The sequence below is a fragment of the Paraburkholderia sp. GAS82 genome (assembly GCF_050436285.1).
GTDB classification, from domain to species: Bacteria; Pseudomonadota; Gammaproteobacteria; order Burkholderiales; family Burkholderiaceae; genus Paraburkholderia; species Paraburkholderia phenazinium_B.
Window position 1 is genome coordinate 1 of record NZ_JBNDLX010000013.1, and the last position, 57,671, is coordinate 57,671.

Annotated in this window: 50 protein-coding genes and 1 pseudogene (1 of these 51 running past the window's edge); 26 read left to right on the forward strand and 25 right to left on the reverse strand. The window is 58.0% G+C overall.

Features of this window, described 5'->3' with window-relative positions:
- Positions 1-591 precede the first annotated feature (591 nt).
- Both P3T17_RS32015 and P3T17_RS32020 read right to left on the reverse strand, forming a co-directional pair.
- Positions 592-864 carry a hypothetical protein gene (locus P3T17_RS32015; RefSeq protein ID WP_429410727.1) on the reverse strand — a complete coding sequence of 91 codons (273 nt, stop codon included), beginning with the start codon at positions 862-864 and terminating at the stop codon, positions 592-594.
- Between the two features lie 232 nt (positions 865-1,096).
- Positions 1,097-1,279, reverse strand: coding sequence for a hypothetical protein (locus P3T17_RS32020; RefSeq protein ID WP_429410729.1), 183 nt, complete (start codon positions 1,277-1,279; stop codon positions 1,097-1,099).
- Positions 1,280-2,016: 737 nt separating this feature from the next.
- On the opposite strand from P3T17_RS32020, the gene P3T17_RS32025 reads away from it, so the two are divergent.
- The 3 genes from P3T17_RS32025 (at position 2,017) to drt3b (ending at position 6,672) form a co-directional block, all read left to right on the forward strand.
- Positions 2,017-2,667: a hypothetical protein gene (locus P3T17_RS32025; RefSeq protein ID WP_429410731.1), complete on the forward strand. Its 651-nt coding sequence runs from the start codon at positions 2,017-2,019 to the stop codon at positions 2,665-2,667.
- 670 nt (positions 2,668-3,337) lie between these two features.
- Positions 3,338-4,684: an antiviral reverse transcriptase Drt3a gene (drt3a, locus tag P3T17_RS32030; protein WP_429410733.1), complete on the forward strand. Its 1,347-nt coding sequence runs from the start codon at positions 3,338-3,340 to the stop codon at positions 4,682-4,684.
- A complete protein-coding gene (drt3b, locus tag P3T17_RS32035) occupies positions 4,681-6,672 on the forward strand; it encodes an antiviral reverse transcriptase Drt3b (RefSeq protein WP_429410735.1) in 1,992 nt (663 codons plus the stop codon). The genes drt3a and drt3b overlap by 4 nt, the downstream gene beginning before the upstream one ends.
- A 767-nt stretch (positions 6,673-7,439) precedes the next feature.
- On the opposite strand, the gene P3T17_RS32040 is transcribed toward drt3b, so the two are convergent.
- A complete protein-coding gene (locus P3T17_RS32040) occupies positions 7,440-8,297 on the reverse strand; it encodes a LysR family transcriptional regulator (RefSeq protein WP_429410737.1) in 858 nt (285 codons plus the stop codon).
- Positions 8,298-8,438: 141 nt separating this feature from the next.
- On the opposite strand from P3T17_RS32040, the gene P3T17_RS32045 reads away from it, so the two are divergent.
- Complete coding sequence (locus P3T17_RS32045; protein WP_429410739.1) at positions 8,439-9,908, forward strand: MFS transporter; 1,470 nt, start codon at positions 8,439-8,441, stop codon at positions 9,906-9,908.
- A 552-nt stretch (positions 9,909-10,460) separates the two neighbouring features.
- The gene (locus tag P3T17_RS32050) at positions 10,461-11,372 is read left to right on the forward strand and encodes a LysR family transcriptional regulator (RefSeq protein ID WP_429410741.1); all 912 of its coding nucleotides are present in this window, start codon (positions 10,461-10,463) and stop codon (positions 11,370-11,372) included.
- Between the two features lie 97 nt (positions 11,373-11,469).
- Here P3T17_RS32050 and P3T17_RS32055 read toward each other — a convergent pair whose 3' ends face one another.
- Both P3T17_RS32055 and P3T17_RS32060 read right to left on the reverse strand, forming a co-directional pair.
- Positions 11,470-12,102: a class I SAM-dependent methyltransferase gene (locus P3T17_RS32055; RefSeq protein ID WP_429410743.1), complete on the reverse strand. Its 633-nt coding sequence runs from the start codon at positions 12,100-12,102 to the stop codon at positions 11,470-11,472.
- 167 nt (positions 12,103-12,269) lie between these two features.
- Positions 12,270-13,022, reverse strand: coding sequence for an SDR family NAD(P)-dependent oxidoreductase (locus tag P3T17_RS32060; protein ID WP_429410745.1), 753 nt, complete (start codon positions 13,020-13,022; stop codon positions 12,270-12,272).
- A 619-nt stretch (positions 13,023-13,641) separates the two neighbouring features.
- On the opposite strand from P3T17_RS32060, the gene P3T17_RS32065 reads away from it, so the two are divergent.
- Positions 13,642-14,088, forward strand: coding sequence for a lipocalin-like domain-containing protein (locus tag P3T17_RS32065; protein WP_429289079.1), 447 nt, complete (start codon positions 13,642-13,644; stop codon positions 14,086-14,088).
- Between the two features lie 196 nt (positions 14,089-14,284).
- Here the strand turns inward: P3T17_RS32065 and P3T17_RS32070 are convergent, their stop codons facing one another.
- Positions 14,285-14,497 (reverse strand): tautomerase family protein, encoded by a 213-nt coding sequence (locus tag P3T17_RS32070; protein WP_074268588.1) that lies wholly within the window; start codon positions 14,495-14,497, stop codon positions 14,285-14,287.
- A gap of 229 nt (positions 14,498-14,726) precedes the next feature.
- Positions 14,727-15,467: an SDR family oxidoreductase gene (locus tag P3T17_RS32075; protein ID WP_429410747.1), complete on the reverse strand. Its 741-nt coding sequence runs from the start codon at positions 15,465-15,467 to the stop codon at positions 14,727-14,729.
- A 134-nt stretch (positions 15,468-15,601) separates the two neighbouring features.
- Between P3T17_RS32075 and P3T17_RS32080 the strand changes: the two genes are divergently transcribed.
- Both P3T17_RS32080 and P3T17_RS32085 read left to right on the forward strand, forming a co-directional pair.
- On the forward strand, positions 15,602-16,531 hold the full coding sequence (locus P3T17_RS32080; RefSeq protein ID WP_429410749.1) for a LysR family transcriptional regulator: 930 nt from the start codon (positions 15,602-15,604) through the stop codon (positions 16,529-16,531).
- Positions 16,532-16,668: 137 nt separating this feature from the next.
- On the forward strand, positions 16,669-17,598 hold the full coding sequence (locus P3T17_RS32085; RefSeq protein ID WP_429410751.1) for an intradiol ring-cleavage dioxygenase: 930 nt from the start codon (positions 16,669-16,671) through the stop codon (positions 17,596-17,598).
- A gap of 69 nt (positions 17,599-17,667) precedes the next feature.
- On the opposite strand, the gene P3T17_RS32090 is transcribed toward P3T17_RS32085, so the two are convergent.
- The 8 genes from P3T17_RS32090 to P3T17_RS32125 form a co-directional block, all read right to left on the reverse strand.
- A complete protein-coding gene (locus P3T17_RS32090; RefSeq protein ID WP_429410753.1) occupies positions 17,668-18,060 on the reverse strand; it encodes a RidA family protein in 393 nt (130 codons plus the stop codon).
- Between the two features lie 39 nt (positions 18,061-18,099).
- Complete coding sequence (locus P3T17_RS32095; protein ID WP_429410755.1) at positions 18,100-18,924, reverse strand: isocitrate lyase/PEP mutase family protein; 825 nt, start codon at positions 18,922-18,924, stop codon at positions 18,100-18,102.
- 54 nt (positions 18,925-18,978) lie between these two features.
- A complete protein-coding gene (locus tag P3T17_RS32100) occupies positions 18,979-19,521 on the reverse strand; it encodes a carboxymuconolactone decarboxylase family protein (RefSeq protein ID WP_429410757.1) in 543 nt (180 codons plus the stop codon).
- A gap of 251 nt (positions 19,522-19,772) precedes the next feature.
- Entirely contained in the window at positions 19,773-20,270 is a 498-nt protein-coding gene (locus P3T17_RS32105) for a methylated-DNA--[protein]-cysteine S-methyltransferase (RefSeq protein WP_429410759.1), read from the reverse strand.
- A 91-nt stretch (positions 20,271-20,361) separates the two neighbouring features.
- The gene (locus P3T17_RS32110; protein WP_429410761.1) at positions 20,362-21,324 is read right to left on the reverse strand and encodes an AraC family transcriptional regulator; all 963 of its coding nucleotides are present in this window, start codon (positions 21,322-21,324) and stop codon (positions 20,362-20,364) included.
- A 131-nt stretch (positions 21,325-21,455) separates the two neighbouring features.
- Complete coding sequence (locus P3T17_RS32115) at positions 21,456-21,896, reverse strand: hypothetical protein (protein ID WP_429410763.1); 441 nt, start codon at positions 21,894-21,896, stop codon at positions 21,456-21,458.
- A 348-nt stretch (positions 21,897-22,244) separates the two neighbouring features.
- Positions 22,245-23,924 (reverse strand): ABC-F family ATP-binding cassette domain-containing protein, encoded by a 1,680-nt coding sequence (locus P3T17_RS32120; protein ID WP_429410765.1) that lies wholly within the window; start codon positions 23,922-23,924, stop codon positions 22,245-22,247.
- Positions 23,925-24,696: 772 nt separating this feature from the next.
- Complete coding sequence (locus P3T17_RS32125; RefSeq protein WP_031356643.1) at positions 24,697-25,491, reverse strand: SDR family NAD(P)-dependent oxidoreductase; 795 nt, start codon at positions 25,489-25,491, stop codon at positions 24,697-24,699.
- A 490-nt stretch (positions 25,492-25,981) separates the two neighbouring features.
- Here P3T17_RS32125 and P3T17_RS32130 point away from each other — a divergent pair, with 490 nt between their 5' ends.
- Positions 25,982-26,233 carry a LysR substrate-binding domain-containing protein gene (locus P3T17_RS32130; protein ID WP_429411046.1) on the forward strand — a complete coding sequence of 84 codons (252 nt, stop codon included), beginning with the start codon at positions 25,982-25,984 and terminating at the stop codon, positions 26,231-26,233.
- Positions 26,234-26,621: 388 nt separating this feature from the next.
- Here the strand turns inward: P3T17_RS32130 and P3T17_RS32135 are convergent, their stop codons facing one another.
- Positions 26,622-26,993 (reverse strand): YciI family protein, encoded by a 372-nt coding sequence (locus P3T17_RS32135; RefSeq protein WP_429410767.1) that lies wholly within the window; start codon positions 26,991-26,993, stop codon positions 26,622-26,624.
- Positions 26,994-27,360: 367 nt separating this feature from the next.
- Here P3T17_RS32135 and P3T17_RS32140 point away from each other — a divergent pair, with 367 nt between their 5' ends.
- A complete protein-coding gene (locus tag P3T17_RS32140; protein ID WP_429410769.1) occupies positions 27,361-28,674 on the forward strand; it encodes a phospholipase D-like domain-containing protein in 1,314 nt (437 codons plus the stop codon).
- A gap of 143 nt (positions 28,675-28,817) precedes the next feature.
- Here the strand turns inward: P3T17_RS32140 and P3T17_RS32145 are convergent, their stop codons facing one another.
- Positions 28,818-29,711 carry an AraC family transcriptional regulator N-terminal domain-containing protein gene (locus tag P3T17_RS32145; RefSeq protein ID WP_429410771.1) on the reverse strand — a complete coding sequence of 298 codons (894 nt, stop codon included), beginning with the start codon at positions 29,709-29,711 and terminating at the stop codon, positions 28,818-28,820.
- Positions 29,712-29,938: 227 nt separating this feature from the next.
- On the opposite strand from P3T17_RS32145, the gene P3T17_RS32150 reads away from it, so the two are divergent.
- From P3T17_RS32150 to P3T17_RS32175, 6 genes and pseudogenes are all read left to right on the forward strand, one after another.
- Positions 29,939-30,781 (forward strand): SDR family oxidoreductase, encoded by an 843-nt coding sequence (locus tag P3T17_RS32150; RefSeq protein ID WP_074269471.1) that lies wholly within the window; start codon positions 29,939-29,941, stop codon positions 30,779-30,781.
- Positions 30,782-31,172: 391 nt separating this feature from the next.
- On the forward strand, positions 31,173-32,003 hold the full coding sequence (locus P3T17_RS32155; protein ID WP_429410773.1) for a GNAT family N-acetyltransferase: 831 nt from the start codon (positions 31,173-31,175) through the stop codon (positions 32,001-32,003).
- Between the two features lie 102 nt (positions 32,004-32,105).
- Positions 32,106-32,561: an NUDIX hydrolase gene (locus P3T17_RS32160; protein WP_429410775.1), complete on the forward strand. Its 456-nt coding sequence runs from the start codon at positions 32,106-32,108 to the stop codon at positions 32,559-32,561.
- Positions 32,560-32,673: pseudogene (locus tag P3T17_RS32165) on the forward strand (integrase); the annotation flags it as partial. The gene P3T17_RS32160 and the pseudogene P3T17_RS32165, both read left to right, overlap by 2 nt.
- Positions 32,674-32,796: 123 nt before the next feature.
- A complete protein-coding gene (locus P3T17_RS32170) occupies positions 32,797-34,428 on the forward strand; it encodes a serine hydrolase domain-containing protein (RefSeq protein ID WP_429410777.1) in 1,632 nt (543 codons plus the stop codon).
- A gap of 170 nt (positions 34,429-34,598) precedes the next feature.
- Positions 34,599-34,970, forward strand: a complete 372-nt coding sequence (locus P3T17_RS32175; RefSeq protein WP_429410779.1) for a DUF4087 domain-containing protein — start codon at positions 34,599-34,601, stop codon at positions 34,968-34,970.
- 138 nt (positions 34,971-35,108) lie between these two features.
- On the opposite strand, the gene P3T17_RS32180 is transcribed toward P3T17_RS32175, so the two are convergent.
- Positions 35,109-35,495 (reverse strand): hypothetical protein, encoded by a 387-nt coding sequence (locus tag P3T17_RS32180; protein ID WP_429410781.1) that lies wholly within the window; start codon positions 35,493-35,495, stop codon positions 35,109-35,111.
- Between the two features lie 263 nt (positions 35,496-35,758).
- On the opposite strand from P3T17_RS32180, the gene P3T17_RS32185 reads away from it, so the two are divergent.
- From P3T17_RS32185 to P3T17_RS32195, 3 genes are all read left to right on the forward strand, one after another.
- A complete protein-coding gene (locus P3T17_RS32185; RefSeq protein ID WP_429410783.1) occupies positions 35,759-36,199 on the forward strand; it encodes an Hsp20/alpha crystallin family protein in 441 nt (146 codons plus the stop codon).
- Between the two features lie 14 nt (positions 36,200-36,213).
- Positions 36,214-36,618: an Hsp20/alpha crystallin family protein gene (locus P3T17_RS32190; protein ID WP_429410785.1), complete on the forward strand. Its 405-nt coding sequence runs from the start codon at positions 36,214-36,216 to the stop codon at positions 36,616-36,618.
- 284 nt (positions 36,619-36,902) lie between these two features.
- A complete protein-coding gene (locus P3T17_RS32195; protein ID WP_429410787.1) occupies positions 36,903-37,310 on the forward strand; it encodes a GFA family protein in 408 nt (135 codons plus the stop codon).
- 8 nt (positions 37,311-37,318) lie between these two features.
- On the opposite strand, the gene P3T17_RS32200 is transcribed toward P3T17_RS32195, so the two are convergent.
- Both P3T17_RS32200 and P3T17_RS32205 read right to left on the reverse strand, forming a co-directional pair.
- Entirely contained in the window at positions 37,319-37,729 is a 411-nt protein-coding gene (locus P3T17_RS32200; RefSeq protein WP_429410789.1) for a GFA family protein, read from the reverse strand.
- 639 nt (positions 37,730-38,368) lie between these two features.
- Complete coding sequence (locus P3T17_RS32205; protein WP_429411048.1) at positions 38,369-39,319, reverse strand: GlxA family transcriptional regulator; 951 nt, start codon at positions 39,317-39,319, stop codon at positions 38,369-38,371.
- Between the two features lie 249 nt (positions 39,320-39,568).
- On the opposite strand from P3T17_RS32205, the gene P3T17_RS32210 reads away from it, so the two are divergent.
- Positions 39,569-40,312: an SDR family oxidoreductase gene (locus P3T17_RS32210; RefSeq protein ID WP_429410791.1), complete on the forward strand. Its 744-nt coding sequence runs from the start codon at positions 39,569-39,571 to the stop codon at positions 40,310-40,312.
- A gap of 264 nt (positions 40,313-40,576) precedes the next feature.
- On the forward strand, positions 40,577-41,881 hold the full coding sequence (locus tag P3T17_RS32215; RefSeq protein WP_429410793.1) for an epoxide hydrolase family protein: 1,305 nt from the start codon (positions 40,577-40,579) through the stop codon (positions 41,879-41,881).
- A 300-nt stretch (positions 41,882-42,181) separates the two neighbouring features.
- On the opposite strand, the gene P3T17_RS32220 is transcribed toward P3T17_RS32215, so the two are convergent.
- Positions 42,182-42,955 (reverse strand): helix-turn-helix transcriptional regulator, encoded by a 774-nt coding sequence (locus P3T17_RS32220; RefSeq protein ID WP_429410795.1) that lies wholly within the window; start codon positions 42,953-42,955, stop codon positions 42,182-42,184.
- 116 nt (positions 42,956-43,071) lie between these two features.
- Here P3T17_RS32220 and P3T17_RS32225 point away from each other — a divergent pair, with 116 nt between their 5' ends.
- The 4 genes from P3T17_RS32225 to P3T17_RS32240 all read left to right on the forward strand — a co-directional run bounded on the left by P3T17_RS32225 (position 43,072) and on the right by P3T17_RS32240 (position 48,854).
- Positions 43,072-44,151 (forward strand): zinc-binding dehydrogenase, encoded by a 1,080-nt coding sequence (locus P3T17_RS32225; RefSeq protein ID WP_429410797.1) that lies wholly within the window; start codon positions 43,072-43,074, stop codon positions 44,149-44,151.
- Between the two features lie 853 nt (positions 44,152-45,004).
- Positions 45,005-46,480, forward strand: a complete 1,476-nt coding sequence (locus tag P3T17_RS32230; protein ID WP_429410799.1) for an alkaline phosphatase family protein — start codon at positions 45,005-45,007, stop codon at positions 46,478-46,480.
- Between the two features lie 352 nt (positions 46,481-46,832).
- Positions 46,833-48,092 (forward strand): hypothetical protein, encoded by a 1,260-nt coding sequence (locus P3T17_RS32235; RefSeq protein ID WP_429410801.1) that lies wholly within the window; start codon positions 46,833-46,835, stop codon positions 48,090-48,092.
- Between the two features lie 135 nt (positions 48,093-48,227).
- Positions 48,228-48,854, forward strand: a complete 627-nt coding sequence (locus P3T17_RS32240; protein WP_429410803.1) for a hypothetical protein — start codon at positions 48,228-48,230, stop codon at positions 48,852-48,854.
- A gap of 512 nt (positions 48,855-49,366) precedes the next feature.
- On the opposite strand, the gene P3T17_RS32245 is transcribed toward P3T17_RS32240, so the two are convergent.
- The gene (locus P3T17_RS32245) at positions 49,367-55,321 is read right to left on the reverse strand and encodes an AAA family ATPase (protein ID WP_429410805.1); all 5,955 of its coding nucleotides are present in this window, start codon (positions 55,319-55,321) and stop codon (positions 49,367-49,369) included.
- A 376-nt stretch (positions 55,322-55,697) separates the two neighbouring features.
- Here P3T17_RS32245 and P3T17_RS32250 point away from each other — a divergent pair, with 376 nt between their 5' ends.
- A complete protein-coding gene (locus P3T17_RS32250; protein WP_429410807.1) occupies positions 55,698-56,102 on the forward strand; it encodes a DUF3331 domain-containing protein in 405 nt (134 codons plus the stop codon).
- Between the two features lie 32 nt (positions 56,103-56,134).
- On the opposite strand, the gene P3T17_RS32255 is transcribed toward P3T17_RS32250, so the two are convergent.
- From P3T17_RS32255 to P3T17_RS32265, 3 genes are all read right to left on the reverse strand, one after another.
- On the reverse strand, positions 56,135-57,061 hold the full coding sequence (locus tag P3T17_RS32255) for a LysR family transcriptional regulator (RefSeq protein ID WP_074268557.1): 927 nt from the start codon (positions 57,059-57,061) through the stop codon (positions 56,135-56,137).
- Positions 57,062-57,141: 80 nt separating this feature from the next.
- Positions 57,142-57,507 (reverse strand): BON domain-containing protein, encoded by a 366-nt coding sequence (locus tag P3T17_RS32260; RefSeq protein ID WP_429410810.1) that lies wholly within the window; start codon positions 57,505-57,507, stop codon positions 57,142-57,144.
- A gap of 16 nt (positions 57,508-57,523) precedes the next feature.
- Positions 57,524-57,671: the 3' end of an organic hydroperoxide resistance protein gene (locus P3T17_RS32265; RefSeq protein ID WP_429411050.1), read on the reverse strand. The gene runs 269 nt beyond the window's last position; the window shows 148 of its 417 coding nt (coding positions 270-417); the start codon falls outside the window, past its right edge; it ends in the stop codon at positions 57,524-57,526.

Consider the following 57,671-nt stretch of genomic DNA (forward strand, 5'->3'; position numbering starts at 1 on the left):
TGCGCACCTTCGACAAATCGCCCCATCTGCGCCTCTCATTCCAGCAGGTTGATTCAGTCTAGGCGATCATTAGAGTTTTTACACAGCCTCGGCCATTTTCAGTCACTCGACTCTAGTCCCGGAATCGCTAACAATCGGCTGCACCGGGTTCAGATTCCATCCGCACCGCAATTGGCCCGGCCGGTAGCTGCTTCTACAAGGGAAAATATATGGCTAGAAGAGATGGTGTATCGCAGGCAGCTCGTTTGCTACCGGTCATAGCGGGTTTCGTGGTGATATGCGCAGCGATCGTGGCGATCCGCGGCGACGGATTCGAAAGAGTTTGTGGCACGGCAGTGGCGATAGGCTCCGCCCTTATGCTCAGCGGTTACCTGATGTCCCGCTTCGGAAGTGACAACCGTGGGCGAGACTGAAATTCGCCGCAGCGACAATACTCGATAAGCTGGAGCCCATTCAGGGCCGGTGCACACAGGTCGTCGTCCGGCTGGGTGCGGCCAAGAAGAAACCTTTGACCTTGCCATGCAGATCGTTGCCAATCGGTGGCGGAGGGAATGTGAGGCTGATAGCCACATGCCCAAGAGACTTAAGCAGTTACAGCATTCGATAGAAAAACACAAACAGGCAGATCGCCAGAGCAGTCCAGAACACAGCCGACGCATATAGTCCGAATGTGCTTGTACAGAACGTACGCTTCCACCAGGAATTCAACACCTCGAGCGCTCCGCCCCACAACAGGAATGCGACCAGTGTTACGGCCAACGTGTAGACATTTATCTTGCCGGAATCATGATACTGAAGCGCCATGAATATCAACGCAGCGGGAATTGACCACATTAATGTGCGCTTTAAGAATACAGCAGGCATTAAATCTTCCTTCTATTGTGGAATCGGGTCAGATTGTAAGGACCTAAACCCGATGGTCAAATAGGTCAGGCTACTAGAAAGCTAAAGGTGGCAGCATCTGAGTCAATCGAGCACGGCAACGCGGCTCGCTCAGAAGTCCTTGGAGAGATGGGCAACGAGCCAGGATTTTGAACGACGGGTACGTTTTCGTAAAGGCTCGGTCGCGCAGATCCTATTGTTGGTCCCGACGAAGTCAGAGTGTAGCTCTGTCGCGTGCTTCGGCCCATGTAGTGTATAGCGTATAGGCCAGAGGTAGTACGGCAAGAAACTCGAAAATCCAAAGCACATCCCAGTGAGGGAATTTGATAACCCCGGCGGTACAGGCAATCAACGCCGCACTTTGAGTGACGGCCGACAATTTTTGGCGAATATTCATCTGGCCTCCAGAGGCATGAGCTGAAACCACTCACGTTCACACATTAATGATGCGCATCAGACTAGCACACCAATTTCGCACGCAATCACGTCGCGGACGTGTGTAAATGGTTTGCGTGCTGTCGTCCACCAGCATCCGAGATGCGAAGCAGATATCTGATTCGCATCGAACCACAACAGTCGGCCAACAGCGGCAGGTCGAGATAGACTCCAGTATTTCAGTCGAATCGAGCAAAGAATGGATGCTTCTTCAATGGAATCCACAGTTACCTTGCGTCAAGCCTACATGGTCATGTTCGAGTTTCTGCGACGAGAGTGGCGACGGCGCGATAAGCCGGATGCAATGGGTGCACTCCTCGGCAATCTTGCTCTATGGGACGACTCAAATGGGAACGGAACGCCGATCGACGCGGCTGTATTTCCGGCATGGCTGGAGTGCGCAAACAACGTCTTGGAGCACGAACGCGGGGGCCCAGGCTATGCAGGGGCCGACATAAGACTGACATAGCTCTTACCTCGAACGTCTCCTATCGAGAAAGCTGAAGGGCTCTGGTGGGTTGGTGCATGCCTCTCGCATACGTGTTGAGATCAGCCATCGGTCGAGGTCTGCGTCGGACCGGCTGCGGCCAGTCAGGGCCATTCGACATAAGCACCTAGATCGTTGACACCCACGTCGGGGTTACCCGTCACAACTACCGTGACAGTGGTAATAAAAAATTCTCAAGGGAACACTTTTTCATGAAGGTTAATAGGCTGGCCTTGGCAGCTTTGACTCTGTTGATTGCCAAATCTGCGTATCCACAGTTGCGTGAGGACTTCCCGCTTCCACCGTCGCCCTGCGATTCCGACTACTTGGAGGCAGCTAAAAATAAATACATCAAGCTGCTCGATGTAACCGATGAAGTCGTGCCGACGGTTTCTCCTGCTCAGATCGCCGAGTTTGAAGAGACGCGAAGCCAGATCAATCAATACTGTCATCTAGCTCCGATGGGCTTGCCACTTGAAATAGGTTGCGATACGCACGAACACTTTGTGCAGTATCAACCACTGTGGCAAAAGCTGACCGACGATACGGGATATATGGCGTGGACAATCCACAAGGAGGTCGCATTCCAGCGTAGCGTTCCTGCAACGTTCGACAGGTTCACTCACACGGACAATATCGACGCGCTCTTCAACTACATCGAGGGCGATATATGGCTTCTCGATCAGCTCGGGGGATACTACGGCACCCTGAAGAGGTTGCAGGTAGGACAGCCGAAGCTTGCAGAGACGTTCTTGGCCGATATGAAACACGTCTCTGCAGCTCAGGACGCAAGACAAAGCCTGTTTGACGTCTTGAAGTGCACTGCGCTCAAGAATCACATGTCCTCAAAAAATAGTGGCTGACAGAGTGTAGCCACCGCCGCCCAGCACGCTGGAACGACGGCGACGCCTGATGGCGTCGGAGCATGGTCGCGTCCGTGGTCCTTTACCCACTGCGAGTAGAAAGCTCAAGCTTGCAGGGATACTCGAGAGATGAACGGCCGCCTTGGGGTAGCTTGAACGGCCGAAGTGGGTCGCGTGCTGCCGATCGCCACCGTGCGAGATTCGGGTGGTCTATGCGGTTTGCATGAGACGGTGATCGGCCAAGAGCGGCCTTTCGGTTGCGCTTTCTGCTGGATGTTCAGACGTCGGCACCGCCCCCGCAACTCGACATCCGAATATCAGTAGCTAAACCCGAAATCGCGAGATGTTCCAAGCTCGACGCGATAGGACGTTTCAGCTTTGCATCGTCGCATCGGCGGCGCTGAGTCGTCGTCGATCGAACTGCGGAAGCCTTTCGGACGACTTTGCACCGAACTGCTCCGGAAAATCATTAAACATACAAAACGCACCATTATGCAAATAATGATGCAAAATAGTGGCTGCCTTAAACATAACTGTCGCGGAAGATAACAAGCCGCACATCGTGCATGTTGAAGGAGAATCCGCTTCGTTACCAGAGACAAGACCAGCGTTTGGCGACGTGACCTCACATTCGGCTGACCGAGTGAACGCGCTAGAGCGGAGCTAGGGCGTGAAGGTGCTAGCACCAACGCCCCACTTCGAGAATGCATTATCGAAATGTCGACCCACTGGAGACATTGTGATTGAATTAGCTTACACCGAAAAAAGAATAGCTCAGTGCGTGCAGTACCGAGACTTGATAAAAGACAAAAGTCTCTTGGATTACAAAAATAGACAAAAGGCTGCACATAATGCACTAGCGAAGATCAATGCCAACACTCTTTTTCATCAAGAGTTGACGCACATTACCGTGCGGGGAAAGTCCGCCTATAAATTTAAAGATATAGAACAAGATCTGGTGTCACGATTAATCGCAAAAAATATCCACGTGAACTATCGAATTCGTCAGCAAAATCGCGATTCATTGATTAAAAACCTGGTCGGCACGCTGAAGGAAGGTGCGCCGTACAACGTCTTCCGGTTTGATATCGAAACGTTTTATGAAAAAATCGATCGAGAAAAGCTTCTGGTGCAATTACTAAATGACGGCTTATGCTCTCGATTAACTGTGTCGCTCATATTCGAACATTTCACGCAATTAAAAAAACAAAATATCCACGGATTGCCGCGTGGTTTAGGCATAAGCGCCACTCTTTCGGAGTTTGCACTTCACGGATTTGACAGAGCGATAAGGGAAGAGTCCGAGATTTTTTTCTACGGTAGATTCGTTGACGATATCGTATTGGTGACCTCGCCGGATTTTAAAAAGGCTGACGCGGTTGCGCTATTGGACAAAAATATATTTTCCGGCCTTCAAATTCACAAGAAAGGAAAAAAGATCTCTGACTTGCATGCTCCGAAAGCGGTCGACAGCAAGAATCATGTAATATCGAAGCACCATGACTTTGAATACTTGGGCTACCAGTTTCGAGTGTTTGAAAAAAATCGCCCTCGCGACAGCATTCTAGGCATTTCGAAGCGACACGTGGAAATTGACATTTGCTCAGATAAAGTTGAAAAAATATCGAGCAGATTGATTAGCTCGTTCACGAGCTATTTAGGTGGCGCTGGAGACGCACGTTCTTTTTCTCTACTTGAAAATAGAGTTAAAGCGTTGACAGGGAATTTCGTAATTCACGATCCCGTAACGAGCATCAGTATAAAAACGGGGATTTATTATAACTATCACGAAAAAAATGTCAGAGATAATTGCTCTCTTATAATATTAGATGCGTTACTGAGGGGCCTACTGTTCTCCAGCACTCACAAACTTTCCCAGCGAATTCAAAGCAAACTGGATTTATCCAAGCGGCGAAAATTGGTGGGCTACACATTCGCAAGCGGATTCTACAAACGTCGTCTGCATCGTTTTACTAACGAAGAGCTTAAAAAGCTGAAAGAGGTGTGGAAAAAATGACGAAAGTACGACGTCTAGTTGCGAAGGAAGATTACGCGAGAGTGTTGCTGACCGAAACATCGTCATTCGACGTGCCTGTCACTTTTTCTAATGTTGGGTTTTATTGGCATTGGAAAAAACACGAAGAAGGAAAAAGCTTTTTCCCGGAAATAATGGATTTTCTTTTCAATGAACAGGATTTAACCGAGTACACAATTCCGTTGCCATATAAGATGCGTAAAGATAGCGAGTCCTATCGCTCTTTGGCATTGATCCATCCGGGCACGCAGATAAAGTTTGTTAAATTTTATAAAACATTCGATCAGCAAATCTTGCTGTCATGCAAAGAAAGCCCGTTTAGCATAAGATGTCCCGACGCGGTTGCAAGTAAATATTATGCGAAAAACGAAGAAGAAAATCGATATAAATATCGATCAGAATCTGTCACGACCCGGCAGGCCGAGGCAAAGAGCAGATACTTGACTTCGTATTTCTCGTACCGAGGTTATACGAGACTGCACCATTTTTTTGATTCGACCGAATTTTTGGCGCTGGAGCGTAAGTATTCTTCGTTTTGGTCAATCGATATCGCTCGTTGTTTCGATAGCATTTATACCCATTCGGTAACGTGGGCACTAAAAACAAAGGCGTATTCAAAATATAACGCGAACGTCAAAAATACGTTTGGATCTATTTTCGACTCACTTATGCAGCGATCAAATTACAACGAGACCGCTGGCATTATCATTGGACCAGAAACAAGTCGAATATTTTCCGAAATAATTTTCCAGACAATTGATAGAAATATTTTATCGGATTTAAAGAAAAAAGGCTTGGAAAATAACGTCGATTATACGATTCGGCGTTACGTCGACGATATTTTTATTTTTTCGACGTCGGAAGAAATTTCTAATGAAATTCTTAAGACGACAGACACTTGCCTTAAAGCTTATAAGCTTAACTTAAACGCTGGCAAGACTGTCAAAGCCGCGAGACCATTCATTACGGAAAAAAGCCGGGCCCTACAGTTGGCCAAAAAAAGTTTTAGCGCCCTCGTCGGCCGCCTAACCGGCGAGAAAGACTCGTCATGCGTAGATCTTTCAATGCCGCCTAAGAAAATATTCAACCGACGCCGACTTATTGTCGCGTTCTTGACCGAGGTGAAGTCAGCATGTATCGGATCTGCAGCGGCCTACGAAATGGTCTCGGGTTATATGATTTCAGCGCTATCAAACCTGTTGATCTCTTTTGTAGAAGGAAATCGACAATATCAGTTTGCGGAAGATGAATCTAAATCCAATCACGTAAATTTTTTTCTTATCGTTGTTGAATTGATTTTCCATTTCTACACGATTAGCCCAAGCCAAAATGGGTCAGTAAAGATATGCATTATTGCTGATTTGGCCTGCGGATATGCCGACAATAAAATGGAAGAAAATTCCAATGAAATAAAAAGTTTGATTTACACACTTGCCAATTCATTTTTTGAAAGCAGTGGATTCAGAAAAATTTCGAAGGACAATTCTGATTTCGCGCTCCTAGAAGCTCTTAATATTCTCACAGCTTTAAAATTGCTAGGGCGTCAGTATCTTGTTTCTCGATCTGTACTTCAAAAAATCGTCGATTTGTCGGATGATCGAAAGATGTCGTATTTCGAAATTACGTCTTTGTTATTTTATATTGGTGATGACCTTGAAAAATCATACAAAAAAATAAAAGAAAGGGTGCTGAAGGAGGTTGATTCTATTTTATCAAATCTCTCTGATTTGAGAATTAATTCGGAAAAAATATACTTGTTACTTGACATACTCGCATGCCCGTTTGTAGACGACGCGAAACGAAAGGAATTGACGCTTCGACTACTTAAGTTGGTTAGAGGGAAAGTGCCAAGTAACCATGAAGTTTTAGAAAAACAGAAACAACTTGCCAAATACCGCTGGTTCACGTCGTGGAATCGTGCAGAATTGCTCTCAACACTTGAAAAGAAGGCATTGCTTAGAACCTACTAGAACATTATCATTTGCACGTGGGATGCACCGGCAGGTTTTACGGGGCCGAGCATGAAGGCCTCCGGCTACTCTCAATGGGGTGTTGTTTGTTCAAACGGAGAGAGATCATCAGTTCATCGGTGGCGTGGAAGCGGATGTACCAACACCAGCTCATCGGTGGCGTGAAAGCGCACACACTATACCGGCCGGGCGTCCTACACCTCTCGAACCGACGACGCAGGCAACAAGTTTTTGCCAACAATGCGATAGAAGATGCTTTTTTCGAAGATTTTTTCGGGGTGGTCCCTCCCGACTTTTTATATTGTATCGGCGGCACTTCTATCACGGCCTCGATCATGACATCGTGAAACGATGTCGTTAATTGACAGGTGACCATCGCGCGGTCACCTATGGACCCGACGACGTATGGTTGACACTCGATTGACCGTACAAAAGGGTTTAGCGAAATCGCTAAGCGCTTTAGTTCTTTGCTGTAGCGTGAGTGACTCGAACACTTGACCTACGGGTTAAGAGTCTGGGTGAACGGCCGTTATGGCTCGGGAACGCCCGTTGACGGGAAGTTAGCTCGACGGGCCGCTCCGGGTCGATATGGTGCGGTCGCTGTCGGCCCGGGTTCGGCCAGCAACGGTCATTGCGCTGACCAACGGCTTCGTCATGCTGACGTCTCTTCTTGCCTGGAAGCAGCACGCTTATTTTGACAACCGATGCGGCGCCCCCGCCGCTCCATAGCTTCACAAAGCACATCATTCGACTCTCGGGCGAGCCCTTTATCGGATCGCCGGTCGATGCTCCCGAAATGCGGCTGCAAGCGTACGCAAGGCCTCGCGCGACTTCGTATCCGAGAGACTGGAATGCAGCACAATTTCCGACGGAGGAAGCGCAGGCAGGCCCAGCAGCGCGCCGATTTCGATGAGACCGAGCGGCGCGACCCGATGCGCGAACGCTCCAACGGCCAGGCCGGCCGATACGGCAGCAGTAACGGCTGTTGTACCCCCACCGATGAACACATCGGCCCAGGCAATCCCCGCTGCGTCCAACCTGCGCGTCGCCACGTTACGTACTCCACATGATGCTGAGAGCGACGCGAGCCGCAGCGGCCCCCCTTCGCGATGCACGAAGCCGGGCGATGCAAACCAGCCCAGCGGCTCCAGCGCGAGCATTTCCCCGTTGCGGCGGTCGTCCTCGCGACGCAGGATCGCAGCGTCGAGCTTGCCGAGTTCGAACGCGTCGAGCAGTTCGCGGGACGATTCGATCTGTACTTCGATCAGCAAGGCGGGATCGTAGGCGTGTAGCCGCGTGAGCAGGACCGGCAGGTCAGGACCCGCAATATGGTCGCTAATACCGAGCGCAAGGCGCCGCGTGGTACCGGATAGTTCCGCGAGTGCGCGCTCATGGGCCGCGACGAACTCGCGCGCAGCATCCAGAAACGAGGCTCCGCGCGCGGACAGCCGCACCAGCCGCGGCGTACGTTCGATGAGCTTGTGCCCGAGCCGGTCCTCCAGCCGCTTCAGCTTCATGCTGATCGCAGCCTGTGTCGTGTCCATTGCCTCTGCTGCGCGCGTGAAGCTCTGGAAGTCCGCGACGAGCGTGAAGGCACGCACCGCGTCGACATCGAGTGTTGTCATGTTTGCCATCTCTAAACGTTATCACTGATATATTCACTCATCTCGTTTAGTTATGTCCAGTGGTGTCGCATAGTGCTCTTCACCGACCGCGGACCGGGTCAATCCTCGCGCCCGATCGCCATTCGACGAACGGTGACACCCATGAGCACACTCGACAAAGCGCGCGCGCATTCTTCGCACGACATGAACACAGTTGACCCACGGCGCTGGCTCGCGCTGCCCGTTCTGTTAACGGGGGCGTTCCTGCCGATCCTTGACTTCAACGTTGTCAACCTGGCACTTCCTTCAATCAGGCAGAGTCTCGGCGCCACGTCTGGCGAGATCGAATTCATCATCTCGGCGTATGCGGCAACCTACGCAGTTTTCCTCATCACCGGCGGGCGGCTCGGAGATCTGTTTGGCCGCAAGCGCATGTTCGTGACTGGCGTTGCCGGCTTCACACTCGCGTCGGCATTGTGCGGACTCGCGCCGTCCGCTGCCGCACTCGTGGCGGCGCGCATCCTGCAGGGCCTGACCGCGACCGTCATGGCGCCTCAGGTGCTCGCCTCCATCCGCGTATTGTTTCCCCCCGCGGAACAGGGGCGCGCGCTCGCACTCTATGGCGCCACGTTCGGCCTCGGGAACATCTGCGGCCAGGTGCTGGGCGGCGCGCTCGTATCGTTGCGTCCCTTGGGATTCACCTGGCAGGCGATCTTCCTGATCAACGTGCCTATCGGTCTCGTGGCGTTTGTAGGCGGTCTGGCATTTCTGCGTGACTCGCGGGCGGAGCACGCGCAACGTCTCGACATTGGCGGCGTAGTGCTGCTCTCGGTTGCCCTGGGTCTGCTGGTCTACCCGCTCGTAGAAGGACGGGAAACCGGCTGGCCGATGTGGATCATCGCGATGCTCGTCGCAGCGCCGTTTGCTTTCGCGCTTTTCGTACGCTTCGAAACGCGCCTGGCTGCGAAGGGCGGTTCGCCGCTTGTCGAATTCGCGCTCTTCCGCGAAGCGGGCTTCGCGGTCGGCGTCGCCATGGCATTTGCGTTGTATACGCTCTCGTCGTTCTACCTGACCTTCTCCGTGTACCTGCAAGGAGGGCTGCATCTCTCGCCGCTGCAAGCAGGGTTGGCGACGTTGCCGTACGCCGTTGCCTATTTCCTCGCGTCCCTGGCCTCCGCTCAGGTCATGGCGCGGCTCGGCAAGTTCGCACTGACGGTCGGTTTCGCCCTGCAGGTGGTCGGCTTCAGTGTTGCGCTCCTTGCGGTGGCGGGAACGCTGGCGGGCGGCCTTGATATCGGTCTCGCGATTGCAGGGCTGGGGTTTGGCACCGTCATGCCGTCGGTCATCAAGGCGGTGATCGGCGGAGTCGCGCCGACGCATGCAGGCCTTGCTTCTGGAATTGTCATCTCGACATTTCAGATCGCCTCGGCGCTTGGTGTTGCGGTCATGGGCGGCGTGTTTTATGCCCAACTGGGTGCTGGCCGCGGAGCAGCTGCGTTCGGTCACGCATTTGCCGTCGCGCTCGGCTGCAACGTGGTGTTGCTGGCAGTCGGCGGAGTGCTTTCGTTATTCCTGCCCGATCAGCGGCACGCGCTCGCAAAAACGACTTCTACCGGAGCAAGCCGCGGCTAAGTTCGGCCGTTTTGGTTTTATCGGCTACGAACCCTCACCACGTTTTCCACATACCTACCAATTCCGAACAAAGATGAACGACCGCTGTATTTTGAAAGCGGTCTTGTTGCCGAGCTCGATTAAACGGCCGCTCAGGGTCATGTGCTGGCGAACCGCCAATTCACGCTTCTGAATACCATGATCGGGAACCCCTAAAAACACCGTGAACGGCCATTACGGTTGACAACGCGATGCCAGTTTGTATCGGTTGTTCAACATGTTGTCTCACCTTGGGAATGAAGGTGACCTCATCAGGCAAAATCTGTGGCGCATAGATGAGTTCTCGTCCGTATCTTCTCATTTGACGCATGTTGCGAATGTCTCCTTTCGTACAATGCTAAGGTTTCCTGAGGGTCGATTACAGGCGTCGCCGTTCGGCCCAGAAGTAGCACAGCCACGATGACGCACGGAGCCGTGAATGTGTTTGTGGAGAAGATGGGGACCGCCGCCCACTCTGAGAAGCCGGTATATTGCGATGCGAGACATCCCTCCCAGAGATAGATAAAGGCTTATATGCTCGACGGCGTATCCCTCGACCAGCTCAGAACATTCATCGCCGCGGTGGACGAAGGAAGCTTCTCCGCGGCGGCTCGACGCCTGAACCGCGTGCAGTCCGCAGTCAGCGGCTGGGTGAGTGCTTTGGAGGAGCAGATCGGCATCACACTATTCGACAGGTCAGGGCGTTTCCCAAAACTAACGCCTGAAGGCGTGCTCCTTCTTGCGGATGCGCGGGCCATCGTGTCGGGTGTCGACACCCTCAAAGCTCGGGCAAAGCTCATGGCCTCGGGGGTCGAGGCCGAGCTCTCCGTGGTGTTCGATGTCTTCTTTCCCACTGCCGTCATCAGCGAGGCAGCCAGAGCGTTCGCCAAACGCTTCCCGTTGACGCCGTTACGGATCTTCGTGGAGGGTTTGGGTGCTGGGTATCAGCCGGTACTGGAGGGGCGCTGCACGTTGGGAATCCTCGCCTCACTCCCAATGGACTTCCCGTCGCTGGCTGTCGACCGCCTCGGCACCGTCCCGTTGGTGATGGTTGCTGCGCGTGGCCACCCGCTTGCAAACTTCGAGGGCCATATCCCCAGGAAGGAACTCTCCAGGCACGTGCAACTGGTCTTGACCGATCGTTCACAGCTGCTCGCTGGCCGCGACTACGGGGTCCTATCGTCTACGACTTGGCGCCTGGCCGATCTGTCCACGAAATATGCGTTGCTCAAGGACTGTGTCGGCTGGGGAGGGATGCCTCTTCACATGGTGGAGAAAGACATCGCCTCCGGTGACCTGGTCGCACTTGACGTCGATGGTGTCCCGCGCGCTGGAGCCATGCTGACCATTTCTGCCGTCTACCCAGCCGCAGCGCCTCCTGGTCCCGCCGGTCGCTGGCTCGTTGAGCATCTGAAAGACTGGTCGAGCGCAAAAGAGTCGCCTTAACCCGCAAAACTCTAGCGCCAGGCAGCGGCCTTAACCGAAAGTCATTCGACCTCGCGAGCCAGAAGGTAGATCACAAAGCCCGTCTTGCCGGGACTTGTTAGGGCTTCACAAACCGATAGGCGAAGCGATCGGTCTCACCCTTGATCGCGGGGTCGAACACCTTGCTCGAGTGCGGATCGTCCTTGTTGGCGAGAACGGTGCTTTCCGCGTCCAGTATGAAGCCCACCGCTTCCACCTCCTCGCGCACGGACGCAGGGTCAATCCGATGCAGCGACTGGGCGTTGCTCGTACCCACCCCGGCGGCGGTGGCGTGATCGACGATGACATAGTACCCACCGGACTTCAGTCGCTCGTAGACGGCTCGGTTGAACTCCGCCGCCGTCGCGCCTTTGGCCTGCATAAGCGCAGTGTGGAGGTCGTGGTAGAACAGGTGCAGCCACAGGACATCAGCCGATCGAGTGGCCTGCGGCATCGCCACGAGGTCCGTCGAAACGACCTCGACGTTCTCTCGGCCCGGCTCCTTCGCAAGCGTCCGCATGAGGCCGACCGGATCGTTCTTGAAGTGGGCAACTTCGGCCGGCACGAAACTGTAGACCCGTCCTTCGGGTCCCACAACGTCTGAAAAGAGACGGGTCCAGTTGCCGTCGCCCGGGTAAACGTCGATGACGGTGGCGCCCGCATCGACGCGTGAGAAACGGATCAACTCCGCCAGCTTGGATTGGTCGTACATGGGATCTCCTTCACGGTAGAGAATTCGACGAGCGTATGACGTGCAAGGCATCGGTCCACGGCTCATTCGCCATAGACCGCGAAGAATGCCGCTAAGGCCGGCGCCTGCGCGTCAATGTACTCCGGGATGTTCTTCTCGGCGCAGTCCAGCCACAGGACCGCGTCGGGTCAGCCCTGCGCCATGCCCCCATCGACGGGAAGATCGATACCGGTGATGTAAGAACTTTCATCAGAGGCGAGGAACGTGACTGCTGCGGCGATTTCCTCGGGCATGCCCCTGCGGCCCATTGGGATCTGCGTGGTGAACTGTGCGACTGCTTGCTCGGCCTGTTCAGCGGTAAGGCCCGTCGTAGTCGCCAAGGCCGGGGTATCGATTGCTCCGGGGCTCATACAATTCACGCGGATCTTGCGGTCTTTCAACTCCAAGGCCCAACCGCGCGCGAAGTTGCGCACAGCCGCCTTACTCGCGGCGTAAGCAGTAAATCCTGGAAGCCCGAGTACGTTCGAGACCGAAGAGTTCAGGATAATCGAACCGCCGTCTTTGAGGAGGGGAAGGGCCTTCTGCACCGTAAAGAACATTCCCTTCACGTTCACGTCGAAGGTCTGGTCAAAATGGGCCTCGCTAGCTACCGCGAGCGGTGCGATTGTCCCCGCGCCCGCGTTCGCAAAGAGAATGTCGATGTGACCATGCTTCTCTTTCACGACAGCAAAGAGGCGATCCAGATCTTCCAGGCGCGACACATCGCCCACGACCGTCGTAACGTTTTTCTTAATGAGCGTGGCGGCCTCTTTCAGCTCTTTCTCTCGGCGCCCATTGATTACGACATGCGCGCCTTCATCCACGAAGCGCTTCGCTGTGGCCAAGCCAATCCCACTGCTTCCGCCCGTGACGACTGCAATCTTGCCTTCCAGGTTTTTCATGATCTTTCATCCTTTCGTAATTGAAAAGCGGGGCGCCGCGATTGGCGGAGCCGAAGCCCAGCAACGGGACGACGACCCAAGCTCCCCGCTAGAAGCGCGAGAGCTTGCAGATCGGCCCGCTGGTCGAACACGAATGGTAGGAGCGCACCTGTCTCCTGAGAAGACGACAAATCGAGATGCAATCCATCTCTTCCGTAGATGGACGCCACTTACGGGCCCGATAAACTTCATGCGCTGACTGTGACGGCGGCTCCGCGGACGGGACCGCAACGAACTGCAAGTGATCTCTCTCGCGTTGTCGACGGCAAGGATAGTTTGTTTGGAACAGTCCCATGGCCGTCTGCTTCAAGGACGTCCAACTGACCGGTTCGGTCCGCGGGCTGCCGATCGCAGTCAGGCAGTAGCCGGCCAGAGACGGAGCTTTGCAACGGCCTCGGAAATTGCTTGTAAGCGGGCAATTCCATTCATATGAGATCGATTGATCTGGTTAAAGATTGCGAGTAGTGTCGATAGAATCGGAGAACGCAAAGCCGGAGCCGGAATGCGGGAATGAGCGTCATCTAGGCGCTCGACTCAGTTTCAGGCCACGCGGCGTATTTGTGTTGGAAGGGTGGGCGCTATGACACAAGAGCGACAGAACTGCACCGGTCCGCAGCTAGGAACGTGGAAGCTACAATCCTTCACGACTGAAGACCTGGACACAGGCGAGAAGACCGATTTGTTCGGCGCTCACCCAAGCGGTTATCTCAGCTATGGTCCCGACGGCCGGATGTACGCAATTCTGGTCAAGGAAGGGCGAAAGGCGCCAGCCGATTTGGTTCCGACCGACGCCGAGCGCGTCGATCTCTACGGCGGGTTTAGCTCATACGCGGGGACCTACAGCATAGAGGGCGACAGGATTAGTCATCATGTTGATGCATCATGGAATCAGTTCTGGACAGGGACGACCCAGGTGCGTCAGTTCAGCATCGAAGGCAAGTACTTGTACATCAAAACGCTGCCCGCCAGGAATCCAGTAACTGGCAAGGGAAGCATTTCCGTGTTGGTATGGGTCAAGGTCGACTAGAGTTGATCTGCGGCGTGCGTTCTAAACGCACGCTCAACACAGACGAGGGCAACTCCGAATCTGCTTCACTGTTCGCCTGCCTGAATGCTCGATACCCATCAGGGGGATGAGCAGGCGTACATGAATAGCAGATGCCGGTGTATCGGACTTGCGATCGGACGGGCGCAAGGCGGTAATCCTCGCGCCCGTATGGACATCAGTTGTGCGGAATACCCATCTTCTCCATCGTCAGGGTTTCGTCGGCGCGTCCCCAACCACCGTCGGCGACCTCGTCCACGAGAACCATCGAGTAAGGACGGACGCCCTCACCGAAGTATTCGACGAACATGGCCGTCGTGCGGTGGATGATTTCTTCTTTTTTCGCGGCATCGAGCGTGCCCTCGGGAAACTTGTAATTGGCAAATGGCATGAAAGACTCCTTTATTGAGGACTGAAAACGAGGTGCCGGCTTTCGGCACCTGGGCATTGCGAAGGCGATTCGCAAACCTGGTGTTACCGGGCGCGACGCAGGGGCGCCCGGCTCTAGAGCAGCGGCTCGTCGCCGCGCCGAATCCGCCTGACGCGCCGGTGATGAGGATGACTGACGACATGCGACGCCTACATCAGGAAAAGGTGATGGGACGGCCTTCGCGCGGGGCTCAGGCGAATCCGCCATTGGCGCGCAGGACCTGACCGTTGATCCAGCCGCCCTCGGAGCCGACGAGATACGACACGGCGTATGCGATGTCTTCGGGCTGTCCGAGGCGTTCGAGCGGCGCCTGATTGGCGATCTGGGCGATCAACGCTTCAGACTTGCCGGCAAGGAAGAGCTCGGTGGCAACTGGGCCGGGCGCGACAGCATTCACGGTGATGCCGCGTCCGCGCAACTCGTTGGCGAAGACGCGCACGAGGCCCTCGACGGCGGCTTTGCTGGCGATATACGGGCCGTAGCCGGGAAAATTCTTCGCAATGACACTCGACGACAGCGCGACGAAGCGGCCGCCGTCGGGAAGTACTTGCGCGGCCTGGGACATCATCAGGAACGTGCCGCGCAGATTCACGGCGATCATGGCGTCGAAGGCGGGCAGGTTGCCATCCGCGATCGTGCCGAGCGACATCACACCGGCACTGTTGACCACTACGTCGATGCGCCCGAACGCGTGTCGGGCGTCGGCAAAGATTCGCTCGACGTCCTGCGAGGTGCCGACGTCCCCGCGCGACGCAATGGCCATGCCGCTGGCAGCGCGGATGGTCTCCACCGTGTCCTGTGCGGCGGCTTCATTGCCGGCGTAATTGACGACGACGGCCAGGCCATCCTGTGCAAGGCGCAAGGCGATCGCGCGCCCGATACCGCGTGACCCGCCGGTCACGATGGCCACGCGTGAAGAACCAGTTTCCATTTTTGCTCCTTTGCAGAGTGACTCTCAGGTGGTCGACTGCCTTGAGAGCGATTATTCCCGCACAGAGTGCCTGGATAAATGGTGGTAAATTGCCATGACTATTCAATGGGAATAACTAATCGAGATCGGCGGATATGGATCGCTTTGACACGCTGCAGTTGTTCGTCCGGATTGTCGAGCAGGGCAGTTTCACCAAAGGCGCGAGCATGGTGGACATCCCGCGCGCGACCGCGACGTATGCCATCAAGGCACTCGAGGCGCGGCTCGGGACTCGGTTACTCGAACGAACGACGCGGCACGTGCGGCCGACACTCGACGGCCAGGCTTTTTACGAGCGCTGCGTGCGGATCCTGAGCGAGGTCGATGATGCGGAGTCGTCGTTCTCGCATCAGACCAGCAACCCGCGTGGCGTGTTGAGGCTGGACCTGCATGGCACGCACGCCACACGCATCGTGTTGCCGCGCATCGACGAGTTTCGTGCGCGCTATCCGGGTATCGAACTGGTGGTGAGTAGCGGCGATCGCCTCGTCGACCTCGTGCGCGAAGGTGTCGATTGCGTGGTCCGTGGGGGGCGCCCGCGCGACTCGTCGCTGATCGCACGGCCTGTGGCCGTCGTACCGCAGGTCATTTGCGCGAGCCCCGCCTATCTGGCGCGATTGGGTGCGCCCTCGACACCGGCTGACCTGGCCTCGCACGAAGCTGTTGGCTTCTTTTCCCAGACGAGTGAGTCCTCCTATGCGATCGAACTGCGCATCGAGCGGAAGATCACTGAATTCAAGCTGGGTAATTGGATCTCGGTGTGCGACGCTGAGAATTATGTTGTCTGTGCGTTGCGCGGAGCGGGTCTGATTCAGTTGCCCCGCTTCCACGTGGAGGACGAGCTTGCCGATGGCCGCCTCGTCGAGGTCCTGAAGGAGTGGGAGAGTCCGGGCCTACCCATCAATATTCTCTATCCCCAGCACCGGCAGCTCGCTCCGAGGGTCCGTGCTTTCGTGGATTGGGCGAGTCAGGTGTACGCGGCGAAATTCGGCGGTGACAGCGGGTTGGATGCAAGAGTGCTATAGACCTTCACGAAAGAGTGTGAATGGCGGAAGGCCGAGGAGCCATCGACCGGCATGCGTTAAGGCGGTGAAATGGGCGAGTAACCGTGAATCCATGGTTTTGCCATACATTGGACGACCGTCTATTTCCAGAGTCCTTCATGGCTTTCGAAGCACCATTTACGCGTCGCCGGTTCCTGTCGGCGACGCTCGTCGTCGGCACCGCGTTGCCGTTGCAGAAGGCAGCATGGGGCGCGCAAACCGATCCCGCGCTATGCAAGCTGAGTCCCGAACAGGAGGTCGGTCCGTACTATCTCGACGACGAGCTCCTGCGTAGCGACATCACGGATGGCCGGCCCGGTGTCCCGCTGATTCTTGATATCGAGGTGATGGACGCGCGCCGCTGCGTGCCGCTGGTGGACGCGATTATCGACGTTTGGCAATGCGACGCGTTGGGCGTCTATTCGGGTTTCACGAAGAACGCCCCTCCGCCGGAACCGCCGCCGGGCACATGGCAGGGCGGCCCGGGAGGGCCCGGCGGTCCCGGTGGGCAGAGGCCCGACGGACCGCCGCCGGGCGGCCAACCGCCGGACCAGCCGCCCAGAGGACGGGGCCATCCGCCGGGGCCGCCGCCGAAAATGCAGCCGAGCGACCATCTGACCTTCCTGCGCGGCATCCAGCGCACCAGTCGCGATGGCCTCGTGACCTTCCAGACAATCGTGCCCGGTGTGTACGAAGGGCGCACGAACCACATTCATTTCAAGGTTCGCGGCACGGGCTCGACACATGCGGCCAGTCACGTGTCGCACGTTGGGCAAATCTTCTTTCCCGAGAAGTTGATGGTACAACTAATGGATCTTGCACCGTACCGCGATCACCGCACTCTCCGCACGACGCAGAACGACGATCCCGTGTTCTCGAGGCAGCAGGGCCTGACGTCGATTGCGCGCGTCGCGCCGCTATATGGCAATGACCCCGCGAAGGGACTGCGCGCACGGATCGTCGCAGCGGTCGATCCTGATGCCACGCCCGTGCCCGTCGACAACAAAGTCGACTTCAAGACGGTGCCTGCCGGGTCGATCCGCGAGTGATCGAACGTGGACCAAACGATGCCGAGTTGAGGCGCACGCTTTTCCGTGCCCGCTAGCACGCCGCCATATTCACAGCGCCGCAACGCAATCAATTTCGATGTCGAAATGTCCGGGCCACGCCGGCACGTTAACGAAAATCCGTGCCGGCGGCTGCGCGCCGAAGAACTGCGCATAGATTTCGTTGACGACCGGAAACATCGCCACGGAGGTGCAGTAGACGTTGCACTTCAGCACCTGATCGAGCGACGACCCCGCCGTCTCTACACACAGCTTCAGTTGCTCCAGCACGCGCCGGGTTTGCTCCTCGATTGGTGCGTCCAGCACTTCGCCGGTCTGCGGATCGAACGGCGGGAAACCGGACACGTAGATCGTGTCGCCGTGCCGCGTGACGGCCGATGTCGGCGCCTTCCAGCGTTCGAGCCAACTGGACAGCGGTTCCACGCGGATGATTTCGCGGGCCATAATGTTCTCCTTGAAAAATGGATTGATGTTGAGCGAATCTCAAGCACCGTCGCGAAACTGCGCGTTGAGCTGCGCGCCTGACGCGGCATCGGTGAATCCGTCGAAGCGTCCGTTCGCGAGCGACTGCGCGGCGCGCATGAAGCCGCCCCACGCAGCCCGCGCCAGCGCGCCGCCGACACTGACACGCCGCACGCCGAGCGCGCCCAGCTCCTGCAGCGTAAATGCGGATTGCGAGCCGATCAGCACATTCACGGGCTTGGGCGCCACCGCGGCAACGACAGCTTCGATCTGTTCGCGCGTCTGGATGCCGGGCGCGTACAGACAATCAGCGCCGGCTGCCGCGTAGGCCTTGAGCCGTGTCAGCGTATCGTCCATATCCGGCACACCGACGAAGAAGTTTTCCGCGCGGCCGATCAGCAACGTGTCGCCGCCGCTCTCGTCGATTGCCTGGCGTGCCGCTTTGAGCCGCGCAACTGCGATATCGACCGGAAACAGCGGGCTTGCGGCATCGCCGGTGGAGTCTTCGATCGACAGACCCGCGACCCCTGTTTCAACCGCCAGCTTGACACTTTCAGCGACGTCGGCTGGATCTGCACCGAAGCCGTTTTCGAAGTCGGCATTCACGGGCAGGTCTGTTGCTGCGACCATCTCGCGCAGATGCGCGAGGATGATCTCGCGTGTTACGTGATTGTCCGCGCGACCGGTTGACCACGCGAAGCCGGAGCTGGTGGTCGCGATGGCCTGGAAACCCAGACTTGCGAGGTAGCGGGCACTCCCTACATCCCAGGGATTCGGCAGCATGAAGCAGCCTGATTCATGCAGCGTGCGGAACGCGGCGCGCTTTTCGGTGACGGTGCGTGACATAACGGACTCCTGACAAGGAAGGGAACCCGTGTGGGCTCCCGAACGCTCTCGGCTTTAGCCAATTTCCGTTTCGACGACCGGAAAATCGATTTCGGTGTCGAACGCGTTGTTGACGAAGTTCGTCAACAGGAACTGTGCGCTGAGTGCGATGATTTCGACGATATTGGCATCGGTGAAGCCCGCCGCGCGTACCGCCTGCAGATCATCTTCGCTGACTTTGCCGTGCGTTTCCATCAGCTTCTTCGCGAACGTCACGGCCGCCGCCGTCTTCGGTGCGCCGGATTGGCCGGCGCGATTGAGCCGGATTTCGTCGTCGTCGATGTTCGCCAGGGTACTCGCCACGTGGGAGTGCGCCGACAGGCAGTATTGGCAACCGTTCACCTGCGAAACTGCGAGCGCGATACCGTCGCGCAGCTTCGTGTCGAGCGTCTTCGCGAGTGCCCCTTGCAGTCCGGCCCATCCGTTCAGCGCGTTCGGGCTCAGCGCCATGATGCGGAAGAGATTGGGTGTCATCTTCAGTTGCTTCGTTATGGCGTCGACAACGGGGCGCGACGCGGCGGGAATCTGTTCGTCGGTGGGAAGCGCAATGCGGGTCATGATGGTTCTCCTGATGATCGAAAGAGGGAAGCGGGTCTGCGTCCAACGCGTCTGTGTTGGCGTTTGCATTGATAGAAAGTCTAGAGGCACATGCCGTGCAAAAAGTCCGGCAAACCACCGCGAAAGTCCGCTTGTGCGGATCGATGCGGAGCGTGATGACATCGCCGCAAAAAAAAAGCCGGCGCCAGGCATCAGCGCTTGCGCGCTGACACGTGACGCCGGTCGAGAGGTGGGTGACCTGCGTGTCGTCTTCAGACGGGTTTTCGTGCTGCCCGATCTTCCGTGTCAAGCAGTAGGGCTTTGGTTGGAAGGCCACCAGCGAAGCCGGTCAGACTCCCCGACGAGCCGATTACACGATGGCACGGCGTAATGATCGAAAGCGGATTGCGCCCGATCGCCGCGCCCACAGCCCGCACAGCTTGACGGTTGCCGATTCGCGTCGCGATGTCTCGGTAGGTGCGCCGCTCGCCAAACGGAATGTCGAGCAGCGCGTCCCACACGCGCTTCTGGAACGGCGTGCCTTCCATCGCAATGTCGAGATCGAATCGAGTGCGCTCGCCAGCGAAGTACTCGCGAAGTTGCCGGGCGGCGTCCAGCAGCACCGGATTGTCGTCCGCCGGTTGCATCTCGCCCAGCTTCACGCGGTTCTTGCGCTCGTTCTCCCACAGGATGGCGACCAGCTTCGTATCGCGCGCAACGAGTTTGAGCTTGCCGACTGGCGAGTCGACGATCATGTATTCGGGAGCCATTTTGAACCTCCAGTCCATGGGTTGACATGAGTCAGTATGGACGGGAGGGCGCTGCATGGGGTCCGCCAGATAGTGCAAATCGTCCGGCAGTTCAGGCGTGTCCGGCGTCTGACCGATACCCGGCCGGGCCGGTGCCGAATACTTCGCGAAATGCGCGGACGAAGGTGCCGCGGCTAGCATAGCCGACATTGCGCGCGACCTGATCCAGCGACAGATCACCGGTGCGCAACTGGGCGGCGGCTTGTCGCATGCGGATGTCGCGCAGGACCTGCATCGGCGAGTGGCCGAGGGCCGCCGAAAAGCGGGCCATGAAGGCGGACCGGCTCAGGAATGCCGCGTCTGCGAGGCTCGCCACGCTGTGCGGCGCGGCGGGGCGGGCGACCATGTCCGCGAAGACCCGCGCGATCTGTGGATCGCCGAGCAGCGCGAAGCGTTCGAGCCAGAGCGCGTTCGTTTTCAGCGAGCGGCGCACGAGCGCGACGATCACCTGTTTCAGCAACGCCCCCGACATGGCGCCTGCACCGATCTCCTGGGCGACGAGTTCATCGAAGGCGGTGCGGAGGTAGACGTCGAGCCGGTCGGACGCGTCGAATTGCTCGACGATCGGTGTGGACAGCGTTTCGAAGAGATTGATGGATGCGCCAAATGCTGCATTGAAATAGCCGCAGATCATCACGGTCATCGGCTCGGAGGTGCCGGCGCGAAACCGGTTGATCGAATCGACGACCTGCTTGTGCTCGCGCCCAGGCACGACGATCGGCGCGATGCCGGCCTTGGCCGCGGGAACCTCAAGCTTCAGCGGGTGACGGGGCGGCACGATCAGCAGCGTATGCGGTGCAAGCGGCACCGTCTCTGCGCCGTCGATATGCAGCAGCCCTTCGCCAGACAGGATGTAGTGGATACCGGGCGCGTCGTTGCCGTCCAGTTCGAGCACAAAGCCCTGGCTGACGAGACACTCGGACAATCCCAGCACGCGGATCTCGAGCAGTGTGATCAGTTCGTTCAGATCGACGGGGGAGACACGAGGCGAGGGGATCGGCGTTGCGGCTGGCATTCGTATGGGGTGGCGGAACGGAAAAATTGAAAAACTGGTTGGATTCCGCCCTCACTATGTCAGCATATGGGCGAGTTTGTCTATTTTCGATTGGCCTGCAAACTGGCGAGCGCCGCATCGGCCAGGTGTCGCTAGTTCAAAGACCGGGTTTCCTTCACGAACTGTCTTGCCCGCTGTATGAACGAGTCGATGTCCATATCCGAGTAGCCCAGGGCGTCATGGTTATGCCATAGCCAACTTGCAATATCCGCCCCGTTTAAACCGGGCTGCACCTGGTCCGGGGCAGAGAACTGCAATGCGATCTCGTTGGTCCGCGGAATGATGTGGAAGTGGATCGCTTCAATCGACTCGCCGAATCGCAACACGTATACCCGCTCCGGTGCCAACAGTGTGTGCAATAAAGTATCCGCCAAACGTATGCAAGCGCCAAGGTCAGCGTCCGCCTGTAACGGAAGGTCAGAGAACCGGGAAACGGGCGTGTTGGAACTCAGGATGAGGTAACCAGGCAAGCGAAATCCATGTGCCTGACTCAGGGTGTAGAAGCCGGATTGATAGATCTCGGATGATTCCATGGCGTGGGTCGTCAAGGTCGGGGTTGTCCATTCTAGCCAACTGCCACATTTGCCCACTTGCCCGATTGCAACGATACGAAATCGTTGCCTGATTGGTGTCGATAATGGTGGGCAGACTACCGGCGTTGCGCACGGGAACGTCTCTACTTGATATCGCAAACTGAAGCCGGGTAATACGGGAACAGAACACTGAAGAATTCATCCGTCCAGGCGTCGGCGTTGCCCCGTAACCGGTCATCCGATTGTCAAACACGAACGCTCGTTCATCGGCCGAAGCCGCCTTAAGCGGACCTTCGACTCGACGCGAGCGCTATGGCAGCTTCCATACGGGAGCTGCCAGGGCCTTACTCAGGCGATGACCTTCTGCTCCCCGGCAGCCTGCTCGCGCATGCGACGGGCTTCGTCGCGCAAGAACTGCTGGTAATCGTCCAGATCGCCGTCGAAGGGCTCGACGCCACCCTTGGTGACGAGCCAGAACTCGTCACATACCGCGCGCAGCAGGGACCGGTCGTGACTGACCAGCAACACTGTGCCTTCGAATTCGTTGAGTGCCATGCCCAGCGCTTCGCGTGTGGCCAGGTCCAGGTGGTTGGTAGGCTCGTCGAGCAGCAGCAGGTTGGGGCGCTGCCACACGATCATGCACAACACGAGCCGCGCTTTCTCGCCGCCGCTCATCGTGCCGACCGCCTGATGGACCATGTCCCCACTGAAGCTGAAGGTGCCGAGGAAGGTGCGAAGCGATTGTTCGGTGCCACTCTGGCCGGGGGCACGCATGTGCGCCGGCGTATCCTTGGCAAGGCGGATCATGTGTTCCATCGGCGTGTCGAGAGGGCGCAGCACGTCGAGTTCCTGCTGGGCGAAGTAGCCGATGTTCAGGCCTTTGCCTTCGCTGATTTCGCCGGCAATCGGCGCCAGCTCGTGCGCCACCGTCTTCACCAGAGTGGACTTGCCCTGGCCATTGGCACCGAGAATGCCGATGCGCTGCCCGGCCAGCACAGATCGGTTGATGCCCCGCACGATGACCGTCGGCGGCGTGCCCGGCGGTGCGCCGGCCGGCGCCGGGTAACCGAAGCTCGCGTCCAGCATCGACAACAGCGGGTTAGGGACGTTGAGCGGCTCCTTGAACTCGAAGGTGAACTCTGCGTCGGCAAGCACTGGCGCGATCTTCTCCATGCGTTCGAGCGCCTTGACCCGGCTCTGCGCCTGCTTCGCCTTCGAGGCCTTGGCCTTGAAACGGTCGATGAATTTCTGCAGGTGGGCGATCTTGTCCGCCTGTCTGGCCATCGCGGCCTGCTGCAACAGCAGTTGCTCAGCGCGCATCTCTTCGAACTTGCTGTAGTTGCCGCCGTAACGCACCAGCTTGGCGTTGTCGACGTGCACCGTCACCTGCGTCACCGCGTCGAGGAATTCGCGATCGTGGCTGATCACTACCATGGTTCCCTGATAGCGCTTGAGCCACGCTTCCAGCCAGACCAGCGCGTCGAGGTCAAGGTGATTGGTCGGCTCGTCGAGCAACAGCAGGTCGGACGGGCACATGAGCGCGCGCGCCAGCTGCAGTCGCATGCGCCAGCCGCCGGAGAAACTGTTGACCGGCTGGCTGAGCTGCGCAGCACTGAAGCCAAGGCCCAGGATCAGCGCCTGGGCACGTGCGGGGGCATCGTGTGCACCGGCGTCGTGCAGGGCCATGTAGGCGTGCGCCATGCGCATGCCATCGTCGCTGGCCTCGGCGGCGGCGACTTCAGCCTGTGCGGCCAGCATGACGGTGTCACCCTCGATTACGAAGTCGGTCGCACTCTGCTCGGTCTCAGGCATCTCCTGCGCGACCTGGCCCATCTTCCATGCAGCGGGAATCGAGAACTCGCCGCCGTCTTCGTGCAGCGTGCCGTTGAGAAGGCCGAAGAAGGACGACTTGCCGGCGCCATTGCGGCCGACAAGGCCAATCTTTTCGCCGGGGGTGAAGGTGACGGATGCGTTGTCGAGTACGACATTGACGCCGCGGCGCAGCGTGACATTACGGACGGAAATCATAAGGAGCTACTTCGGAGGGGATAGGCATGATAGCCGACCGGGGTTACAGGACTGTTTTTTTCTGGTTGCACGAGGGAAGAGCCGCTTGCGCTTGGCGGCGTCCACCGCCCATAACGCGAGGCGGGGACGGGTACAGGAATCAGTTGGTAGGCCATGGTCGGAATACCCGGAAACTATCCAGGAACCCGCAGACAGAAGATTGCGGGGAATGTTACCGCCGGGTCGACCGGCGCCGGATGGGATCGATGACAGGCAGGCCGTAACATGTCGATTCGACAGCCCTTTGCTCGTCGCGGTCCTGAAGCACCTTTCAACTCAGGAGTACGACGATGCGATTCATCATCACAGCCCAGGCAAGCGCGGAAGTAATGGCCGTATAGGGCCGTCGAGTTGTCATTCAGCCGGGCGGTCGAGCCGACGTCCGCGGGCGAACGTCCGTCTGCTGCCTGGCGTCAGCGTAGAGCGAGCGCTTTTCGGCTGCCATGCCCGGGGCGAACGACCGTCGATTTCAGATCGGCGGCGTTACATTCGGCTTAGGCGATTCCAGGCAGAACCCGGCCACTAGCGGACCATCGACCCAAAGGCGAGGATCGTCGACGTGTCACCATGGACAACCGGTCGGCGTGATTAAGGCAACTCTGGGCGGCTATTTTTGGGTGGAAATACTCGTACGAAAGCTGGCCCATTCAACTTGGTCTGTCGTCTACTCCGGGAAGCAACCGATGGTTGGCCCTTCCCGAGGCCGCGCTGAGCGAGTGAAAAAGCGGGCGCCCTATGCAATTGTCCGAACGACACCGCCGTCGACACGCAAGGAAGTGCCTGTTGTCGCCGACGCCTGCTCCGAGCAGACATAGACGACTAGGTTTGCGACTTCTTCGGTTGTCGCGAAGCGATTGAGGAGCGTGGTCGGGCGATTCGTTTTCAGGAACTGCTGCTCGGCTTCCTCACGCGTAATGCCTTGCGCATCTGCGTTCGCCTGCGCCCAACCACCCATGATCTCCGAATTCGTCGGACCAGGGAGAACCGAATTAACGGTCACGCCCGTTCCGCCGACCACCTCAGCCAAGCCCCTCGCAATGGCGAGTTGAGCGGTCTTGGTCGTGGCGTAGTCGATCATGTCCTTGGGGATAGCAAGCGCGGACTCGCTACTGATGAAGACGACTCGCCCCCAGCCGCGCTTCGTCATGTTTGGCACATAGTGGCGGGAGGCGCGAATACCGCTCATGACGTTGAGCTCGAAGAGATCGATCCACTCGCTGTCCTCAATTTCAAAGAAGGACTTCGGACGCCCAGTACCCACGTTATTGACGAGAATGTCCGCATCCGGCGCCTGCGCGAACAAGTCCGCCGCGCCTTTCGGCGTCGCAAGATCTGCGATGACGCCGGTAAACTCCGCCTTGGGCAAGAGTTCGCGAAGCTCCCGAAGCGCCGTGGAGACGCGCTTCTCTGTGCGGCCGTTGATCACGACCGCGGCGCCTGCGCGCCCCAGCCCTTCTGCAATGGCTCGGCCGATACCTGCTGTGGACCCAGTAACGACGGCCTTGCGGCCAGTGAGATCAATATTCATGACACCATTCCTTCAGCTGTGGAGAGAGCTGCATTGTGAGTGATGTCGGAACCAATGATAATTGCTTAATTTTCCATAATATTAATTCTCAAGGGGAATGGAAGTGGATCGATTCCACGAATTAAACGCCTTCAGGATTGCTGCATCAGGTACGTTTGGCCGTCTTCATGTTTTGCCGCTTATTCCCGACCTGCTATCACTCAATCCTGGCCTTCAGGTGGATCTCATTCTCTCGGACTTCGTGCGAGATATGGTGAGATGGGATTGATCTGGCAATCCGAGTGGGGTCCGTGAACGATCCTGACGCGATCGTCAGGCGCGTGGCCAGCACTCCTCTCGTCTGCGTCGGATCCCCGTCGCTACTTCGTGCAACGCGAAATGCCAAAGACTCCTGTCGAGCTCGTTGATCACAATTGCCTTTTATATCGCGGCTTGACGGAGTCAACGCATTGGCCTTTTGTAGGGCCAGAAAGGTCGATTTAGCGTGTCCGTGCACGGAAATCTCACGTCCAACAGTATCGAAACGATCCGGGCTGGTGTTTTAGCCGGTGTGGGAATCGGCCTGATTGCCAAGATCTCTCTTGCCGATGATCTCCGCCATCCGGACGTCATCACCGTTCTCGACGAATTTATAGGCGACGCCAGAGACATAAGCCTCATCTGGCCAAGACGCCGGTTTGTACGGGCGCGTGTGCGACAAGTCACCGATTTTTTCGCAGAGGCTATACCGCGGAATATTTAGTCATCCGAATTTAGGAAAAATGGTCAGCGATGGCGGAGGGGGGGCTTCGGATCAGTCAAGCGGACTTCCTATTGGAGCTTGGGATTTATAGAGGAAGGCATCATGCGACAGCGGGTACTGGAAAGACGTATTTCACGACGTTCGTCCGTTTTCCTTGATCAGGGCTGAACGATCCATCTATCCCACAGCGTAGGTTCTGGCGCTTGATCAACGATCCGGGCGGTTGTCCGCGACCGTCCGCTATTGAGAAAATCGACGGTCTCTTCAGGGTCGATCACAGGCGCCCCCGCTCGCGCAGAAGTAGCACAGCCACGGTGACGCACCAAGCCGTGCATGTGTTTGCGGACAAAGGAGCGCCGATGCATGTTTGGGACACGCGTCCAAGCCATCATCTGGCCAGGTAGAAATCCAGGGGGATAAGCTCGACGGCCCATCCGCCTTCTTCGCCCAGCGTGGCCGCCGGGTGCATGGAGGCGATGCGCAACGCTTCGTCGTGGGTATCCGCCTCGATGACGAACAGGCCGCCCACGACTTCCTTCGACTCGGTGTAGGGCCCATCGATGACGTGCGTCTTGCCACTGCGCGGGCGGAGAGTCTTCCAGGTGTCCAGATCGCCAAGCGACGCGGAAATCAGTACCTTGCCGGTCGCCCGCATCTTGTCGTCCAATGCGGGGCATTGGCCAACCAATTTCTTGACGTCGTCTGGCGCCATCGCGGCGAGTTTTTCGGGGGTGAAGTAAGCCAAGCCGAGGTATTTCATGGGAGATCCTTTGGGTGGTAGTACCCTGACGACGAATCTGATGATCGAAAATCGACAAGCTTCTGGAGAGTTTGTAGCGGGTCTCGCCAGCTTGTTCCTTTTGCGGTCGTGCGGTGCCGACCGTAGGGGTCGTGCTGCACATGCGGATCGCATGAGGCAGATCGGCCATGAGCGGTCGTTGAAACAGTGTTCATAAATCGGCGACAATCGGAGATTTACGCAGAGCCCGAGACACATCGAACCAGTTCGCCACATCATGACCACAACGAGAAGCCTGGCGCTCATTCTTGCATGCGTGTTTGCCTTTTCCCAGCACGCCCACGCGCAATGTGTCGACCTGGTCGCCAGTCTTGACGACGGTCAGTTGATGCAGTCGCGGATTGCGCTGGTCGACCGTGCCACGCCTACCGAGCAGATCCGCATCCTCGCCTACATCTTCGAAATCGATCAGACCGGCGGCCTGCTGTTGCGTCATCTGGTTGAGGCCGCGCGCCGAGGCGTGCCGGTCAAGCTGCTGATCGACGGCATCGGCCCCGAGCCGCACTTCCCGCTCGAGGACGAGTTCATCGTCGCCCTGCACGAGGTGGCTCCCGGCATCGAACTCCGAATCTTCCATCCACGATCAGATCTCGTCGAGATTTCGCATCGCATGCACGACAAGCTGTTCCTGGTTGGCGACACGGCCGTGATCGGCAGTACCTCGATCTGGGATGCGAGCTTCCGCAACTGGCTCAGCGAGCGCGATCTGATGGTGTCGGGAGACGCCGGCCAGGATGCTTCCTCCCTGCACGCCATGTCCCAGCATTTCGCCTTGTTCTGGAATAGCCCGGAAGTGGTTCGCCCCGAGCCGGAAAAATTCCTCAAAGTCGCAAGTCCTTATCGCGTCTCACAGGGTTATGCGACGCTGGACCCGGCGCGCATCCATTATTGGCGCGAATGGCTGCTAGCTCCGCTCGACGCTGCAGCCCCGGCGACGGACCTGGCCGCGAGCGATACACCAACTGCCTCCGATACGCCGAATGATTCCGCCGCTCCGCCCGCTCTCGGTGCGCATTTCGATCCCGCCTGGACGCCGATCGCCTGCGAGCGCCTGCGCTATGTCCACGACTGGCCCGACAAACGCTCGCCAGGGACGTTGCAGGACATGTTACAAGCGTTCGATACGGCGCAGCACGAGATCGTGATCATCAACCCCTACCTGATCCTGGTGCCGGAACTGCGCGAGGCGCTTGAGCGCAAGCGGCGCGAAGGTGTCCATGTGGTCCTGGTAAGCGCCTCGCTGGCGAGCCTGACGCAGGAATTCCCCGCCGTCGCGCGCGCCTACGCCGACGATCTGCCCGACCTGGTGAATGCCGGGATCGAGGTGCGCGAATATTCCGACGACGAGAACCGCATGATGCACGCCAAGCTGGTCCTCATCGACGGCCATCGATATTATCTCGGCAGTTTCAATTTCGATTCGTTGTCGGCCCACCTGAATACCGAAAACGGCCTGTGGATAGATATCCCGGAGGACGGGCTCGATCCCTTGCAAGACAGCGTGGCGTATTTCCTGCGCAACTCAAGTTCGGTGAGCGACGCCAATGGCCGCCTTCTGGCGGATCCCGATGCGCGCTGCCGGGCCGCCGGCTGCGGCGGTGCCTGGCAGTGGGTGACGATACTGATCAGGAACTTCCTCTGAGCGCGGCGTGCCCTGTCGCTAAACGACGTCGTCAGTTCGGGGCGCCGTCTGCACGGTGTCGCGCAGTAGTCGGCCATGAACGGCCGTTCGACCCGTCACATAGGTCGTCAACAATCACTTCCTGCAGCTAGCGAACGTGCGTATCACGACAGCCGCAGGCGCCTCACGTCTTGCTGCGGAGGCGCGCCGAACAGACGGCTGTACTCGCGACTGAACTGCGAGGCGCTCTCGTAGCCGACCTGGATCGCGGCACTGCCCGCGTCAATGCCAAGGTTGAGCATTAGCTGCCGCGCTTCCTGCAGGCGCAACTGCTTCTGGTGTTGCAAAGGACTTGTTCCGGTGATGTTGCGGAAATGCTGACGGAAGGTCGAAGGACTCATGTGCGCGTGCGCGGCCAGGTCATCCACCTGGAGTCCCTTCGAGAAATTCTGCTTGAGCCATCTCACGGCCCTGGCGATTTGCTGGCTCGGCGATCCGTTGGCCGCAAGGTGCTGTAACTGCGGGCTGTGGGGGCCAGCGAGAAGCCGCACGATGATTTCCTGCTGAAAGAGCGGCGCCAATTGCGGAGCCAATGCCGGTTGGTCCAGCAATTCGATCAGCCGAATCAGGACGCCGATCAGGGCATCGTCAAGAGTTTCGATCGTGATGGCCGTGAAAGCTGGCGTTCGAGGCGGAGCCGGCAACTGCATCTCCGCAGCTGTCTTCACGATGTCACGACTGTCTAGTGTCAGCATCAGGCCCAGCATCGGTTCCTCAATACTCGCGCGCGTGACGTGCGAGATCACAGGCAGGTCGATGCTTGCCAGCATCGACTGGCCGGGGCCGTAGTTCACCACCTCTTTTCCTACCAACGCCTGCTTATGGCCCTGGGCAACGACGCCGAGCCCGAGGCTAAAGATGCAGTGCAACGGCTCGGTTGGCCCCTTCCGGCGGTGAACGGAAAGGGATGGTATGGCTGTGGTGTAGTCACCGTCAGACTGGGCAAAGCGGGCGATGGCTCGCGCGAGGCCGTGCGTGCTTGCAGTAGTCGTACTCATTGGCTCGGAAACCCGCTGTTTCATGTGAAATCTCTAACGCCGACTCGGTGGAAATACTTTACTCCGGTAGAAGGCCATTCGCGTGGCTTTAAGCACGCTTCGTCAGTTTAGGCAAAAAGTTCGGTGCTTTCGGCAACCTCCCCGGTGTCAATCGCGCGACACTGAAGCCGGTTAATTCATATCCGATGCCTGAATTTTGGGGCATCAAGAACACAGAGGACTCGCGTATGAATAGCAAGAAAGTGTGGCTGATTACCGGCGCCGGCCGTGGCATGGGCGTAGATATCGCCAAGGCAGCATTAGCGGCCGGTCACGACGTTGTGGCGACCGGGCGCAATCCTGAAAAGGTCAGGAACGCCATCGGCGATCACGATAATCTTCTGGTCGCCCAGCTGGACGTGACCAGCCCCGCGGATGCCGAGGCCGCCGTCGAAACTACCGTCCAGAGGTTTGGCCGCATTGACGTGCTGGTCAACAACGCCGGCAACTTCTATGGGGGTTTCTTCGAGGAGCTTAGCCCCGTCCAGGTGCGAAGCCAGCTCGAAACGCTTCTGTTCGGTCCGATGAATGTTGCCCGGGCCGTATTGCCGGTGATGCGCAGGCAGCGCTCTGGCCTGTTAGTCACAATCTCATCGACAGCTGGCATTACTGCTGGCGTCTTTTGCAGTGCATATGCCGCTGCAAAGTTTGGCGTCGAAGGTTGGATGGAGGCGCTTGCCCAGGAAATTGCTCCCTTTGGCATTCGCACCATGCTGGTAGAACCGGGTTTTTTCCGAACAGATCTGCTCAGCGCAGACTCAACTACCTACGCTGAATTCTCCATTGATGACTATGCATCCCGCACTCAGGAGACCGTGACTGCGTGGAAAGGCATGAACGGCAAGCAGGGCGGCGATCCGGCCAAACTTGCCGCCGCTCTAGTGGAATTGACGGCACAGGAAGAGCCGCCCGCTCGCTTCGCTGCCGGCGCAGATGCAGTTGAAGCTTTTGAATCCAAGGCGAACACCTTGCTCGCTCAGGCGAATGCCCACCGCGAGTTGTCTTCATCCCTTTCACACGCCCCAGAATAAAGACGGGCGCCGTCGGACAAGGGTTCGTCACCCTGGCCTTTGATGCATCCGGCCAGGGGGCCGGCGGGATGCCTCGACAGAAAGTGCATGCGGCAGGCGCGACCAACTTGCGCTCAGACCGGCACCGCACCGATTTGCTGCAAGAGGGCCAACAGGTCAGGTTGCCCGCGTTCTTCGACAATTTTCCCGCTGGAAATGCAATAGAAGTTCACGGTCTGAATAAAAGTGGGACGCAGTGTGGCCAATTTCGGCCGGTGGACCCCATGCTCCAGTTCGTCGACAATTGCAGTCCAGACAATCCATCGAACCACAAAGCCAGATGCTGAATATCACGTTACGCCCGGCCACTGCGTCCGACTGGAGCTTCTTGTGTACCGTTCAGGAATCGTGCATGAGGGAGTATGCCGAACGTACCTGGGGTGGTTGGATACCCGAACCGCTTGATAATTTCCGGCCGGAGATTCACCAGATTATTCAATGCGATGGAGACGAGATCGGTTGCATCGCAGTGGTCGATGAACCAGAGGCTTTGATGCTGGAGAAGCTCTATATTCTTCCCGGTTATCAAAGGCGTGGTATAGGCACGTTGCTGCTCGGACGTCTTATTGAGCGTGCTAACGCTGTTGGAAAATCCATCCGGTTGCGAGTTCTTCGCGTCAACCGGGCCAGGCAACTTTACGAAAGAAACGGATTTGAGGTCGAGCGCTCAACCGACGAACGGCATTTCATGTCCTATGCAGTAGCGCCGAGGGGAGGGAAGCCTTACGAAGCCAATGCAATCCGGTTGATTCCGAGGCTTGAAGGAACGGTTGATCGACAAGCTCTCTTCGAACTCTACAAACTCTCGCTGCACGAATACATCGATCAGACATTCGGCTGGGATGAGAATTTTCAACGGGAGCGCTTCGAAAAGTCTTACCCCGATTCTGAATGCACTTTGATCACCATAGGATCGGCGACGGCCGGATATTTTGCACTTAGGAATGAGGTCGAGGCAGTCCATTTATCGCTGTTGCTTCTGCGGCCGGAATTCCGAAATCGAGGGATCGGTCGGGAGGTGATGCAAACGCTGATGTCGCGCGTGGCCGAGTCGGACCAGCCATTGACCTTGTCATGCTTTCTCTGCAATGAAGCAGCGATGAGCTTCTATCAAAAGCTCGGCTTCTCTGTCGTGACGAAGGACGAGCACTTTGTAACGTATCGCTCTCCGGCCCCTGGTTGATGTGGTCGGAGCGTCCGGCTCTGAGAAAGATTGCGGACCGAAGCGGGTCGCATTCCCGATGCATATTTTTCTTTCACTGACATTTACTTCCGATTGAATCCCATGCGCGAACGTCCTTCGGCCAGACTACTGATTACCACTCCAAAGCGGCGAGTGCTGCTGTTCCGGTTCGTGCACAAAACTGGTGTGCTAGCGGGCAAGATCTACTGGGCGACGCCGGGCGGTGGCGTCGAGCATGGCGAGACGTACGCGGACGCTGCGATGCGAGAACTCCGTGAAGAAACTGGCATTCGAGAGGCGCACGTATCCATGCCGGTCGGGCGGCGCGAAGTGCCCTTGCAGTTGCCAGATGGCGAGCGCGTGCTCGCGGTCGAACAATATTTCGTCGTTAAGACAGACACGGAATCCATTTCACGTGACGGCTGGACCGCGGAAGAGACGGAGGTGATGGCGGATCACCGATGGTGGAGCCGGGAGGAATTGTGTACCACCGGCGAGACTATCTATCCGGAAGGGCTAGTCGAGATGCTAGACGAGGCAGGAGTTTTTGGCGGCTGAGCGGCCGGTGCAGTTCGAGATCACCGAGCAAACCCGCGAAAGCGTGGAAGTTTGGATCAAGGCAGCGGGGCTCTTGCCTTCAGGCTTCCTGTTTCCGGGCCGAATTGAAACGTTCGCCGTATCCCGCCAGATCGTTGACGATCTACGAGGCCTCGCTATCGAAGTGAGGCGTCACCACCACCAGTTGTAGACTGTGGCCCAGGACTTCGCCCAATCTCCTTGAAGGACCCGAATCATGTGCGCAACGCCTCGCGCGGAAAACTACGCTGTAGCAGCACAGGAAATCGTATCGGCGTTCCTCCACGACGATCTTTTTACCGGTGTAGTTCTGGTCGCCAAAGCGGGAGAAATAATCTTTCGTCAGGGTTTCGGTTTCGCCAATCGGCAGTGGGCTATCCCGAACACACCAGAAACAAGATTTCGCATCGGCTCAATTACGAAACAGTTCACGGCGGCTGCGATTCTCCGCCTCACGGAGCGCGGCAAGCTGGGCGTTCATGACCGGTTAGGTCAACACCTACCCGACGCGCCAGAAAGTTGGCATAACGTCACGATTCATCAATTACTGACTCATACATCGGGTGTCCCTTCCTACACCGACCTGCCGGACTTTTTAACTCGGATTTCGCTCGAGGAGCGAACCCCGAAGGCGATCATGGAGCTGACCAGCGGCCAGGCACTGGAGTTTCCGCCCGGCGACCGGTTTCGCTACAGCAATACCGGGTACATATTACTCGGCAGCGTGGTGGAAGCCATCAGCGGCCAACGTTACTCCGACTTCCTGGAAAGCGAGTTCTTCCAGCCCCTTGGCATGGCCGATAGCGGCTATGACCATACTTGGAAGATTGTCGAGCGGCGAGCGGACGGCTATACCTGCATCGGCGGCAAGTGGAGACATGCGCGGTTCATTGCCATGTCTTTACCCCATGCTGCCGGCGGCCTTTATTCCACTGCGGACGACTTGTATCGCTGGTCGCAGGCCCTCATGAGAGGCGATGTGATCGGACCGGCGGCTCTACAGCACATGCTGCGAGATCATGGACAGGGATATGGCTATGGCTGGTTTGTTGGGTCCGCCGATGGGCGCCGCTTCGTCAGGCATGGCGGCGCCATAAATGGGTTCCTGAGCGCTTTGGACCTGCATCCCGACGACGACCTTACCGTCATCGCTCTCGCCAATCTGCAGGCCTCGGGAGTTTTGAAGATCACCGAACGTCTTGCGCACGCAAGTCTCGGTCTATATCAGACGCCTCACGAAATCACGCTGGATGCGTCGAAACTTGACGAATATTTGGGTGTTTTTCGACTTGGCCAGCGGTGCTTTATGGAAATCTCCCTGGATAAAAGCGGGATGCTCTGTGCACACCTGACTGGTCTTCAGCGGCTAACACTGGCTTGTTCGGAATCCGATGCATTTTTTTCGCGAACTCGTGACATTGAGATTGCGTTCAGCCGCGAGGCAGAAGGAAAGGCTTCCGTAGTGACTCTTCGCGAGCATGGCGTATCGTTCGCAGGACGAAGGATAGACGACGCAGTCTACCGCAAAATACGCGAGAGACAGCCGGAAAATGGCAAGGACATCTCGGCAGATTCAACGGAACTCTCGCAGTATGTTGGACGCTATCGACACCCGCTGATGCATTTTGAAGTGACGCTTTGCGGTGAGCAGTTATCGGTGCAAGCGACCGGGCAGCAGAAGTCGAACGCTGTCTTTGAGAGTGGTCGCTGTTTTGTCCTCGATGACACACAAGCCAGGATTACTTTCGAGTACACCGACAGAGACGGAGTTTGGGGATTGACTCTACGTCACGCTGGAACACAGCTACGCGCATTCAGGCTGTTCGACGTAATTCCCATGACGGCTTGAGTCATAATTGCTGACTGTCTGTTTTGTCGAGCATCAATGCCGGAATTTCTGAATGTCGTCCTACGCGTCGCACTGAGCACGACTGTGTCGTGCAGAGCGCGGCATGAACCGACGTTCGACAGTGACGTTCAGATTGTCGACAGTTGCCAATGAGTGAGGAGAAAACCCTGATGACAAATCCGTTTGTGGTGTTGCTCGGATTAGGAATGGCGTTGGCAACCTCCGTCGCCGACGCGCAAGGTGCCGTTGAGAAGCGCTGTGGCTGGCTCGAAAATCCAACTCCCGCCAACTTTTCGTTAGTGGACCGAAGTGGCGAATGGACAATTTCGGAACAAGGTGGCTATCAGGCCCCTGGGATCGACAACATGCCGGACATGACGACGAAAGGATGGGTCGTGACCAACGCTGGAGAGCACGGGTACGGCTGCGCCTGCCTCGATGTACAGGTCAATCAAAACTCACGCCTTGTGACACGACTGGTATCCGCTCAGCCGCTACCACTCAGACGATGCAAACTCGATCCGAAATTGCCACCGCCTTGACTCGCCATCGTGCAACCGCCAGTGCTTAATTCCCGCGTGTGGCCGGGAGACGTGGTCGGCGGTTCCTCGCCTCCCGAAGAATGCTCACCGGGGTAATCCCGCCGGTTAGATGGATCGCTAGCGGTGCCAGCCGTGTTGCTACTGGATCGGGGCGGTGGCGCCGATCTTCTGCGCCAGCAACCGCTCGTAAGTGCCGAAGCTCAAGTCCACCTCATCCTGAGAGACGGCCTTTACCGTCAACACGACCTGTTCGGGGGTGAGGCCGCAGATCGTGGCAAGGGCAGCTTCGATCGACGCCGCGCACGTGCGGTCTTCGGCGATGGTCGTGCCAATGGAGATGTCATACACGCCGTCCTGATCGCGAAACACCACTTCCACGAGGCGCGCCCGCGCGCTCATATTGCTTTCAACGGCCAACCGCGCGACCTCGGCCACGATGCGCAGCCGTTCGGCCGGAAAGCCGCGGGTCGCATGCAGTCGGACACGGTGTTTGCCAAGCGTCACACAGTCAGTATCGAACTCCATATTGCCTCCTTCCAGAACAATCCGCGCGGTGCAAATAAGGGCTCCCGCTGGGTGTTTCAATATATCCGGCGGAATATATTGAGGTGAATTCAATATTCGATCTGCTGATATTGAAAGTCTTGGGCAAGCGCCTATTTTTGGGTCGCAAAGCCCGCTGCGCGCCGCCCATACCGCGTCTCCAGGTAGTGCGACCGCGTGCGCTTCGTCGGGGCGCGGCAGCAGGTGGACGCCTTTGATCATTTCGCATCACGGGAGATTGAATCATGAGTGACTTCTACTTTAGCAACGACCTGTTTGGGGAACTCGATCGTCTGCAACGGCAGATGTCTGCGTTGTTCGGCAACCTTCCATCGAGCATCCGCTCGAGCCGCACGGACGCATTCCCGCCTCTCAATATCGGCACTACCGAAGAGTCCATCAATATCGTTGCATTCGCACCAGGCATTGACCCAGGCACGTTCGAAGTGACCGTCGACAAGGGCACTTTGACCATTGCCGGTGAGCGTAAAGCGCCCGAGTTGGCGGCGGGGAGCGAAACCCGCGCCTACGCCAAGGAGCGCTTTTTCGGCACGTTCCGGCGCGTGATCGAGCTGCCGCAGAACGCTGATCCGGACAAGGTCGAAGCTGGCTATTCGAACGGTTGCCTGACCATCCGGATCGGCAAACGCGAGGCCTCGAAGCCGCGCGCCATCACCATCCAGTAAGCGAGGAGGAAGCCATGAACGACACGACTCAAATCGCACAGCGAGATACCGGCGGTGTGGCCCGTAGTAACCAGGACAGCGCTCGCCGTTTAACGCTTACGCCGGCCGTCGACATCATCGAGGACAGCCACGGCATCACCCTGTGGGCCGACCTGCCGGGCGTATCGCGCGACAAGCTTGACGTGAAGGTTCACGACGGGCGGCTGTATATCGAAGCGGAGGCGGTGGTGCCCACGCCAGGCGACCTGCAGCTGCACCATGCAGAGATTCGTGCTCCGCATTTCGCGCGGGCTTTCACCTTGAGCGAGGACTTCGATACGTCCAAGGTCGACGCCAATCTCCAGGGCGGCGTGCTGAAACTCAGCATCCCGCGTCGAGAAGAAGCGCGTCCGCGGCGCATTGATATACACGTGGATTAACGGAGTAAAAGGCCGCGGCCGACACGGGTACGAGCGCAGCTGTCCGGTGGATGGCTGCGCAGACATTCCCGCGCAGGCACGCACGCGCGTCGGCGCTCCAAAATGTTCTCGCGGAGGTGAACTCTCCTCTGGTATCAACTCCAGGCATTCCCGCTGATCCACGTTCGGTCGGTCGACGGCGAGCCGCGGATCGTCGACAATCGTGTCCAGTCGCTACGCGGGGACGCCGCGATCCAGTGGCAATGCGTTGACGATGTGGTTATCCATCAACATGGAGGAGCCTAATGCAGCGTACATACCTTGGAGGTTGCCATTGCCAACTAGTGCGGTTTGAAGCCCGGGTTGATTTAAGCAATGGTACGTTGAAATGCAATTGCAGTTTCTGTAGCAGGCTACGATTCTGGCATGTCAAGGTTCGTCGAGAGGAGTTTCGTCTCCTTTCCGACGAAACTGCACTTACGGAGTACCAGGGTAAAAATCCGGTAGCTCACCACCCGTTTTGCAAACGGGGCGGTGTCCACGTGTTTGATCGCGTTGATACACCAAACGCAACAGGGTACCCGTATATCAACGTCAACATCATGTGCATCGAAGAACTTGACATCAATGAAGCGCTAAATGCGCCGGTGACCTACGTGAATGGCCTGCAGGACGATTGGAGCAATCCCCCTTCGGAAAGCCGGCATCTTTGATTTGTTGATCAGGGCGCTCTTCTCAAATGTTGGGGAATCTCCGGTTGGTGGACGTCCAACTGATGGCGTTCAGACATGAATTGGGCGAATTCGGCGTTGAACCGCGACGGATCATCGAGTGTTCCGGCATAAATGGTGACGATTTCCGGTGCGTGATGCGGTGTTCCAAATAGCAAGCTGCCACAATGAGGGCAGAAATTACGCGTTGTTGGCATGCCGCTGCCACCGGTCCTCGTATAAGACCTGATTTCGCCTTTGAATGCAAAATCTGTGGTTCTCACTACGATCACAGGCAACCCAGCCGAGCCGGAAGCGCGCTGACAATCCCTGCAATGACAGATGAGTTGCGCGAGTGGATCGCCCCGAGATTCATATTGCATCGCGCCGCAAAGGCAGCGCCCGGTCCAGGGGTTTGACATGGATCGTCTCCAGTTGAAATGAACCTGCGATTTGTTTGGCGTGAAGTCGCGACGCCATTCCCGTACATCGCGAGAGCGCTTGCTTCGATGATGCGAAATGCCACGTGACCTTTGTAGAATTGAGCCGCCTCGCCGGACATTGTCATATACAGCCGCTTTGCGCGGTGACAATCGAGCGTCCGTTTTCGCCGCCAGGAAGCGTCATTCGTCCGCACCGTTGCTCAGACATTCAGACGTCCGATCCCCTAGCAAGCGGCCATTCAATTTGAGAGGAGGAAGGTTGCTTCATCGGCCAATGCTCACGTTGAGGTGACGATGTCGAGGAGGCAGTTGAGGTCCGTCTGTTGCCGTTCACACATCGATGGCCACCAATGTCGGGGCTCGATATCAGCGAACGCGTACTGCCGACCCTCAACGGCCACCTGAGCCACGGTTCGGCTCTGAGCCGGAATACGTCGGACTGCGTCACCCGGAAATTCGTGTCGGGTTTCCCGACATGACTTACAAGCGATCGGTTTTTGGTTCCTGCGGTGATCGCAAGAGTGACAGTTTGCGACGCATTCGTCGGACGTAATATGAGCGAATCGAATCTGCTGGCGGCTCTCCGATCGCAGGTGGTAACCAGCCGAAGAGACAGTTTCAGGTCAAGCCAGTCGCCACGCGGGCGTTACGACGAAATGCTTGCGGCGGTTGCCCGAAGACCCTTAGGAACGCCTCGCGCATTCTTCGAGCCTCGGAGAACCCGGTATCGCTGGCAATCCGATCGATCGTGTGTCGGCTCTCCTCAAGCATTAGGCGCGCTGTTTCAAGCCGCAGTCGCTCGACGGCTTTTGCTGGAGTCTGCCCGGTCTCCGCACGAAACGCCCGGCTGAACTGACGTGGGCTCAATCGCGCGACCTCCGCCAATTGCTCGACCGAGAGCGGCGTACTGAGGTTCTTCTTTGCATACGTCAGCGCAGACTGAATTCGATCCGACTTCGGCTCGAGTTCGAGCAGTGCAGAGTGTTGCGACTGGCCGCCTGCGCGCCGATGATAGACCACAAGGTTGCGGGCAACCGCGCGCGCCACCCCGGCGCCAAGATCGTTTTCTACCAGCGCGAGCGCGAGGTCGATGCCCGCCGTCATGCCCGCCGAAGTCCAGATCGGCCCGTCCGAGATAAAGATCCGATCATCGTCCACCGTGACAGATGGAAAACGGGTGCGCAAATCGTGCGCATAGTACCAGTGGGTGGTCGCGCGGCGGCCATCGAGCAGCCCAGCCTCCGCGAGCACGAATGCACCCGTGCATATGGAAGCAGTACGCCGCGCGGTCTCGGCGCTGCGACGCACATACGCCAGCACCGCTGGCGGTGGCTCGGCGGTTGCCGGATTGCTCCCAGGGAAAATGACTGTATCAAACACGCGGTCGTTAATGGCCTCGGTCAATACGGTGAGACCGCTTGAAGCTCGTACCGGGCCTCCCTTTTCTGAGACATTGAGCATTTCATAGAAAGGCTCGCCGAGTTCCACGTTTGTGAACTCGAACACGGACTGGGCGGCGAGTGCCATCGAATAAAAGCCGTCGAACACCACGAACGCAATTGTCGGCATGGTTGTCTCCTCGATCGGGCACGTCCCTAAAACGTACTTTATACGTCCTTTGAGCCATCGACAATTGACCGTATAAATATCGGTGAGGAACACGGTTGGCGTCACGTTGTGCAGTGTGCGCGCCGGGGCCGCCGCGGTGTGGCACAACCTCCCGCTTGTCTCCGCATAACTGTGGACCGCGTTCAAGACCTTGCGCTGAACGGCGCAAACAACGTCACGTAAGAAACGGAATTCCAACGAGAGCAATTCATGAAGACGACTGGCAACACCATTTTTATTACCGGCGGCGGCTCGGGCATCGGCCGCGGACTCGCTGAAGCGTTCCATCGGCTCGGCAATCAAGTCATCATCGCTGGACGTCGGCGTGCAAACCTCGACGAGGCTATCGCGGCCAACCCGGGCATGCAGGCGCTAGAACTGGACATTACGGATCCGCAAAGCATCGCCCGGGTCGCCGATGAACTCACCGCAAGATGGCCGTCGCTGAACGTGCTGATCAACAACGCGGGCGTGATGCATATCGACGATCTAGCCGAAGCCGTCGACGAAACGCTGCTGCTATCGACGCTGAGCACCAATCTGACGGGGCCAATCCGCATGACGGGTGCGCTTGTCGAACACCTGAGGCAACAGCAAGACGCAACTATCATCAATGTCTCTTCGGTGCTTGCATTCGTACCTATGGCAATGGCCGGCGTCTACTCGTCGACCAAAGCGGCCATTCATTCGTATACGCAATCGCTGCGCTACAAGCTGAAAGATTCGTCCGTGCGAGTAGTTGAAATCGCACCACCTTGGGTTCAGACCGACCTCTTAAATAGTAAGAACGAACCCCGCGCCATGCCGCTCGCTCCATACATCGAGCAGACCATGCGCGAACTCGGCACCGACGCGATCGAGGCACTGGTCGAGATCGCCCGGCCCATGCGCAACAACGTCGGTCCGGATGAGTCCGCGTTTGTCACACAGTTCAACGACAAATTCGCGGCCTGATGCTCTCGCTCATCGAGCCGCGCGCCCGATGCGTTGGGGAGTCGCAGTACAACTTGCTGGATAGCGCCTAGCGGCTTCACCCGTCATTTCCGTGCCGACGATCACCCTCGAAGGCGACGCGAACGACGAGCCGCATCCACAGATGCTATCCAACTCAATATTTATTTTCATTAGGAATGCAAATTTATGTTTTTCATATCATTATCACGGCGACACTTGTTTGGCTCATTGCGCGCGCGAGCCTTCAGCCTGGCTTTGCTTACCATGCCCGTGCTTTCACCATCCGTTTTCGCTACCGATAACCCAGCCGTCTCCGCAACGGCTGATGAAACATCGATCCACCCGGACAAGGTTGCTATTGCGCCGCGCGTTGACGTCGATGAGAGCATTCGTCCGTTCAGAGTTCACGTGCCACAGGCGCAACTTGACGATCTGCGGCGACGCATCGCGGCCACGCGTTGGCCTGACAAGGAAACCGTCAACGATGATTCTCAAGGCATTCAGTCGTCGCACGTACAAGAACTCGTTCGGTATTGGGGTACCCAATACGACTGGCGCAAGGCAGAGGCGCAACTGAACGCGCTGCCGCAGTTTGTGACGACGATCGATGGAGTGGATATCCAGTTCATCCATGTTCGCTCGCGTAATCCTAATGCCTTGCCCGTCATTCTCACTCACGGCTGGCCGGGCTCGATCTTCGAGTTCATAAAGACGATCGGTCCGCTGACGGACCCAGCCGCCTATGGCGGCCGCGCCGAGGACGCGTTCGATGTCGTGATTCCGTCAATTCCCGGCTATGGCTTCTCCGGCAAGCCAAAGGATCTGGGCTGGGGTCCGGACAGGACAGCACGCGCATGGGATGTCCTGATGAAGCGGCTCGGCTACACACACTACGTGTCCCAAGGCGGGGACCACGGCTCGGTCATTTCCGATGCACTCGCACGTCAGGCACCGGATGGCTTGCTGGCCATCCATCTCAATATGCCTGCCACCGTCCCGGGCGATCTCATGAAATCGATCCTCGCCGGCGACCCGGCCCCCGTCGATCTGTCGCCTCCCGAGCGCAACGCCTACCAATCGCTGAGTTCCTTTTTCGGACGCAATGCCGCCTACGGCGCGATGATGGTCACGCGTCCGCAAACCATTGGCTACTCGCTGTCGGATTCGCCCGCGGGCCTGGCCGCCTGGACCTACGAAAAGATTGCGCAGTGGAGCGACAGTGACGGCGTGCCCGAGCGGGTGCTGTCCAGGGACGAAATCCTCAACGACATCACGCTCTACTGGCTCACGAACACAGGTGCATCGTCCTCGCGCTTTTATTGGGAAAACAACAATAACAACTTCAGCGCCGACACGCAGAAAACGCACGAAATCAAGGTGCCGGTCGCCATCAGCGTATTTCCACATGAGATTTACCGTGCGCCGGAAAGCTGGAGCAAGCAGGCGTACCCATCGCTGTACTACTACCATGAGGTCGGCAAAGGCGGGCATTTCGCGGCTTGGGAACAGCCGCAACGCTTTGCCGAGGAACTTCGTGCGGCATTCAAGTCCGTACGACAACCACTCTGAGAAACTGTCTCGCCCAGCCTCACGGCTGGGAAGAGTCTACGGCATGGCAGTCGCGCAAAATTATATTCGTCTTACGTTTCTTGGAAGCAGACTGCCCCACAGTTGCCCCATCGACATCGTCTCCGAACTTCGGCAATGGCCTATAACTTGCCGACCAACTCGGCCGGGCGAGCGTCTGTTGCACCCCGGAAGCTGCCATTACGAGGGCAGGATCCCGGCCGGCTGCTGTGGGTCGAGCCTGTCCGATGATCGGCTTGGCTCGCCTCGCCATGCTGACGCTCGGCGCGTGGGGATTTCGATTCACGCAGGCGTGTAGATCGCGAGTTTCAACGCGGGGTCGTCGTTTGCCTGAAAGGTCGCGTAGTCATAGCGTTGCGCACCGCGCTGCGGATGGATCAGCACCTTCTGCCCGGACGCGCCGCCACGAATATCGTGCGCATTCCACCATTTTGCGAATTCGGCGCTGTGCGCGCGCAGCCGTTCGACCAGTTCGACAAAGGCCGGATCGTCGGCATACAGATCATGCGTTGCGCGAAACAACGCGATCATGCGACGCGCCTCGCTGGTCCAGTTCGCGCCGAAAAGCCGTCGCGAATCCGGTTCGATGAACATGAACACCAGAATGTTGCGATCCGCCTCGGCAAGACGCTCGAAGCCGAGAAGATCGGCCGCCGCTGCATTCCAGGCCAGCAGATCCCAACGCCTGCCCGTGACATACGCGGGAAGCTCGAGAGTCGCAATCAGATTCGCGATGGGTCCCGGCACGCTCTCGCGAGTGAAGGTTTGCCGATCGCCGCTGCGTGCCAGTGCGCGCAGATGCGCCGCCTCGACTTTGCCAAGCCGCAGCGCGCGAGCCAGTGCTTCAAGCGTGGTATCGGACGGACTCACCGTGCGGCCCTGCTCGAGCCGCACATACCAGTCCACGCCGATGCCCGCGAGTTCGGCAACTTCCTCGCGACGCAAACCGGGCGTGCGACGCCGCCGCCCGTTATTGAGCCCCACCGATTCAGGGCTTAGCTTCTCGCGCCGTGAGCGCAGAAAATCGCCGAATTCGCTTCGGCTCGCGGTTGTCATGACCGTCCGTCCTCCTCAAGCAGGTACGCGGGAATCCCAGGATAGTACCAGGCCTTGTTACCAATGCTACGCCTGTCAGAATGGCCTCGTCCAATGACCATCAAAGGGGAACTCAGATGAAAGCAGCGATTTTGAAGACACTCGGCAAGCCGCTTGCGATTGAAGACGCAGCAGATCCTTCGTTGGGCACCGGCGAAGTGATCGTCGACGTCGTTGCCGCGCCGGTGCTGTCTTATGCGCAAGAAGTGTTCAGCGGCGAGCGCCGCTACCAGATCGAATTGCCGATCGTGCCTGGCTGCGGGGCAATCGGTCGCGTGCGTGCGTTCGGCCCCGACGCCACACATCTGGAAACAGGCGACTGGGTTTTCTGCGACCCGACCGTGCGTTCACGCGACGACGCGCTCACGCCCGACATTACATTGCAGGGCTGGAGTGCACGCGGCGACGGCGGCCTGCGGCTCGCGCGCCACTTCCACGACGGCCCATTTGCCGCACAAATGCGCGTGCCGACCGAGAACGCCATTCGCATCGGCGAAATCGATCCCGCCGATGCCGCGAAATGGTGCGCGCTCAACACCATGCTGGTTCCGTACGGTGGGCTGCTTGCGTCGAATCTGCAGGCTGGCGAGACATTGCTTGTGAGCGGCGCGACCGGCAACTTTGGCAGCGCGTGCGTCGCCGTCGCCCTCGCGATGGGTGTGCGCTGCGTGGTCGCGCCGGGACGCAATGAAGGTGTGCTCGCCGATCTGCAAAGGCGCTTCGGCGAACGTATCCGTACCGTGAAGCTCACAGGCAACGAGGACGACGATCGCGAACGGATGCGTGCGGCTGCCGGAGCACCCATCGACTGCGTGATGGATCTGCTGCCGCCTTCCGCGACCACGAGGACCGTGCGCGCCGCGGTGATGGCCGTGCGGCCTTATGGACGTGTCGTGTTGATGGGCGGTGTTGGCATGCTCGGCGGCGATGGTCTCGATCTGCCGTACCCGTGGATCATGCGCAACGACATCACCGTGCGCGGCAAATGGATGTATCCGCCGGAAGCGGTCACGCGAATGACAGGTCTGATTCGCGGCGGTCTGCTCGATCTCGGACACTTCGACGTGACGTCCTTCAAACTCGACGACGTGAACGAGGCCGTCAGTCATGCTGCGGCGAATGGCGGCCCATTCAGGATGACGGTAGTCCATCCATGAACGCGGTTTCTCCCGCGCTTCGGTCAGGCGATGCCAGCGCGCTGGCGTTTCTTTCAAACAATGCCACACCGGATCGCGCCTGACAGATTACGATTGGAACAGGGTGTACGAGACCTTATCGCACGGAATTCTTGACCGCGATATGACAGGCGCTCTTTATATTCAGGATGCCGGAGCATGCCGTCATTCGGATATTGCTGACGGGTGCGTATTCATACGCTGCGCTCAGCGACAGGTTCCATATCGTGGAAGGCAAGATCGGTCTTGGCACTTTGCGTAAGTCCCGTTACAGGTGCGGTCCGGCGGTGCATCATGTGACTGGCGTCGCCTCAGCGGGCTCGACGGCGTCTCGCTTGACGACGGCCGCTTTCGGGAAAGTCGACTGACCGCTCCGGGGTTGCGTGCTGCCGATCACCGGCCCGTAAGTTTCAGGCGACGTGTGCCGATTGCATCGGACGGGCTGCGGCCAGCTACGGCCATTCGCCCACGCCATTGAGCGGACATTTGAACGTCGGCTTTACCGTTGACTGCGGCCTTCATTGGACGATGCCATCCGGCGCACATCCGCCAGCACGGTGTCAATTGCTACCTCACCTTGAGGGGCAGTTCCCCAGAGGAGACCATCGGCAAATCTGGGAGCGTTTCTTGCTGATTTCGACGAGTCCGCCTGCGCCCGGATCGAGCCGGCTCGATTCATTGGCGCGCGCACCTGGCGGTATCCCGTAAGCGAATAGCGCAAGCGTGACCCCAATAAAGCTTATAACGCTGCTTGCGCCGGAAATCATGTCTCGTCGCGGCTCGTCGAGATACGGATGGGCGTCACCGCCGGTTGCCGCCCAAGGAGACATAAGCCATGGACAACGAGAACAAGGTAAGCCACCCTCACGACCGTCGCAGGTTTCTCACTGGAGTCGCCGCCGTTGCGGGCAGCGTCGCGCTGACGGGGTGTGGGGGCGCAGGCAGCTCTAGCAACCCGAACGGCGACGCGCCTGCGCCGTCGATTGCCGATGTTCCCTCACCGGACGGCGGCGACCGTTACAGCCTTGCGCGTCCGGCGTTACCGGCGCCGTCCACGTCCGGCATTGATTTCATTGTGCTCGTGACGATGGAGAATCGCTCCTTCGACCATTTCCTGAGCTGGGTGCCCGGCGCCGAGGGGATGCCCGCGAACCAGCAGTTCAAGGACGCGTTCGGCGCGGTGCAGACGCCGTTCCTGCTCTCGGCGAATTCGTCGTATGGTTACCAGGCGTGCGCTTATCAGGATCCCAATCATAGTTATCAGGGCGCTCGGACCCAACTGGCTGCCGGTGCCATGAACGGATGGCTACTGACGCCCGATACGAGCGAGGTACGCGGCGATCTGCTGCCTATCGGCTATTACGCATCCGCGGATCTCGGCTTCTTCAACGCGCTTGCCGGAAGCTACACGATCGGTGACTTTTACTTCAGTGGCGTGCTGACCAGCACGTATCCAAATCGGATCTACCTGCATAGCGGGGCGACTGATCGACTCGACGACACGGTCGATACGTCGACGCTGCGGACGATCTGGGACAACCTGAGCGCGGCGAATGTCGGCTGCAACTATTACTATCACGACGTGCCATTCACGGCGCTGTACGGCACGCGCTATCTTGGCATTTCACATCTGTTTTCGGACTTTCTCTCCGACGCCGCAGCGGGCACATTGCCGCCGTTTTGCATGGTCGACCCGATGTTCGCTGGCGAAGAGCAGGGCGTTTCCGCCGACGATCATCCGCACGCGGACATCCGCAACGGTGAAGCATTTCTCGCGCAGGTCTACAACGCGCTCAGCACGAGCCCGAACTGGAGCCGCACACTGATGATCGTCGTCTACGACGAATGGGGCGGCTTTCTCGAACATGTGGTGCCGCCGATACGGCCGATCAGCAACAATGAGCTCGCGCTGGGCAACGATGGAAGGCTAGGATTCCGCGTGCCGCTCGCACTCCTCGGTCCACGCGTTCGCGCAGGCTCCGTGACGCGCTATCCCTTCGATCCGAGTTCGATTCACGCGCTCCTGCAATGGCGCTTTGGGCTGGCGCCGCTCGGCGTGCGTGGCAGCGATTCCGCGACGTTCAATCTCGCTTACGCGCTCGACTTCACCGACGCGCCGCGCACTGATGTGCCGGCAATCACAGTTGCTCAGGGTCCATTCGGCGGCCTGTGCTCGGGTGCGGCGGCGCCCGCATCATCGAGTTCGGTATCCTCCGTCGATAATTCTCAACTCACCGTCAACCCGACGGCGGACCGCTTTGCCGATCTGCGCGCCAAGGCGGCCTCGTTGGGATTCAAGACGGGACCGTAAGGTGTAGCGATAGCTGGACGCTTCGGGGGATTCCGATAGATCATTACTTTGCGTGTCGTAGGGAACAGTCGCTTTTGCAGCGGGCAGCGGGCAGCGGGCAGCAGGCAGCAGGCGGCCAGTTTCGGACGTTCGACATCAACGTGCGGATCGTCAACAACGCGTGAATCCAAGACTGCAGCGGAACAGTCGCAACCCATCGGTGCAGCGCGCAACTGTTTCATCGGACGCGTTGACGTCGAAAAACGTTGGCCGACACTTAGGCTAGATGCACCGCGTCCAGCGGCGTTCATCTAGCGTACAGATTTCTGGGCTATATTGGCTGTTTAGGCTTGGCAACAAGGCTCGCAGCAGAATGAATATTTTCGGTGTTATAGAAAAATGGGATCTTGATCGTCCCAACCTTGATTTCAACAAATTCAGTCGGAAAGCCACGGGGCAAATGGCCGATGACATCCAAAATTGTTATTTGAAAGCCTTGCCGCCATCGGTAGGACGCTTCAACCAGAGTCTTTTCACGGCGACAGAGATTGTGGAAAGCAGGAAGCGCGCGGAAGAGCTTGCGTTACCTCTGTTGTTCTCGAAGCAGGTCATGCTGCCGGACCCACTCTACAGTCTGTTGGCACCGCGCGCTTCGGCACTCTGGAAGCGCTTGCCAGAAAGTGGTAACAAGAGCTATTCCAAAGTCCCCCCAATATTCTCGCCGTGGAAGAACTATTGGTCCACTGACATACCCGAACGCTTCGCGTTCCTCAACTCGACTCTGCCGCCGCTGGTCGCGCAACTGATTAAGCTTAGGCCTTTGATCGACGCTGGACACATCGTTCTTCAACCTTGGGAGGTAGCGGTGGAGCCCGAAGTCGAACTACTCAGGAAGTCGGTCGTTGATCTGCAGAAGAAGCCGGACGTGATCAAGGAAATTACGCAACGGTTTGAACAGGCCAAATATTCAGCTGGCGTGCGCCTTGGCCCGATCGGTCTTGAAGTCGCTGAGGACTCGCCATCGCAAGGGCTGCTGAAGGGCGATCCGATGTGGTTCGGAGACAAGGCAGAAATCCTAGTGATGGGACTCATACATTCCATCGTCGCCAGCAAATATTCATCAAGTTTTTTGGATACGTTACCTGGCGACCGGCTCGTTTACGACTATGTACGAACGGGTGGAATCCTTAAACCGAAAACTGATCAGATCGTCAGTTCCATACAGGTGCCGAACTTGTCTGAAGCGCTTTGGGACGACATTGTCGCAATCAAAAACGATTCTGAGTTACTGAACCAACTCAAGAATACGATTGCCGAGGTCGCCTACTGTAATGACGACGACCAGAAGGTGCTCATCAAGGAGGAAATCGCGAGCATCGCGTCAAAGCTGAAGACTGAAACGTCTCTGAAAAAGTACGCCAAGTTTTCCGTTTCGGACTTCGGTGTCGGGCTGATTACCGGCACCGTATCGAATGCGATGACCGGCTCTACCACTGCGATTGCAGCGACAGCTGCTGCTGTCAGCACAGGCATGTCGTTCGGGTACAAGCTCGTTTCCGAATATTTCGGAGCAGAGAACAAGAGTTTGCGACGGCGCCGGGATGTGATCGTCCGCATCAACCATAAGCTGTAATTCCCGGTCGCGCGCCACGCTCGGCCGCCGGCGCACTTTAGCGGCTGGCATCATAACGCTGTTCGAGCGAGAGTAATTCGCAACTCAGGCAGGGCGAGGCGACGAAACTGGACGTTCAAAGGAATTGTTCCGCAAATGCGTAAACGCCCGATTGCCCTTGTTCTTGGAGCTTGCCTGGCGTGCCTCAGCAGTTACTCCTACGCAGTTGACGCGCAAACACCATGCGCGCACTTCGAAAAACAATTGTCCCGGTTGCAACAGCAGCATCCACATGTTGATATCTCGAACTTAGGCTCGAGAGAATTATGTTTCGACAACTGCACAGGAGACCAGACCCGGGCTGCTCGGTTCTGGGAACAAGCCGCACCCGCTTCGGCCGACGCCATCCGAACTGAGCTGATTCAATACGCCGATACGACTGGTCATGCGACAGAAATAGCGATACCCGGTCGATCCCAGCCTATCGTCAGAATCTCCCGGCGTGTGGGAACGGCCTATTGCGTACGCGATACCTATCTCACCCGCGCTGCCGATGGCTACCGCTTGATAAGCAACTCGATTCTCGATGATTTCTCTCAAGAAGCCGGGTACTGCGGCAGATCGTTCGTCTACTTCGAAACGTGGCGAAGCCGCTCTTACGCCGTTCTCTGGGACGAGGGAGAAACCAACACGGAGATAGTTGCTTACCGCGTGACGCCGTCACTCGATATGGAGAAAGTTTGTTCTGTTCAAAGAACGAGCAGAACAGCGGCCAATAACTAGCCGCAGGGACAATAGCGGTGGCCCGCCTGGAGGATTACGAGGCGGACGAAGGGCCGCTGTCAAGAACATTGAAGGACCGCTCAGGGTCGACAAGGGAAATTCATGCCGCAGCTGCGAAGGCGGTCGACGGAGAGTAGTTGAACGTCCGGGGGCAAGGAGGCGTCAGTCGGTGAGTCTGTCGTAGGTGCCGGTACGGCTGCCTCGCTCTATAGACGACCGGTCGAGCATCAGTAATGTGCGCGGTTCCATCGCCTGAGGCGGTCGCCAACCACCAGGACTCCGGCAACGAAAGGCTACCGCACGTTGTAGTTCGTCCGAAAGTGCGCGGTAGCAAGATCCACGATCAATTGACTACTCCCGAGAGCTTGCCGAACCGTCGACGTTGAACGGATACTGCCAGACTACCCGTCACCGGGAGCTTAGGCGACCCTCCGATCGGCGTCCGTTCCAGCTCTCGAGGGTGGGAAAGTCTCGGACGATGGAGGAACGCTACCGGGGTGTAGCTGCCTAGATCAACCCGCTGCAATTGCGGCCGGGAGCTCAAAATAGAAACGCGCGCCTCCATGCGCCGAATCGTTGTCCGCTTCGATGCGACCACCGTGAGCTTCGATGATCGAGCGGCAGATAGGCAGACCCATGCCCATGCCGTCAGGCTTCGTCGTGAAAAAACTTTCGAAGAGCCGGTTGAGGTCCTCTGAGACAATCCCCGGACCGCTGTCCTCGATGGAGCAACGCAGCGTCGTGAAATCCGGCATGAACGTGCGGATCGTGATTCTGCGATGGGGGCTGCGCGCCTGGTCCATCGCCTGCATGGCATTGACCGCAAGGTTGACGATCACCTGCTGCAATTGCACGCGATCAGCGAGCACCCGTGACGCTGCGAGAGCTCGCTCATGCGATACCGTGACGCCGCGCGTCTGTGCTTCGTGACGCAAGAACACCAATACTCCTTCGATGATTTCGTCGAGCCGAACCAGCCTGTGCTCGGGAGTTTGCCGGGTCGCCATGCCGCGAATACGGCTCACAATATCCGCTGCCCGGTGCGCGTCGGCAACCATGCTGGAGTTGGAGTTGCGCGCTTCTGCGATTTCAGGAACCGGCCGCCCGAGCCAGCGCTGCACCGCGTTGCCATTTGTTACGATGGCGGCAAGTGGCTGCTTCAATTCGTGAGCAATCGAAGCCGTCAGCTCGCCGAGCATGGATATACGCGCGGCGTGCGCAAAATCCGCCTGCAGGCGCTCCAGCATTTCTTGGGCGCGAAGGCGCTCGGTCAGGTCAACCAGACTGATCAACGCGATGCCCAGATCGTTAGTCACGCGGGGGCGCGCAACAGTGAACTGCACATCGATGATCCTTCCGTCGAGCGTTGGCATGCGCGTCGTCTCCTCGAAGTGCTCCTCGCCCCGATATCGGCTCTCTACAATCCGCCGGAAAGTTCCGGGACTAACGCGCCAGACCCATGACACATTGCCGAGTAACTCGCCGCGATCGCGCGCGCCGAACATCTTCACTGCGTAATTGTTTACCTCTTCTACAATCAGCAATTCCTGCGCGCGGCCGAGCCATTCCGGATGTTCATCGATGTAGGCCGACAGGTTCTCGACGCCTTGCGCCCGCAGTTCCATCATCATCGAAATCAGAGGCTGTGCTTCCGTCTGCCACAGGCCGACCGGCATGTTCCGAAAGAGGCTGCGGTAGCGATGCTCACTGCGTTCCAGCGCTGCGTGAGCCTGCTTGCGTACGGTGACATCCATTAGCGCACCCACCACTCGCAACGCTTCCGGTTCATCCAGCACAACGTGCGCCACGGCGTGCAGGTGTTTGACCGTCAGGTCCGGCATTAGCAACCGGTATTCGATATCAAAGCCCTGTCTCTCGTGCACGGCCCGAGCGATCGCCTTTTCGACCAGGGCGGTGTCCTCCGGATGAACCCGGGCGAGCAGCAACTCGACCGTGGGCCGGATGCCCGAATCGTATCCGAGGATTCGGAAGCTCTCCTCGGACCAGGAGATCTCCTCACTCGCGACGTGCCAGTCAAAGCTGCCCGTGTGGCTGAGCTGTTGTGCGTCCGCCAGAAGCCCCTCCGCGTGTTGGAGGTCGGCGTAGAGGCGCGCGTTCTCGAGAGAAATTGCCGCCTGTGAAGCTAGCAATCTAAGCACTGCAATTCGGGCTGGCGTGAAGACCTGAGCGGCTAGGCAGTTCTCGAGGTATAGGACACCGATGAGTGTTGTCTGCTTGATGAGAGGCAGGCACAGAACCGACTGACAACGGCGACGCCCAATGTACTCATCGCCGGAGAACGGGCTTGGGTCGGCAGCGTCGTCGAGCAGTACGCTGTCGCGGGTCCGGATGACGTAGCGCAAAACGGACTCGGGGAGGGCGCCGGGCATCAGACGAGTGCGCGGAAGGCGGACCTCGACAGCTTCCCGCACCGTGGTCGCTTCGGCCTCGATGCGCCAGCCGTCACCCCAAGGCAGAATTAGCAACCCCCTGTCGGCACCAGCATGCTCGAGAGCCAGAACCATTAGGGTGTGTAGCAGTTCATTCAGGTTTACACCACTGAATATCGCCTGCGATACCTTGACGACAGTGGTGAGATCCAGTTGCTCTGCGGAGGTCGCAACGGTGCTGTCTGGACGTGAGGATTCCCGGCGCAGTTGCGGGTTGGTCTGTTCGAGTTGACGGACCTTGCCATCCGCGCCCCAGCGGGCATAACACGACTGAGCGCTGCGCAGATAGGTTTCAGCGATCGCATCGAAGCCGCGCGCAGAGTAGAAGCGTGCGGCCAATTCATGTGCCAGGCCCTGATTCTGGATGAAGCCATGTTCTCGGGACGAACGTATGGCATCCTCATAAAAGTGCATTGCATCGAGGTCCCTGCCTTCGATGCGTGCGATCTCTGCGCATATTAACGCGTAGCGGTTACGATAGTTCTCGGGGCAGCTTTCGGCCCACCGTTCGTACTTCTTGACTGTGATCTGGAGACCAAGCGCATGGTCTTGTTGCTGTGCCGAGGAAGCGGTCGGATAGAGCGCTGCCAAAGTAAGCGCATGGAAAAAGTAATACGTCGCCTCGATTGGCATACCCATTGCGGGACCGAGCACGGCCTCTGCCCGGACAGCGCTGTCGAGCGCCTCGGCGCACCGGCCATCAAGGAAGGCGAGCACCAGCTTCATGATGTGATAGAAGACGATGCCGCAGCCGAAGCCCGCTTTGGTGATAACGTCGAAACACGCTACTTCGTCGAACGTGTCGTCGTCCAGGGTCAGCGTGGTCGTCACCCGGCCCTGAAGGCTGGCGACAAATTGCTGCTCGAGTCGCACCGTTTCGCAGACTGCCAGGTTCCGACTTTGCCGCGCGAACGCGGCGTACTTTGCCGACATTTCCTGTACATCCTGAAGCATCTCCCCCTTCTCAATCAACTGCCATAGCGTCTCGAATGCCAGATAACCGGTGAACACGAGGTCACCGACTTCGAGGCAGGCGTGGATAGCACGCTCCAGGATCGGTAGGCCAGTCGCAATGTGGCTGCGCCAGAAGTTGATATGGTCGCCGTGCAGGTGAAGCAGTTTCCCGCGCAAGCGCGAGTTGTTGAACTTTTCGTTCAGTAGCAGGGACATTTCGGAGAACTGGACTCCGCCGGTGATGTCGCCCACTAGGGAGACCAACATGACGGCATAGTTGCCGTACACATAGCTCGACTGGTCCGTATTGCCCTCTTGCAGCGAGAGGTTGACGGCCTTGAGTGTGATCAGCGGAAACAGCGCTGGCCACCCTATGTAGGCGCAGGGCATGGCTTCGACAAACAGATCGATAACTGCCCGCGTGGCCGGGTCTTGCGCCACCGGTGCATCGAGAAGTTCGGCAACTGCGCGCCCCGCAAGATTGATCGGAACGTCGCGGAACTCGGCCTCCACCGTCGCGCGAATCGCTTCGTCCGTTTCAGGAATGGTTACGCCGAAATCGCGAAGCGCATCGAGCGCAACGGCAAAGCTGTCATCATATTTTCCGGCTACCTGGTATAGCTTCATGCGTAGGCTGTAAACCTTGGCACGGTCGAGATTGGAGTAGGCTCTTCCCAGTATCCTGTCGAACAGCGCGTCCGCCGCTGCAAAATTGCCTACCAGATATTCACACTCGGAGAACGCGAGATAGAGATCGAGAGTCTCCGCATAGTGCCGTGTCCAGGCATCGGACGACAACAGCCCCGCCGCTTGCGCGAGATAGTTACGCGCGGAGCCGTATGCCGTCGAACTCATGGCCCGCTTTCCCGCGCGGAGATTCAGCGTGACGACCCGCTCTCTCTCCTCTTGCATCGTAATAAGCGTCGCACCGCGATTGAGATGGTTCACTATGTCGAAGATCGTCTCTTCGATTTCTTCAGGCGCCATTCTCGACGCGAGCAAGCGGCCAATCTGAAGATGCACGGTGGCGCGCTCGCCTTCAGGTATGAGGGCATAGGCGGCCTCCTGGATTCGATCGTGGACGAATGCGTAGGCATTCTCTATCCGAAAAACGAGGCCCGCCCGAACGGCTTCCCATAATTTCCCGTGAATTGCCTCCGCGAGTTCACCGCTGACCAGTTTCAGTGTGGCGACCTCGGCGACGTTTCCCAGGCAGGCAAGCTGCCCCAGGGCAATCCGCGTTGTGTTGGCTAACCGGCTCAATTTTGCGGCCATGAGGTCAGCGACGTTTTCGGTGAATCCTTTCGCTCGGATACGTTGAAGATCCCAGACCCACGTCAGGGCATGATGGTCGAATGCGAGCAGCGCTTCCTCGGCCAGTGCCGTGAGGAACTGGATTGAGAAGAAGGGATTGCCGCCGGTCTTGTCATGTACGAGTTGCGCGAGCGGTTGGGCGCGCGCACGGCTGCAGTGAAGCGAATCGGCGACCAACTGTGCGAGATGTTCAGGCATGAGCGGTTCGAGCGACGCTTCCTGTACCTTTCCCCCGGCGTCGCGAATCAGCTTCAACGTTCGTGTGAGCGGGTGCGATGGACTGACCTCATTGTCCCGATACGCGCCGACTACAAGAAGATGCCGGACGTCTGGGTGCGTGACTAGGTGTTCGACGAGATCGAGCGTTGCCGTGTCCAGCCATTGCAGGTCGTCGACGAACAGTGCGAGCGGATGGTCTGGGCAGGCGAACACGCTGATGAATCTGCGGAATACGATCTGGAAGCGATTCTGTGCGTCCTGCGGCGGTAGCGTGGGAACGGCCGGCTGCTCGCCGATAATTAACGCCAGTTCCGGAATCAGGTTCACCATCAACTGGCCGTTCGGGCCCATCGCGTCCAACAAGGCTCGCCGCCACGACGCAACCTCGGCGTCGCTCTTACTCAGCAGATTGTGCACAAGCGACTGGAAAGCCTGTGCAAGCGTTACGTAAGGAATATCGCGCTTGTACTGATCGAACTTGCCCGCAGCAAACAGGCCTCGGGGAGGCACCAGCACCTTGTGCAGTTCATTTACGACCGAAGACTTGCCGATACCGGCATACCCGGAGATGAGCACCATTTCGGTTGTGCCGCTAGCGACCACGCGATCAAATGCGGCGACCAGTGCCTCTATCTGGGGCTCGCGTCCGTACAGCGTTTCCGGGATCATCAGTCGGTCGGATGCGTCTTGCGCCGCGAGCAGGAATGGGGCGACCCGTTGATGGGCCTGCCATGCTGCGAGACACGCGCGAAGATCCGCTTCGACGCCTGCGGCAGTCTGGTAACGACTTTCAGCGGTCTTGGCCAGGAGCTTCAGCACAATGCCCTCGACGGGCCGCGGAATTGCGCTGACGCGTTCGCTGGGCGGCGCTGGCTTTCGGGCAATGTGACAATGTATCCATTCCATCGCGTCCGTTGCGGTGAATGGAAGGGCCCCTGTAAGCATCTCGTACAACGTGACACCGAGTGAATAGAGATCGCTACGGGTGTCGATCGATCTGTTCATGCGCCCGGTCTGCTCGGGTGGCATATAGGCGAATGTGCCCGCCACAACTTCGGGGGGCGTGGGCTGCTGGCGTTCGTTGGGCAGCAGGGTCGCGATACCAAAGCCGGTCAGGCGGACGTTATCGTTACCGTCTACGAGAACATTCGCTGGCTTGATGTCTTTGTGTATCAGGCCGCGCCGATGCGCATGACCAATTGCGACCGCAAGGTTCGTGGCAAGACGTAAAAACCGCGCCATCTCAAGTGGCCGGCCAAGGTCGCGCGCCAGAGGCGTGCCGCCCCTGTCGTCTAGGACGAGCATGGGAGCCGCTTTGTGGCGATTGAGCGCCAGTGGCTGCGCCGCCCAACTGGGGTCAAGCAGCGCCGCTAGCGCATATTCGTGCTCGAGGCGGCCGATACACCGCGAGCTCGAGTTCGCCGCGACTAGCGCGAGCACGGAAACCGAACTGCCGGGCTGCCGTGCGCGATAGAGCGAAAAATCTCTGTCTTCGCGTAGCGGCTCGAATTCCCATGCAGTGATATCCATATTCAAGACCGTTTTTGCCGTGGCATAGCTCGCTCAGCGGCGATTTTGCCCGCTTTTGAGTTCGTTGGCTATTGCCTGGCCGCCGTTCGATAAGCGGGCTCGCGTAGGACGAAGTGCTGTCTTGCGAAATACCCCGATGGACTCGAAAGGCCATTCGAGCCAGCAGACAATCCTACTGACGATTCGAACTTTCGTATGAGTTGTGCAAACCGTCGCGCTATTGGCTCAACCGTTTGTAGAACTAGTTATACGCCGCTGGTTCGGATAACTTTGGATGACGGTGGCACCGTGCCTTTACCCGCCGGGATCGAGCGAGATTACCTCGACGACGCGCTACAGATGATCGAGAAAGCCACTCTTGATGAGGAGTCGGAAGATGCAGTTGAGTTCGAACTCGGCCGATGCATGGAAACAAACAATCGGCTTACTGTCGCTGATCGCCGGCGCCCCAATCTCCGACGCCAATTCACCGTCTTCCTTTGCCGCGAAACCTGGCAAGAATCGCTCCAATAAGGTGGCAAGAGGAGCGCATCGGGCGTCGGTAAAACTGCTCGACCGTCCCGACGCTTCAACCGCGACGATTGCCTGGCGGGACTCGACACATTGTTGTTACGGTGATCAGGTTTGGCGAGCGTCTCGTTCTCGCGTCAAAGGTGTTTGTGCGATGAGTGGCCGGGCGATTTTTCCCAACGACGAGGTGTTCAAGCCGCGTCGAGGCCGGGCCTCGCCTCTTAACGCACACGCTATGATTCTGGCCGTAGTGCTCGACGAGACCGGGTGAAGTCGAACCAATTCCGTTCAGAGGTTCGCATTTCAGATGAGGTCGGCTTCTCTTGCAAACATTTCCATTCGTCGCAAGATCCAGTCAAGCAGTTCTTGAGCGGCGGCGACGAGAGGCCGGCCGGACTTCACCAGCACCTTGGCCTTGATCCCACGGAAGACGGGATGATCTATACGTACGATGGCCAGATTCTCGGATACGATATCTCTACACGCGGCGAACTCGCCAATGAACGTCACGAAGTTTCCAGACGCTGCGAAACGTTTCAGACCGGTAAGAGAATTGGTAATCAAGGACGGCTGGATCTCAATGTTCTCGGTAAACGCCAGCATCTTTGTGAACTGTCCGATCCCGTACGTTGCAGGCATCAACGCAATCGGATAGGCCAGTACGTCGTCGATACTGGCGGGTGTTCCCCGCAGCGCTAGTGGATGAGTTTTCCGGACGAGCAAAACGACCGGTTGTGCGGAACTCGCGCGACACTCGACGCGCGGATGGGGCGGTGGGTTATAGGCTAGTCCTATATGCGCGCGACCTTCCGCAACTTCCTCCACGACGTCATCGACGGGAAGCATGGCAATGCTGATACGCAGCTTCGGATACTGCACACAGAACTGCGCGAGTACCTCTTCAATCAGTATGTCTACATAACCCTCACTTAGGGCCAGTTGAATACGGCCCTCCTGTAGTCCCTTTAAAGCCTGGAGCCGGTCTTCGAGCTGCTCCTGGTATGACCGGTAACCTCGCCAGAACTCCAGCAGGTGGTCGGCCGCTTCGGTTGGCTTGACGCCACGGGCTTCGCGGACGAATAGTGTCGAGCCAAGCTCGTCCTCGAGTAGCTTGATTTGCCGGGTGATCACCGAAGGAGAAGTATTGAGGCTCTCAGCTGCGCCGCGGATTGTCCCGTGTATCAGTACCGCGTGAAAGTAGCGCAAGCGCTGCTGATTGATCTCTCGCATGTCGCGTGTCTCATTGCCGGTGGTAAAGTGCGTTCAAGCCCTGACACGCTCGCGTGGCGCGAGCGCATGTATCTGTTGGACTAGTGACCGGATTCACGCATGATCAGATTGTTTTTGACACTGCTTACACCGGCCACGCCGGCCGCAGCGTCGTTCGCTATCTGGATCTCGTCGTTGTCTGGCACGGTACCGTCGAGCGCCACCACGCCCCCTTTCGCAAGAACGGTGATGCCCGCGGAGTCGAGATCTTTCGTGTGCGTCAATGCGCGACGGACGGTCTTTTCAAGCTGGAAGTTTCGCGCTCGCAGTGCTTTCTTTGATGGTTGGATTGCGTTGTCGGCCGACCCGGCGCTGGTCTGGGCATTCACACACGTAGTGCCGACCAGGGCAGCCGCCGCTGCTAAGGCGATTGAAATTTCTTTTATCATTGTCATCGTAAACTCCATGAGAAAATAGAATCCGCTAGATCAGCCTGATCGCAACATTGATATTGCCGCGCGTAGCCCTGGAATACGGGCAGTTCTGATGTGCTGAGTCCACCAGGACCTGAGCGATATTGCGCTCCAGGCCGGGAAGGCTGACATTCATCCGGACCTGAAGGAAGAATGCG

Bases quoted from the DNA above. Each gene is read 5' to 3' on its own strand.
- P3T17_RS32015 (WP_429410727.1), bottom strand. From the start codon at position 864: ATGCCTGCTGTATTCTTAAAGCGCACATTAATGTGGTCAATTCCCGCT.
- P3T17_RS32020 (WP_429410729.1), bottom strand. From the start codon at position 1,279: ATGAATATTCGCCAAAAATTGTCGGCCGTCACTCAAAGTGCGGCGTTG.
- P3T17_RS32025 (WP_429410731.1), top strand. From the start codon at position 2,017: ATGAAGGTTAATAGGCTGGCCTTGGCAGCTTTGACTCTGTTGATTGCC.
- drt3b (WP_429410735.1), top strand. From the start codon at position 4,681: ATGACGAAAGTACGACGTCTAGTTGCGAAGGAAGATTACGCGAGAGTG.
- P3T17_RS32040 (WP_429410737.1), bottom strand. From the start codon at position 8,297: ATGACAACACTCGATGTCGACGCGGTGCGTGCCTTCACGCTCGTCGCG.
- P3T17_RS32045 (WP_429410739.1), top strand. From the start codon at position 8,439: ATGAGCACACTCGACAAAGCGCGCGCGCATTCTTCGCACGACATGAAC.
- P3T17_RS32050 (WP_429410741.1), top strand. From the start codon at position 10,461: ATGCTCGACGGCGTATCCCTCGACCAGCTCAGAACATTCATCGCCGCG.
- P3T17_RS32055 (WP_429410743.1), bottom strand. From the start codon at position 12,102: ATGTACGACCAATCCAAGCTGGCGGAGTTGATCCGTTTCTCACGCGTC.
- P3T17_RS32060 (WP_429410745.1), bottom strand. From the start codon at position 13,022: ATGAAAAACCTGGAAGGCAAGATTGCAGTCGTCACGGGCGGAAGCAGT.
- P3T17_RS32065 (WP_429289079.1), top strand. From the start codon at position 13,642: ATGACACAAGAGCGACAGAACTGCACCGGTCCGCAGCTAGGAACGTGG.
- P3T17_RS32070 (WP_074268588.1), bottom strand. From the start codon at position 14,497: ATGCCATTTGCCAATTACAAGTTTCCCGAGGGCACGCTCGATGCCGCG.
- P3T17_RS32075 (WP_429410747.1), bottom strand. From the start codon at position 15,467: ATGGAAACTGGTTCTTCACGCGTGGCCATCGTGACCGGCGGGTCACGC.
- P3T17_RS32080 (WP_429410749.1), top strand. From the start codon at position 15,602: ATGGATCGCTTTGACACGCTGCAGTTGTTCGTCCGGATTGTCGAGCAG.
- P3T17_RS32085 (WP_429410751.1), top strand. From the start codon at position 16,669: ATGGCTTTCGAAGCACCATTTACGCGTCGCCGGTTCCTGTCGGCGACG.
- P3T17_RS32090 (WP_429410753.1), bottom strand. From the start codon at position 18,060: ATGGCCCGCGAAATCATCCGCGTGGAACCGCTGTCCAGTTGGCTCGAA.
- P3T17_RS32095 (WP_429410755.1), bottom strand. From the start codon at position 18,924: ATGTCACGCACCGTCACCGAAAAGCGCGCCGCGTTCCGCACGCTGCAT.
- P3T17_RS32100 (WP_429410757.1), bottom strand. From the start codon at position 19,521: ATGACCCGCATTGCGCTTCCCACCGACGAACAGATTCCCGCCGCGTCG.
- P3T17_RS32105 (WP_429410759.1), bottom strand. From the start codon at position 20,270: ATGGCTCCCGAATACATGATCGTCGACTCGCCAGTCGGCAAGCTCAAA.
- P3T17_RS32110 (WP_429410761.1), bottom strand. From the start codon at position 21,324: ATGCCAGCCGCAACGCCGATCCCCTCGCCTCGTGTCTCCCCCGTCGAT.
- P3T17_RS32115 (WP_429410763.1), bottom strand. From the start codon at position 21,896: ATGGAATCATCCGAGATCTATCAATCCGGCTTCTACACCCTGAGTCAG.
- P3T17_RS32120 (WP_429410765.1), bottom strand. From the start codon at position 23,924: ATGATTTCCGTCCGTAATGTCACGCTGCGCCGCGGCGTCAATGTCGTA.
- P3T17_RS32125 (WP_031356643.1), bottom strand. From the start codon at position 25,491: ATGAATATTGATCTCACTGGCCGCAAGGCCGTCGTTACTGGGTCCACA.
- P3T17_RS32135 (WP_429410767.1), bottom strand. From the start codon at position 26,993: ATGAAATACCTCGGCTTGGCTTACTTCACCCCCGAAAAACTCGCCGCG.
- P3T17_RS32140 (WP_429410769.1), top strand. From the start codon at position 27,361: ATGCAGTCGCGGATTGCGCTGGTCGACCGTGCCACGCCTACCGAGCAG.
- P3T17_RS32145 (WP_429410771.1), bottom strand. From the start codon at position 29,711: ATGAGTACGACTACTGCAAGCACGCACGGCCTCGCGCGAGCCATCGCC.
- P3T17_RS32150 (WP_074269471.1), top strand. From the start codon at position 29,939: ATGAATAGCAAGAAAGTGTGGCTGATTACCGGCGCCGGCCGTGGCATG.
- P3T17_RS32155 (WP_429410773.1), top strand. From the start codon at position 31,173: ATGAGGGAGTATGCCGAACGTACCTGGGGTGGTTGGATACCCGAACCG.
- P3T17_RS32160 (WP_429410775.1), top strand. From the start codon at position 32,106: ATGCGCGAACGTCCTTCGGCCAGACTACTGATTACCACTCCAAAGCGG.
- P3T17_RS32170 (WP_429410777.1), top strand. From the start codon at position 32,797: ATGTGCGCAACGCCTCGCGCGGAAAACTACGCTGTAGCAGCACAGGAA.
- P3T17_RS32175 (WP_429410779.1), top strand. From the start codon at position 34,599: ATGACAAATCCGTTTGTGGTGTTGCTCGGATTAGGAATGGCGTTGGCA.
- P3T17_RS32180 (WP_429410781.1), bottom strand. From the start codon at position 35,495: ATGGAGTTCGATACTGACTGTGTGACGCTTGGCAAACACCGTGTCCGA.
- P3T17_RS32185 (WP_429410783.1), top strand. From the start codon at position 35,759: ATGAGTGACTTCTACTTTAGCAACGACCTGTTTGGGGAACTCGATCGT.
- P3T17_RS32190 (WP_429410785.1), top strand. From the start codon at position 36,214: ATGAACGACACGACTCAAATCGCACAGCGAGATACCGGCGGTGTGGCC.
- P3T17_RS32195 (WP_429410787.1), top strand. From the start codon at position 36,903: ATGCAGCGTACATACCTTGGAGGTTGCCATTGCCAACTAGTGCGGTTT.
- P3T17_RS32200 (WP_429410789.1), bottom strand. From the start codon at position 37,729: ATGTCAAACCCCTGGACCGGGCGCTGCCTTTGCGGCGCGATGCAATAT.
- P3T17_RS32205 (WP_429411048.1), bottom strand. From the start codon at position 39,319: ATGCCGACAATTGCGTTCGTGGTGTTCGACGGCTTTTATTCGATGGCA.
- P3T17_RS32210 (WP_429410791.1), top strand. From the start codon at position 39,569: ATGAAGACGACTGGCAACACCATTTTTATTACCGGCGGCGGCTCGGGC.
- P3T17_RS32215 (WP_429410793.1), top strand. From the start codon at position 40,577: ATGCCCGTGCTTTCACCATCCGTTTTCGCTACCGATAACCCAGCCGTC.
- P3T17_RS32220 (WP_429410795.1), bottom strand. From the start codon at position 42,955: ATGACAACCGCGAGCCGAAGCGAATTCGGCGATTTTCTGCGCTCACGG.
- P3T17_RS32225 (WP_429410797.1), top strand. From the start codon at position 43,072: ATGAAAGCAGCGATTTTGAAGACACTCGGCAAGCCGCTTGCGATTGAA.
- P3T17_RS32230 (WP_429410799.1), top strand. From the start codon at position 45,005: ATGGACAACGAGAACAAGGTAAGCCACCCTCACGACCGTCGCAGGTTT.
- P3T17_RS32235 (WP_429410801.1), top strand. From the start codon at position 46,833: ATGAATATTTTCGGTGTTATAGAAAAATGGGATCTTGATCGTCCCAAC.
- P3T17_RS32240 (WP_429410803.1), top strand. From the start codon at position 48,228: ATGCGTAAACGCCCGATTGCCCTTGTTCTTGGAGCTTGCCTGGCGTGC.
- P3T17_RS32245 (WP_429410805.1), bottom strand. From the start codon at position 55,321: ATGGATATCACTGCATGGGAATTCGAGCCGCTACGCGAAGACAGAGAT.
- P3T17_RS32250 (WP_429410807.1), top strand. From the start codon at position 55,698: ATGCAGTTGAGTTCGAACTCGGCCGATGCATGGAAACAAACAATCGGC.
- P3T17_RS32255 (WP_074268557.1), bottom strand. From the start codon at position 57,061: ATGCGAGAGATCAATCAGCAGCGCTTGCGCTACTTTCACGCGGTACTG.
- P3T17_RS32260 (WP_429410810.1), bottom strand. From the start codon at position 57,507: ATGGAGTTTACGATGACAATGATAAAAGAAATTTCAATCGCCTTAGCA.